Source organism: Streptomyces sp. MH60, from assembly GCF_002939385.1.
Lineage (GTDB): Bacteria > Actinomycetota > Actinomycetes > Streptomycetales > Streptomycetaceae > Streptomyces.
The window spans coordinates 1-56,665 of record NZ_MULI01000042.1 but is presented as its reverse complement, the minus strand read 5'-3'; the positions used below and the strand labels follow the sequence as shown (position 1 = coordinate 56,665).

Sequence of the window (56,665 nt, the reverse complement as noted above, 5' to 3'; positions counted from 1 at the left end):
CGCCGCCCCTCACACGCGACGCTCAGCCCACCTTGCGCCCGCGCATCGGCTCCGTGTCCGCCCCCGCGCCCTGCCGCAGGCCCCGCAGGAACTCCTCCAGCACCTCCGTGGCCGTGCGCGTCGGGCGCCAGCCCAGCTCCACCCGTGCCCGGGTGCAGTCCATGAGCGGCAGCCGCAGCACCGCGTCGAACAGATGCGGCGAGGCGGGCAGCAGCCGCATCCCCCACGCGGCGGCGATCGCCGAGCGGGCCGCGGTGCGCGGCAGCCGGACCGGACGCACCCCGAGCAGCTCGCCCAGCAACTCGGCGTCCACCGGCGGATCGGCCGCGAGGTTGAACGCGCCCCGGGCGTCCTCGGAACGCACCGCCAGCCGGTAGGCGTGGGCGGCGTCGTCCGTGTGCAGGGCCTGCACCCGCAGCCCGGGGACGTCCGGCAGGAACGGGAGCAGCTCCGGACGCGCCGCCGGACCTGGCAGGAACCGGCCGCCGAAGATCCGGCGCTGCTCGCTGGCCGACTCCCGCTTGAAGAGGAAGGCCGGCCGCATCCGCACCACCCGGATCCCGGGGTGGTCGCGTTCGAAGGTGTCCAGGGTCCGTTCCAGGTAGGCCTTCTCCCGGCAGTACGCGGCGTCCGGCCAGCCGTGCGTCGGCCACGACTCGTCCACCGCGTGGTTCTTCGGCCCCGGGGAGTACGCGCCGACCGACGAGGCGTGTACCAGCGCCGGCACCCCGGCCGCGGCCACCGCCTCGAAGGCCCGGATGGAGCCGAGTACGTTCGTGCGCCAGGTCGTCGCCGGGTCGTGCGTCGGCTGGAAGGCCCAGGCCAGGTGGACGACGGCGTCGGCGCCGGCGAAGTGGCCGGCCAGGTCGGTCTGCTCGGAGGCCAGGTCGACCGCCGCCCACTCCGTCTTAGCGGGCGACCAGCCGGGGACCCGCCGGGCCAGTCCCAGCACGGACCCCACCTCCGGATCCTCGGAGAGAAGCCGCACCACGCTGGTGCCCACGTTGCCCGTGGCACCCGTGACCACGATCCTGCTGCCCGTTGCGCTGCTCACCCTGTGCTCCTCTCGGCCGTTCGCCCGTGCGGAGAGCACCGGGTACCCGCCGCCCGGGAAGGGCACGCGCCGACGGGCGGGCATGGAGAAGCCCCGACCGCGACGGGGGAATCACGGCCGGGGCGGCTCGGGGTGGATACGGATGGCGGTCGCCTCTCGGCGAAAGGCTCCACAGGGCTTCAGCCGAACGATCGTCCCTGTGGGCAATAGGTGAGGCCCGGGGACACTGTCCCATCCGTACCCACGGTCTGTTCAACGGCGAACCACCTGCCGGTGTTCCACCGTCTGTCGCGGTTTGGGGTGATGTGCGTCACTGTTCGGCGGGCTCGTGAGGGTTGGGCTTGTGGGGGTGGTCCGGCGCGTGGGGACCGGGCTCGTGGGGACCGGGCTCGTGGGGATCGGGCTCGTGGGGATCGGGCACGATCTCGGCCCACAGGTTCTCCGCCTGCAGCAGCAGGGCGCCGAGCACCGCGGTCCGGGAAGCGCCCTGTCCGGCGTGCTCCCGCAGACGTTCCTGCAGCCGCCGGTGCAGTTCCTCCATCGTCTCCTCGGTCGCCGCCCCCGAATCGGCCCCGTCCCGTTCGCCCACCAGGCAGCCGGCCTCGGCGTGGCAGGCGTCGCCGATCAGCCGCAGCAGGCGCGCGTACAGGTCCAGGTCGGGCCCCTCCGGCGGTACGGGCGTGCGGTGCTCGTCGGCCGCCACGGCCAGGGTCCGGGTCAGCGCGGTGAGGTTCCCGGTGATCCGGCTCCACCGCTGGTCCTCGTCCTCCGGCGGCACGCCCGTGGGCCGGCGGGTCAGCCGGCGCAGCGGGCCCGAGGTCAGGCGCAGGCTCTCCCGGCTCCACGACCGGGCGGAGTACAGCGCGTCCAGGCGCCGCTGCAGCCACGCGGCCTGCCGGGACCAGTCGGCCGCGTTCTGCGCGTCCCACTGGGTCTCGCGCAGGTCGGCGGCGACGGCGTGCAGGAGGTCGCCCGACTCCCGGGCCAGCGCCGCGAGGTTCTCCCGTACGTCCCGCAGGTGGACCGGGGGCAGCACCAGCGCGTTGACCGCCACGCCGATGACCGCCCCGAGCGCCGCCTGACCCACCCGGTGACCGACCGCGGCGGCCGACACCGTGGTGCCGGAGGCCAGGACGAACACCGCCGTGGTGGCCGTGTAGATGCCCTGCGGGCCGAAGCGGGACCAGTTCGCGGCCAGCATCAGCACCGGCAGGGACAGCACCAGCGCCCCCGTGTTGTCCTCCGTGATCGCCTGGGCCCCCGACGCCACCAGCGCGCCGACGCAGATCGCCGCGAACTGCTGTCCGGCCTGCCGCACCGAGCTGTAGACGGTGGCCTGCACGAGGACGAGCGCCACCCAGGGCGCCATCAACGCCATCGGGTCGTCCAGCCACACGCCCGCCACGGCCCAGGCGATCAGCGCCGCGCCCGCGGCCTTCAGCGACTGCACGACCAGGTCGCGTTCCCGTCCCGGCCCCCGCCAGGCGGCCCGGGCGGCCCGTCCGACGGAACACGCCTCCCACCACACCGCGGCCAGGGGCCGCCGACCCCGGAGTGCCTCCCGCAGGGTGTGTGTCACTGCGCTCATGCGGTACCGGGTGCCCGCGTGACCGGCGGACTCGTCTCGACGCGGGGCTTACGGGGCTTACGGGGCATGCGGGGTGCGAGGTGCCTGGGGAGGGTGCGGGGTTCGGTGCGGTGACTCATGCCAGCGGGCTCCCGCCCAGGCGGGCCAGCAGGTCGGCCGGGTCGGCGTAGACCGCCTCCGCGCCCGCCTCCTCCAGGTCGGCGCGGGGCAGACCGCCGCACAGCACGCCCACGCAGCGCACCCCGGCCCGGCTGCCCGCGCGCATGTCCCACACGGTGTCGCCGACGAAGACGGCCCGCTCGGCCGGCACCCCGGCCAGTTCCAGGGCGTGCTCGACCGGCTCCGGCGCCGGTTTCCCCGCGTCCACGTCGTCGGCGCTCGCGGTGGCGGCGATCGCGTCGTCCGCGTCGATCGCCCGCCGCAGCGCGCCCAGCTCCGATCCGCCCGCCGAGGTGGCCAGCACCACCGTCCAGCCGTCGCCGGCCAGCCGGCGCAGCAGTTCCCCGGCGCCCGGCAGCGCCGGCAGCCGGTCGAAGTACTGTCCGTACAGTGCCTTGTGGGCGGCGCTCAGCTCCGCGTCCTGGTCCTTGTCCCGGTCCTCGCCCAGCAGCCGTGCGACGAGGTCGCCGGAGGCGAGGCCCACCGCCCGGTGGACGGCGTGCATCGGCACGTGATGGCCCGCCTGCCGGAACGCCTCCCACCAGGTCGTCACATGCAGGTGATTGGTGTCGACGAGGGTTCCGTCGACGTCGAACACGGCCGCCCGTTCCATGCACTGTCCCTTTCGTGGTCCGCCGGTCCGCGGAGTGCGGACCGGCGGTCGGGTACCACGTCAGCGGCTCGCCACTCCGGACGGTGTACGGCCCTCGCGCGTCCAGGCCAGCAGCTCGTCCAGGGACCAGGTGGTGACCACGCGCTCCGGGGGCACCCCGCACTCCTCGGCCCGGGCGCACCCGTGGATCTGCCAGTCCAGCTGGCCGGGCGCGTGCGCGTCGGTGTCGATGGCGAACAGCACGCCGGCCGCCACCGCCCGGCGCAGCAGCCGCCGCGGCGGGTCGAGCCGCTCGGGACGGCTGTTGATCTCCACGGCCGTGCCGGACTCGGCGCAGGCGGCGAAGACCTCCTCCGCGTCGAACTCCGACTCCGGCCGCCCCCGCCCGGTCAGCAGCCGTCCGGTGCAGTGCCCGAGCACGTCGGCGTGCGGATCGCGGACGGCGGCCACCATCCGGCGGGTCATCGAGCGGGCGTCCATCCGCAGCTTGGAGTGCACGGACACGACCACCACGTCGAGGCGCTCCAGCAGCTCCGGCTCCTGGTCGAGCGAGCCGTCGTCGAGGATGTCGCACTCGATGCCGGTCAGCAGCCGGAACGGGGCCCAGGCCGCGTTCAGCTCCGCCACCACGTCCAACTGCTCGCGCAGCCGTGCGGGGGAGAGGCCACGGGCCACCGTCAGCCGCGGCGAGTGGTCGGTCAGGGCCGCCCACTCGTGCCCGAGCGCCGCCGCGGTGCGGCCCATCTCCTCGATCGGGCTGCCGCCGTCGGACCAGTCCGAGTGCAGATGGCAGTCGCCGCGCAGCTGCTCCCGCAGCCGTTCACCGCCCCGGGCGAGCGGGGTGTCCGCCTCGCCCTCCAGCTTCGCGAGATAGCCGGGCACCTGCCCGTCCAGCGCCTCGCGCGCCACCTGCGCGGTCTTGGGCCCGACCCCCTTGAGCGACTCCAGTGATCCGGCCCGCTCGCGCAGCTCGGCGGCCGACAGCCCACCGAGCACCCCGGCCGCGGTGCGGAAGGCGCGGACACGGTACGTCGGCGCCTGGGCCCGCTCCAGGAGGAACGCGATCCGCTCCAGTGCCTCGACGGGGTCCATCGCCACCTCCTGGTCCGACCTCGACCGGCCCCCACCGGCCTCGGCCGGCATGTCCAGGGTTCCCCAGAGCACCGGGACCCGCACCACGAGGCGGGCGGCCGGGCCCGTGCCCGGCCCCGGGCCCGGTCCTCGCTTCCGAGGGTTGCGGCCTACCCTCTAGGCATGACCGAGATCGACAGCCCGCACATCGGCAGTCCGCGGATCCTCGTGTTCGGGGTGGACCCGGGCCCGCCCCCGTTCCGGATCGTGCAGATCGACGGCCAGGTGGTCGGTGAGGCCAGGGCCGTCACCGACGTACTGGAGGCCGCCGCCGCCTTCGGCATCACCGTCCACGACCTCGACGACCCGGAAGTCGTCCGCTGGGTGGGCGGGGACAAGTTCACCTGGACCACGCACTAGGGCGTGCACCGGGCCGCCCCGCCCGGTGCCTCAGCCGACCGTCCACTTCTGGTTGGCGCCGCCCGTGCAGGTCCAGATCTGCAGCCGGGTGCCGTTGGCCGCGTTGCTGCCGGCGACGTCGAGGCACTTGTCGGCCTGGGGATTGACGATGTCGCGCGCGGCGGTGACGACCCATCGCTGGGCGGCGCTGCCGTTGCAGTCCCACAGCTGGACGACCGTGCCGTCCGCCGTGCCGCCGGCGTTGACGTCCAGGCACTTGCCGAGCGCCCGGACCGTACCGTCGGAGCCCACCGTCCACTGCTGCGCCGCCGTGCCGTTGCAGTCGTAGAGCTGTACGGGCGTGCCGTTGGCGGTGTTCGCCGCCGCGACGTCCACGCACTTGCCGGCCAGGCCCCGGATCGCGCCGCCGGCCGGTGAGTCGCCCGTCGTCACCGAGACGTGGTCGACGACGAGCGTCTGCGGGAAGACCGTGGAGCCGTCCGGGTCGCCGGGCCAGTAGCCGCCGACCGCCAGGTTCAGGATCAGGAAGTACGGCCTGTTGAACACCCACTGCCTCCCGCCCAGGTCGGCCGGGGTGCGCCGCTGGTAGACGTTCCCGTCCACCGACCAGGTGATCGAGTCGGGCGCCCAGTCGACGGCGAAGGTGTGGAAGGCGTCCGCGAAGGCCTGGCCGCCCGGCAGGGTGTAGCCGGCGCCGATGCCGCCCGAGCCGGAGTAGCCGGGGCCGTGGATGGTGCCGTGCACGGTGGAGGGCTCGAAGCCGACGTTCTCCATGACGTCGATCTCGCCGGAGTCCGGCCAGTTCACCGGCGTGCCCAGCATCCAGAACGCGGGCCACATGCCCTGTCCGCGCGGCACCTTCATCCGGGCCTCGACGTGTCCGTACTGCGCGGTGAACCTGCCCGAGGTGTTGAGCCGGGCGGAGGTGTACTGGCAGGTGCCGTACCAGCACTGGTAGTTGGCCGGGTTCTCCTTGCGGGCGGTGATGACCAGGTGGCCCTGGCCGTCCAGGGCCGCGTTCTTGTTGCCGGACGTGTAGTACTGCCGTTCGTGGTTGTTGACGTTGTCGCCGGTCTCGATCTGCCACTTCGAGGAGTCGACGGCCGCACCGGCCGGACCGTCGAAGGTGTCGGAGAAGGCCACGGCGGCGGCCGCGGAGGACGAGGCGTCGGCGGCCCCGGAGGTCCCGGAGGCCCGGGAGGTCACCGGGTCCGCCTGGGCGGGGCCGGTCACGAGGGACGCGGCGAGCCCGGCGGACAGGGCGGCGGCGAGGAGACATCTGCGGAGCAGGCGTGGGCGGGCCACGGCTCTCCCTTCCGTACGGCGCCTTGCGCGAAGGCGCCGACCGAGGTGGGGGGTTGGAGGTGTCGCCTCTTTATTCAAGTAGTGAGATAAGGGCCGGTCAATACCTTGGTACGGACCAGATGGCCCCGTCTCAGGTGCGTCCTCCGCGCGCGTGCACCGTGCGGCTCATCCGCCGGCCGAGAAGCAGGTAACCGATCAGCGCTCCCCCGGTGTTGAGGATGACGTCGTCGACGTCGAAGGCCCGCCCGGTGACCAGGACGCCCTGGGCGGACTCCACCAGCAGCATCACGACGGCCGTCAGCAGCAGCACGCGCAGCACGCCGCGCGTGCGCGGGGCGACGACCGGGACCAGGACGCCGAACGGCACGCCGAGCAGGATGTTCCCGCCGATCTGTTTGACGGCGTCACGCAGGGCGGGCTGGTCCAGATAGGCCCTCAGCGAGCGGCCGGGGTGCAGGTTGGTGTGCGTCAGGGCCTCGGACGCGGGGGAGGGCTGCAGGGTCAGCCGCGCCAGCACCACCGCGAACGCCACCATGAAGACGAACGCGCACGCCGTCGCCAGCAGCCGCAACGGCAGGGCGAGCGTGTGCCGTTCGCGACGGTCGCCCTCCCGCCGATCCGCCGAGGATGCCCGGCAAACCGCGCGTCCCCGTGAGCGACCGGCCGCGCGCGAACGCCCGCGCCCACCCTCGCCCACCCGTGCGGTGCCCGTCCCGGCCCGCCGGCCCAGGCCGGTTTTCCCGCCCCCGGCCGGGGCACTCCGGCCGGGGGCGCCGCCGCGCGCCGCCGTCGGCCGTGCCGCGCGCGGTGCTTGGATGACGGCGAAGCCGGAACAACAGCAACAAGGGCGGCACATAGGGCATCCGGGGCATCACGGGTCCGGGCCGGTCCGTGGAGGTGGCGTGTGAAGAGGCGTAGGACACTCCTCGCCGTGGCCGAGGTGGCCGCCTGGTGGGTCCCGCTCGCCGCGCTCTGGCTGGTTCTCGTCAGCACCGTCGACCCCCTGGAACTGGCGGTGGGCGTGGGCGCCTCGGCCGTGGCGGCCCTCGTCGCCCGGGGCGCGCGGCGGGCGGTGACCGGCCGGTGAACGGCTGGATCCTCGCCGCCGTCGTCGTGCTCGCCGCCGGTGTCGGAGCCACGGTGTGGGGCGTGGTGACCGGTCCGCTGCGCCGTCGGGCCGCCGCCCAGAACCTGTCCACCGCACTGGCCTGCCCCGCCCTCCTGCTGCTCGCCCAGGGCTACGCGCGCCCCGCGTACGTCGACCTCGCGCTGGTGCTCGCGGTCCTCGGTCCGGTGGGCACGCTGGTCTTCGCCCGGCTGCTCGCCGACGAACTGGCCGACGACCCGCCGCAGGCCCGCGGCCCGACCTTCACCGCCGCCGTCCTCGGCGCCGTCGTCGTGGTGGCGGTGAGCGTGGCCACCGGGCCGGGCAGGGCCCTGGTCAAGCTGCTGGTCGTCGGGGCGCTGCTGGTCGGCGGCAACCTGGTGGCCTCGCGGGCGCTCGCGGGCGGGATGCAGGAGGGCCGTCGTGGCTGAGGCCGTGATCGTCGTCGCGCTGCTGCTGGTCGCCGCGTCCGCCACGGCGGCGGTGGCGGTCCGCGACCCGGTGCGCCAGTCCCTGGTCCTGGCCGTCCTCGGCGTCGTCCTCGCCGTGCTGTTCACCGTGCTCCAGGCACCCGACGTCGGCCTGTCGCAGCTGGCGGTGGGCTCCGCCCTGACTCCTCTCCTCCTGCTGCTGACGGTCCGCAAGGTGCGCCGACGGGGGCAGCGCGGACCCAGCGGGCAGCACGGACAGGGCGGTCAGGGTGGGCAGCGCGGACGGGAGGGCGGACCGTGAGCCCGCGCACGCGGCTGTGGCTGGTGGTCACGGGCGGCGCCGGTCTCGCCGCGCTCCTCGTGGCCGCCTGCCTGGACCTGCCCCGCTTCGGCGGTGACCGGCACCCCTACGGCGACCGGGCCGTCGAGGCGTCCCTGAGCCGGCACACCGCCAACACCGTCGCCTCCGTCACCTTCGACCAGCGGGCCTTCGACACGCTCGGCGAGATGAGCATCCTGTTCGCGGCGGTCCTCGGCAGCGTGGTCCTGCTGCGGCAGACCCGCGACGAGCACCGGGCCGTTCCGGAACCCGCCGCCGTCTCCCGGCCCGTGCGCCGCTACGCCCTGCTGGTCCTGCCCGTCGCCCTGCTGACCGGCCTGTACGTCGTCGCGCACGGCCAGGTCAGCCCCGGCGGCGGCTTCCAGGGCGGCGTCGTCGCCGCCACCGCCCTGCACCTGCTGTACCTCGGCGCCGACTACCGCGCCCTGGAACGCGTGCGGCCCATCGCTCCCTACGAGGCGGGCGACGCGCTCGCCGCCTCCGCCTACCTCGTCACCGGCCTCGCCGCCCTGCTCGCGGGCTCCGCGTTCCTCGCCAACACGCTGCTCCCGTACGGCACCTTCAACACGCTCGCCTCCGCCGGCACCGTCCCGCTGCTCAACGCCGCGATCGGCATGGAGGTGGCCTGCGCGGTCGTCGTCCTGCTCGCCGGATTCCTGGACCAGGCCGTGGAGATCGTGGACGAGGGCGAGAGCGGCGAGAGCCACGACGACCCCGACGAGCGCGGGAAGCGAGAGCGCCCATGACCGCCCTGACGCACGTACTGCCCTACCTGGTGGCCGCCTGGGTCTTCCTGGCCGGCTGCTACGGCCTGGCCACCAGCCGCGACCTCGTCCACGCGGTGGGCTGCCTGTCCGTGTGCCAGGCCGCCACCTACGTCCTGCTGCTGGCCGTCGGTTACCGTGACGGCGCCACCGCGCCGGTCTTCTCCGACCTCGCACCCGGCTCCCGGCCGGTGGTGGACCCCGTAGTCCAGGCCCTCGCCCTGACCGACGTCGTCGTCGGCGCCACCGTCACCGCCCTGCTGCTGGCCCTGGTCGTGCAGGTCGCCAAGCGGCACGGCACGGTCGACCCCGACGAACTGAGCGAGCTGCGCGGCTGATGCACCATCTGCTGCCCCTCCTCGTCGCCGTCCCGCTGCTCGGCGCCGCCCTGCTCGCCGCCGGGGGCCGGCTCGTGCCCCGCTTCGTCGCGGAGAGCGTGGCCTGCGCCGTCACGGCCGGCACCGCGGCGCTCGCCGTCCTCCTGCTGACGCACTCCTCCCCGCCGCTGACCGAGTGGGTGGGCGGCTGGGAGCCCGTCGAGGGCCACAGCGTCGGCATCGTGCTGACCGGCGACGGACCCGGGCTCGGCATGGCCGCGCTGGTGTCCGTGCTGACCCTCGCCGCCCTCGCCTACTCCTGGCGCTCCTTCGACGAGCCGCCGCACGGCCACGCCGGGGCGTTCCCGGCGCTCGTCCTGGTCTTCCAGGCCGGCATGTGCGGCTTCGCGATCGCGGGCGACCTGTTCAACGCCTTCGTCTGGTTCGAGCTGATGAGCGTCGTCGCCTACGCCCTGACCGGCCACCGGGTCGAGGAGGCCAGGGCCGTACAGGGCGCGCTGGCCTTCGCCGTCGTCAACTCGCTGGGCGCCTACGCCCTGCTCATGGGCATCGCCCTGCTCTACGCCCGCACCGGCGAACTCGCCCTGACGGAGATCGGCGGCACCCTCGACGCGCAAGGCCCGCCCGACGCGCTGGTGCTGGCCGGCTTCGTCCTCGTCCTGACCGGTCTGCTGGTCAAGGCGGCCGCCGTCCCCTTCCAGTTCTGGCTGCCGGACGCGCACGCGGTCGCCCCCACCCCGGTGTGCATGCTCCTGTCCGGCGTCATGGTCGAGCTGGGCGTCTTCGGCGTCTGGCGCGTCTACGACACCGTCTTCTCCGGTCCCGGTGGACTGCCGGCCGCCGACGCGGAACGGGTGCTGACGGTGCTGGGCGCGCTGACGGCGGCGCTCGGCGCGGTCATGTGCTGGTACCAGCGGCACATCAAACGGCTCCTCGCCTACTCGACGATCGCGCACACCGGTCTGTTCCTGCTCGGCCTCGGCACCCTCACGCCCGAGGGCGACGACGGGGTCGCGCTGTACGTCGTCGGGCACGCCGGGGTGAAGGCCGCGCTGTTCGCCTGCGCGGGCATCCTCCTCGACCGGTACGGCAGCGTCGACGAGCACGTCCTGCACGGCCGGGCCCGCCCGCTGCGCGGCGTCGCCGTGATGGTCGTCCTCGGCGCGCTCGGGCTGGCGGGACTGCCGCCGTTCGGCACGGCGCTCGGCAAGTCCGTCACCGAGGAGGCGGTGGGCGGCCCGTTCACCGTGCTCTACGTCCTGGTGAGCGCCGTCACCGCGGCCGCCGTCCTGCGGGTCGCGGCCCGGGTGTTCCTGGGGCTGGGCCCGACACCCGAGGGCGCCGGCGGCAAGGGCGGCGGCGACGCGTACGAGACGACGGGTTCGGGGGAGGAGCCCGAGACCCGGCAGCGGCTCGGCCGCGTCCCCGACACCATGACGGTGGTCCCCGCGCTGCTGCTCGCCGGGGCCCTCGCCGCCGGTGCGGTCCCCGCCTTCGGCACTGCGGTGGCCCACGCCATGAGCGAGGCCACCTCCGCCGGTCTGGTCCACACCTCCGTGCACTGGACACCCCCGGGCGTCGGCCTGGGGCTCCTGTCGACGGTGCTGGCCGTGGCACTGGCGGCCGTCGCCGTCGTACGACCGGGGCTGCTCGCCGCGCCGGGCCGGGCGCTGCCCCTGCGGCGGCTGCAGTCCGGGCACATCGGCGACTACGTGGCCTGGCTGCTGGTCGGCACCACCGTGCTCGGGGCGCTGGCCCTCCCGGGGATCCTCTCCGGCTGAGCGGAGCGGTGCCCGCGGCGGGATCTCAGGTCCCGTACGTCACCCGCACCTCCTCGAAGCCGAGGGACGTCAGCAGTCCCCGGAGCATGGCGGTGGTGTTGCTCTCGGCCCGCGCCTTCAGCTCGCTGTCCTTCGCCGCGTCGCCGATGTGCCGGGCCGCGAGCTTCTGCACGGCCTGCTCGCCGTTCGGATTGTCCGAGAACAGGTCGCCGAGCCGGTCGAGCAGCCCGCGCTGCTTGGAGACCGCGTAGGAACGGTCGGGGTCGAGCGCCGGCTCGCCCAGCGCCGCGTGCGGCAGCCGCAGCGTGGCCGAGGTCCGCTCGCCGTTGACCGTCACGTCGTCCTCGCCCACCTTGCCGAGGTCGACGAAGGCGTCGACGGTGCCCGCCCCGACGTACAGGGTGCGGGTGCCGCGGACCGCGTCGGGCAGGAACTTGGCGTCCTTCTCCAGGTCCACGACGACCTGGAAGTTGCCCGACGCGGCGTCGTAACGGCTGATGTCCTGGACGGACTTCAGCAGCGCCGGGCCCGAACGGTCCTGGGTCTCGGAGCCGAACAGGTCCTTCAGCCCCGGTACGACGCTCAGGCGCAACCCGGCGAACAGCACGACCAGCACCAGCACCAGCGCGGTCAGCGCCTTGGCCCAGCCGGGCATGCGCCGCGCGGGCCTCTCGACGGGACGCGTGGGCTTCTTGACGGGAGTCGTCATGGCGACGGCCCTCCTTCCTACTCACCCGGATGCCCGCCAACTCCCCTGCCAGGCCCACCGTTTCCGGGCTTCAGCGGACGGTCCTCGGCGGGGCGCGAGGACCACACCGCTTCCCCGCGGGTCAGCCCCGGCAGCCGCAACTCGGCCTCCCGCGTCCGCCGGGCCGGCAGCTCGCCGGTGACGATCCAGGCCGGGTCGCCGCCCGTCGTACCGGTGAAGTCCGCGCCCAGCGAGGCCAGCAGGGCGGTCACGGCGGCCAGCGTGTCCGACGGGACCTCCGCCTCGAAGGCCCGGTACGGCTCGTGGAGCACGGTGCCCGCCCGGGCCAGGGCACGGCGCAGCACGATCGGCGTCAGTCCGCGGAAGTCGGCGGCCGTGCTGAGCGGCGAGCTGAAGCCGGAGCGGATCAGCGTGACCCGGTAGTCGGTGACCGCCGCCCCGGTGAGCCCGGTGAGCAGCGTGGCGTGCACGGTCTCCTCGACGGCCTGGTGGAAGGCGCGGGGCAGCGCGCCGAGTTCCGTCTCGTAGGCGAACTCCCCGCCCGAGCCGCGCGGTCCCGGCTCGACACGCAGCCCGATCGTCGCCCAGTAGCGGGTGTGGTCGAGCCAGGGCATCTCCTCCGCCGCCTCACCGGTACCGGTCGGACGCTCCAGGAACCGGACCCGGCCCGGCGCGAACTCCGCCTCGATGCCGAAGTCCTCGGCCAGCGTCGTCGCGAGCACCTCCATCTGGACCTCGCCGTACAGGAGCAGGGCGGTGGTGCCGGACGCCGCCGGGCGGGCGTGCAGCAGCGGATCCTGGTCGGCCAGCGCCAGCAGGGCGGAGCGCAGCGGCGCCGCCTGCCCCGGGTCCACCGCCCGGACCAGCGTCTGCAGGGTCGGCGGCGCGAACTGCGGTGCGCGGTCGGACAGTTCGCCGAGCCGGTCACCGACGCGCAGGCCGCCGGGGACGGTGAGCGCGGCGATGTTCCCGGCGGTGAGCGTGCTGTCCCCGCCGACCACGTCGAGGCGGGTCACCCGGCCGGAGACCTCGGTGGTCCGCCCGTCGGACTCGCGCCGCAGGAAGGTGAGCCGGCGGCGCGGGCGCACCTCGCCGTCGTACAGCCTGAGGTACGCCGTGCGCTCTCCGGCGGGCCCCGGGCGTACCGCGAAGACCGTGCCGCGCGGTTCCGCGCCGCGGGAGGTGTCGGCCGCGGCGGCCGGGACCAGGCCGACCAGGCCCTCGACCAGTTCCGCGACGCCCTCGCCGCCGAGCGCGGAGCCGTGGTACAGCGGGTGGAACGAGCCGTCGGCGGTACGGGCGGCGAGGGCGGCGGCCAGGTCCCGCGCGGTCGGCTCGGGGCCGTCGACCAGCGCGGCCAGGATGCCGGGATCGACCTCGGCGAGCGCCTGCGCGGTCCGGTCGTCGGGCGGGCGGCGGACGACCCGGGCGCCCGGGGTACCGGCGTCCGTCACCTCGGTCAGCGGCGCCACGTGCGGGGTCAGCAGGCGCCGGACGTCGTCGTGCAGACCGCCGGTGCGCGCTCCGGCCCGGTCGATCTTGTTGACGAACACCAGCGTGGGCAGCCGCAGCCGCCGCAGGGTGCGCATGAGGACGCGGGTGCGCGCCTGTACGCCCTCGACGGCGGACAGCAGCAGCACCGCGCCGTCGAGCACCTCCAGGGCGCGCTCGACCTCCGCGACGAAGTCGGAGTGTCCCGGGGTGTCGATCAGGTTGACCCGGGTGTCACCGACGGTGAAGGCGGCGACGGCGGAGCGGATGGTGATGCCGCGACGGCGCTCGATGCCGCCGTCGTCCGTACGGGTGTCACCGGCGTCGACGCTGCCGAGCCGGTCGATGGCGCCGTGGTCGAACAGGAGCCGTTCGGTGAGGCTGGTCTTACCGGCGTCGACGTGGGCCAGGATGCCGATGTTCAGGGTGCGCATGCGTGAAGGAGTCCTCGGGAACCGTGGGCCGGAAGGGGCGCTGGGGGATTCCGAGGAGTCGGCGCATGCGAGGGATTCCTGACGTGAGGTGGCCTGGGGAGTCGTGGTGACGACGGACGGGGCCATCATGGCCCGGGGCCCCGGGAGCGGCGCAACGGGATTTCCGTAAGCTGGGGATTCCGGCCGGACAGGATCACGCGAGGAGCGGTCCGTGCGAGACATCGCCGTGTTCAGCGGTAGTGCCCACCCCGACCTGGCCGAGGAGGTCTGCGCCCAGCTGGGCGTGCCGCTCAGCCCCACCCGGGTCAGCCGGTTCGCCAACGACTGCCTAGAGGTGCAGCTCATGGCCAACTGCCGGGAGCGGGACGTGTTCCTCGTCCAGCCGCTGGTCAAGCCGGTCCAGGAGCACCTCGTCGAGCTGCTCCTGATGTGCGACGCGGCCCGCGGGGCGTCGGCGGGCCGCATCACCGTGGTCATGCCCCACTATTCCTACGCCCGCTCCGACAAGAAGGACGCCCCGCGCATCTCGCTGGGCGGGCGCCTGGTGGCCGACCTGCTGGTGGCGGCGGGGGCGAGCCGGGGCCTCGCCATGACCCTGCACTCGCCCCAGGTGCACGGCTTCTTCTCGGTCCCGGTCGACCACCTGCACGCGCTGCGGGAGCTGGCCGCGCACTTCCGGCAGTACGACCTCTCCCGGACGACGGTCGTCTCGCCGGACCTGGGCAACGCCAAGGAGGCCGCGGCGTTCGCCCGGATGCTCGGCGCCCAGGTGGCGGCCGGCGCGAAGCAGCGGTACGCGGACGACCGGGTCAGCATCAGCGCGGTGATCGGGGACGTCGCGGGGCGCGACGTCATCGTGCTGGACGACGAGATCGCCAAGGGCAGCACGGTGCTGGAACTGCTCGACCGGCTCCGGGAGTCGGGTCCGCGCACCATCCGCGTCGCCTGTACGCACGGGCTGTTCGCGGCCGGGGCGCTCGGCCGGCTCAGCGAACAGCCGGACGTGCTGGAGATCGTGTGCACCAACACGGTGCCGGTACCGGTGGACGACCACACGGACAAGCTGCGGATCCTGTCCATCGCCCCGGCGCTCGCCGAGGCGGTGCGCCGCATCCACAACGGCGAGTCGGTCAGCGCCCTGTTCGAGGCCCGGCCGGCCGGCTGACGTCGAGGGCCTCGTCGAGGGTCGGCCACGGCGGCAGCAGCCGCGCCAGACCGGTGATCCGCAGCATGCGCAGGGTCAGCGGGTGGGCGCACACCAGGTGCACCTGCCCGCCCCGGTCGAGCACCTGGCTGCGGGCCCGGTACAGCAGCCGCAGCCCGGAGCAGTCGAAGAACTCGATGCCGCCGAGGTCCAGCACGACCCGGGCACCGGAACGCACCGTCTCCCGGTCCAGGTGCGGGGCGATCTCCGCCGCCGAGGCGATGTCGATCTCGCCCCGGAACTCCAGCACCGTGTGCCCCCGGTGGTGGCGCACGCGTAGGTGCGAGGTGGGCGACGCGGATTCCTGCCGCACGTACCTTGCCTCCAGCCTGTCGCGGCCTGTCCGGCCTGCTTCCGGGGGCTCAACTACCCAGTCCGTTCGAAAAGTTACCCCGATCGAGCGAGTTTGAGCATGTTCGATTGACATATGTCATCGAAATCTCACAGGCAGCGCCGACCGCCTGCCGATCAGGAGGGTGGGCGATCAGTCGACCACGAGGACGAGCTTGCCCGTGGTGCGGCCGGTCTCGCCCAGCGCGTGCGCCCGCGCCGCCTCGGCCAGCGGGAACGTCTCGGCGATGGTGGCCCGCAGCTTCCCCGACTCGACCAGAGCGGCGATCTCCTCCATGCCGGCCCGGTCGGCGTCGACCAGCATCCGCACCGCCCGCACGCCCAGCCGGTCGGCCTCCTCGAAGAACTCGTCCGAGCCGACCGGCAGGATCGACACCACGACCCCACCCGGGCGCAGCACGCGCAGGGACCGCAGTGACGTGTCGCCGCCGATCGTGTCCAGGACGACGTCGACGTCCTTCACGGCCTCGGCGAAGTCCGTCTCCCGGTAGTCCACGGTCTCGTCCGCCCCGAGCGAGCGCAGGAACTCGTGCTTGCCCGCGCTGGCGGTGCCGATCACATGGGCACCACGGGCCTTGGCGATCTGCACCGCCACATGGCCCACACCGCCGGCCGCCGCGTGGATCAGCACCCGCTGCTCCGGCTGCACGTCCGCGCGCTCCACCAGGGCCTGCCACGCCGTCAGCGAGACCAGGGGCAGGGCACCCGCCTGGACGTGGTCGATCCCCGACGGCTTGCGGGTGAAGGTGCGCGCGGGGGCGGTGACGTACTCCGCGTGCGAACCGTGGCCGAAGGGGTACGACAGCATGCCGAAGACCTCGTCACCGGGCCGGAAGGCGGCGACTCCGATCCCCACCGACTCCACCACGCCCGACACGTCCCAGCCCAGTACGAAGGGCGGCTCGCCGAGGAAGCCACCGGTCGCCCGGTGCTTCCAGTCGGTCGGGTTCACCCCGGCGGCACGCACCCGTACCAGCACCTCGTTCGGGCGCGGCTCGGGCCGCTCGGGGCGTACCTCCTTCAGGACCTCGGGACCGCCGAGGACGTCCTGGCTGACGGCGCGCATGGTGTTCATCGGGACCTCGCAACTCGGGAAGGGGACGGACGACACGGTCGGCAACCTCCGAAGTGATCGTGCCATTCCCGGAGCCGCCCGGCACTGCGGCGAAGTCCCGCGGGACGGCCGGTGGCCGCCCGCCGACTGATTCGGCCGGGCCGGGATATCCGCAAGGTACAGGGCACGGGGCACGACGCCCCGCGCCCGGAATCCTTCGGAGGAGACATGGCACTGGTCAACGCGGGCGTCGTGGTGCTCGACTGCGCCGAACCCGAGCGGCTCGCCGAGTTCTACAAGGGGCTGCTGGGCGCCGAGGAGAGCGACGTGAGCGCCAACCGCATCGAGATCGAGGGCCCCGGCGGCTTCCGCATGGCCTTCCGGCGGGACGTGAACGCCACCCCGCCGAGCTGGCCGCGCCCGGAGAACTCCCTCCAGGTCCACCTGGACTTCGTGGTGGCGGACCTGGACGAGGCCGAGCGGGCGATCGTGGGGCTGGGCGGGCGCCCGGTGGAGGCGAAGGACCCGGCCGGCCCGCACGAGGAGCGCGGCTTCTCCGACCCGGCCGGGCACTCCTTCACCCTCCGCCTCACCGTCGCGTCGACCGCGCCCAAACAGGGCTGAGGCCTGTCCGGCGGACCGGCCCCGGCCCCGTCCGTGTCAGTCGCGGCCGCCCTTCTCGGCGACCGGCCAGGTGCCGGTCGAGCGCTGGATGGCCTTGGCGCCCGTGCGGTCCACGGCACTGCGCACCGCGGCGAAGATGGCGCCCTGGATCGCCGCGGCCAGCAGGATCTCGCCCCAGCCGCGGTCCGGGTCCAGGGCGTCGGGCGCGTCGTCCTCGTCCCGGATGACCTTCCAGGTCTTCTGGAACGCCATCCCGGCCAGCGTGCCGCCCAGCCAGCCGAGCGCGAACCCGACCGGCTTGTAGGCGAGGGGGAGCTTCTTCTTCTTCGACTTCGCCATGGGAATCTCCTTGTCTGGTGTGCGCTGTCTGGTCGTATGCGTACCGGTGCCGGTCAGGGCCTGCCCCGCACCGGTACCTCCTCGTCGGCCCGGACCGGCCCCGGCGGGGTGCCGTCGCCGAACGGACGTCCGCCCAGCTCCTGGCGGTGGTGGGGGGTGAGCCAGCCGGACAGGTCCGGGCCCAGGGGCACGATGCCGGTCGGGTTGATGCCGGTGTGCACCTGGTAGTAGTGGCGCTTGATGTGGTCGAAGTCGACGGTGTCCCCGAATCCGGGCGTCTGGAAGAGATCGCGGGCGTATCCCCACAGCACCGGATTCTCCGTCAGCTTCCAGCGGTTGCACTTGAAGTGGCCGTGGTAGACGGCGTCGAAGCGGACCAGCGTGGTGAACAGCCGGATGTCCGCCTCCGTGAGGGTGTCACCGACCAGGTAGCGCTGCCGCTCCAGCCGGGGCGTCAACTGCTCCAGGCGCCGGAACACACCCGCGCACGCGGCCTCGTACTCCTCCTGGCCGGTGGCGAAGCCCGCCCGGTACACACCGTTGTTGACGTCCTCGTAGACCCCGGCCATCACCTCGTCGATCTCGTCGCGCAGGGCCTGCGGATACAGGTCGGGCGCACCCGGCCGGTGCAGGGAGGTCCACTCGGTCGCGAGGTCGAGGGTGATCTGCTGGTAGTCGTTGGTGACGAGCGCCCCGCTGGGCACGTCCACGACCGCGGGCACGCTCACCCCGCCCGGATAGCCGGTCTCCCGCCGGTCGTAGGCCTCGCTGAGGTAGCGGATGCCGAGGACCGGGTCGCGGCCGTCCGGGTCCAGCGTGAAGCGCCAGCTGCGGTCGTCCTGGACCGGGTCGGCGACCGCCAGGGACAGGGCGTCCTCCAGACCGAGCAGCCGCCGCGAGACCAGGGCTCGGCTCGCCCACGGACAGGCGCGGCTCACCACGAGCCGGTAGCGGCCGGCCTCCACCGGCCAGCCGTCCCGGCCGTCCGCCGTGATCCGGTCCGCGAAGTGGCTCCTGGACCGTTTGAACGCCTTCTTTCCGTAGCCGCTGTTGCCGGCCGTCCCGTCGTCACCGCTCATGGTCCTGCCCTTCCGTCGTCCGGGTGTCCGTCCCTGTGTAGGCGTTCCCCGTTTTCGCCCGTAGGCACTGGTGGCCACCCGCAAGGCGGGGGTGTGAGCCGGTCCGGCCGGGGCAGTCGGGGCTTCGTGAGTGGGACAGCAGCAGCAGACAAGCCGGGCCGCAAGGCCGACCGCAGGACACGCGTCACCGTGCTCGTGGCCCTGGCGGCCAATCTGGTGATCGCCGTCGCCAAGGCGGTCGGCGGGTTCATCGCGGGTTCGCCCGCCCTGCTGTCGGAGGCGGCACACTCGGTCGCGGACAGCCTGAACGAGATCTTCCTCCTCGCCGCCCTGCGCCGCAGCCGCCGCCCCGCCGACCGCAAGCACCCCTTCGGCTACGGGAAGGAGCGGTTCTTCTGGTCGCTCCTCGCAGCCGTCGGCATCTTCGTCATGGGCGGCTGCTTCTCCTTCTTCCAGGGCGTCGAGGCCCTGCGCACCGGCGCCGCCGAGGAACTCAGCGGCTATGTGGCCGGACTGATCGTGCTCGGTGTCGCCCTGCTCGCGGAGGGCGGCTCCCTGCTGCGGGCCCTGCACCAGGTGCGGGGCCAGGGCGGGCTCGCCGACGGGCTGCGGGACCCGGCGCTGCGCACGGTGGTCGCCGAGGACGGCACCGCGGTGCTGGGCGTCTGCCTCGCCATGACCGGCATGGCGCTGCACATGGTCACCGGGCAGGTGGTGTGGGAGGCCTGCGCCTCGCTCGCCATCGGCGCACTGCTCGTCTACGTGGCCTACCGGCTGGGCCGCGAGGCCCGCGACCAGCTGATCGGCGAGGCCGCGGACCCGGAGGCCAGCGGCCGGATCAGGTCGCTGCTGCGGGCCCAGCCGGAGATCGACAGTGTCGAGGCGCTGTTCACCATGAAGACCGGCCTCGACTCGACCCTGGTGGCGGCCCGCGTCGACCTGGTGCCGGGCCTGGACAGCGAACGGGTGGAGGAGGTCTCCGTGCGCATCAAGAGGTCGATCGCGCGCGCCGTCCCCGAGGCGGGGCAGGTCTTCCTGGACGTCACCGACCGGCTCGCCCGGGAGGCGGCCGAAAGCCCCGCCGCGACGGGGGAACGCGGCGGGGCCTGAACGGCGTATTCCCGGAACCCGCCGGTCCATGCACGCCGATCCGGGAAAGTCCGGCGCGCCGGCTCAGCCCGCGTCGGACGGTTCCAGGACGAAGACGGGGATCTCCCGGTCGGTCTTCTTCTGGTAGTCGGCGTACTGCGGGAACGCCGCGACCGCGCGCTCCCACCACTCGGCCTTCTCCGCGCCGGTGACCTCACGGGCCGTCATGTCCTGCTTCACCGGGCCGTCCTGGAGCTCCACCCGGGGATCGGCGGTCACGTTGAAGTACCAGACCGGGTGCTTGGGAGCCCCGCCGAGGGAGGCGACCGCGGCGTACCGGCCCTCGTGCTCGACGCGCATCAGCGGCGTCTTGCGCAGCTTGCCGCTCCGCGCGCCGCGGGTGGTCAGCACGATCACGGGCAGACCGGTGTCCGCCAGGGTCGTGCCTTCGGTGCCGCCCGAGCTCTCGTACCGCTCGACCTGTTCGCGCACCCACTGCGTCGGGCTGGGTTCGTACTCGCCGTCAAGAGGCATGTGCATCCGTCCGTGTCGTCGTGTCGTCGTGTGGTCAGGCCGGCCGGACCGATGGGCACCCCCGACCGGCGCGTGACCATCCTTACCGCATCCTGCCCCTCGTACCCCATGGTCGCGCGGACAACCGGAGGGGGCGGGTCCGGCCGCCGGCCGCCACCCCCTGCCGCTCGGCCAGTTCTGGGCCGCGGCCGGGACCACCGGTGGTCGCGATCGCGCCACTCGCGGCGCGGACCCGGACCGCGCACCACGACCCCGCCGCCCCCGACCGGTGATCCCCGGCCAGTCCGCTGCCGCCACCGATATGGCCGAACTTGTCGTCGCCTCATAGATGCCCGAGGCATCTAATGAAGATCACGACGCACTCTTCGTCTGCGAGGTCTTCCATGACGGACACCGACACGACGACGGACACCGGCAGCACGACGAACACGACGAACACGCCCCCGACGAAGGACACGGACACCCCGCGGGACACGGGCGCGGCGCACCCCGTCGCCTTCCCGCAGGACCGGACCTGCCCCTACCGGCCGCCCGCCGGCTACGACCCGTTGCGCGCCGCCCGGCCCCTGGCCCGGATCACGCTCTTCGACGGCCGCCCCGCCTGGCTGGTGACCGGGCACACCGCCGCCCGCAGGCTGCTGGCCGACCAACGCCTGTCGACCGACCGCACCCGCGACGGCTTCCCCGCCACCTCGGCACGCCTGGCCGCCGTACGCGGGCGCAGGACCGCACTGCTCGGGGTGGACGATCCCGAACACCGCGCCCAGCGCAAGATGGTGCTCCCGGAGTTCACCCTCAAACGCGCCGCCGCGCTGCGCCCGAGCATCCGGCGGATCGTCGACGAACGGCTGGACGCGATGATCGCGCAGGGCCCGCCCGCCGACCTGGTGACGGCCTTCGCGCTGCCCGTGCCGTCGATGGTGATCTGCGCCCTGCTCGGGGTCCCCTACGCCGACCACGACTTCTTCGAGGAACAGTCCCGCCGGCTGCTGCGCGGCCCCCTGCCCGCCGACACCCAGGACGCCCGCGACCGACTGGAGGCGTACCTGGGGGAGTTGATCGACCGCAAGCGGCAGGCACCCGGCGACGGCCTGCTGGACGACCTGGTCCGGCGACAGTCGGCCGACGGGGCGATCGACCGCGAGCAGCTGATCGCGTTCGCGGTGATCCTGCTGGTCGCCGGCCACGAGACCACCGCCAACATGATCTCGCTGGGTACCTACACCCTCCTGACCCACCCCGGCCGGCTGGCCGAACTGCGCGCGGACCCCGCGCTGCTGCCCGATGCCGTGGAGGAGCTGATGCGCGTCCTGTCGATCGCCGACGGGCTGCTGCGGATGGCCACCGAGGACATCGACGTGGACGGGCAGACCATCCGGGCCGGCGACGGGGTCGTCTTCTCGACCTCCGTCATCAACCGCGACGAGAGCGTCTACCCCGACCCGGACGCCCTTGACTGGCACCGCCCGGCCCGTCACCACGTCGCCTTCGGCTTCGGCATCCATCAGTGCCTCGGCCAGAACCTGGCCCGCGCCGAACTGGAGATCGCCCTGCACACCCTCTTCGAGAGGCTGCCCACACTGCGCCTGGCCGCCCCGGCCGACGAGATCCCCTTCAAACCCGGCGACACGATCCAGGGGATGCTGGAACTCCCCGTGGCCTGGTAGGAGGCTCCGGACATGCGTATCGGCATCGACAAGGACATCTGCATCGGCGCGGGCCAGTGCGCCCTGACCGCCCCCGACGTCTTCACCCAGGACGACGACGGCTACAGCACACTGCGCCCCGGCCGGGAGGACGGCGGCGGCAGCCCGCTGGTACGGGAGGCGGCCCGCGCCTGCCCCGTGGGCGCGATCACCGCCGAGGAGACGGAGGACGCCGGAGCCCTTCCGGACGCCCGCTGACATCCGTGGGCGCGGGGCCCGCACAGTAGGGTTCCGGGGTGAGTGAACAGGCTGGAAGCGGAGGCGACGAGGCCGCGAGGCCCTTCCTCTACGTGGTCGTCTGCGCAGCCGGCGTGGCCGAAGGCGTCGGCGGGCTGATCGACGCGGCGCGGGGGCGCGGCTGGGAGGTCGGGGTCATAGCGACACCGGTCGCCATGGGCGGCTTCTTCGACGCGGCCGACGCCGAGGCGCGCACCGGCCGCCCGGTCCGCTCGGCCTGGCGCACGCCGGGCGATCCGCGGCCCTTCCCGGCACCCGACGCCGTCGTGGTCGCGCCCGCCACCTTCAACACCATCAACAAGTGGGCCGCGGGCCTGGCCGACACCCTCGCCGTGGCGACCCTGTGCGAGGCGTACGGCCTCGGCGTCCCGGTCGCCGTCCTGCCGTGCGTCGCCGACGCGCTGGCCGCCCACCCCGCGTACCGGGAGAGCCTGGCCCGGCTGCGCGGGATGGGCGTGCGTTTCGGCGACCCGTACGCCGGGAACTCCGGCGGCGCCGAGGAGGACGGCGGCCGCCCGGGATTCGGCTGGGAACGAGCCCTGGACCTGCTCGAACGGCGCTGACCCGGCCGGGGTTCGAGCCCGCGCGAGGACGTACGCTCGCCCCGGTACGGATGATCTGCGAAGACAGGAGCAGCAACGATGCAGTACGTGAAGCTCGGTTCGACCGGCCTGGACGTGTCGCGGATCTGCCTGGGCTGCATGACCTACGGCGTTCCCGACCGCGGCGCGCACGAGTGGACGCTCGACGAGGAGGCCTCGCGTCCGCTGATCCGGCAGGCGCTGGAGGCCGGGATCACCTTCTTCGACACGGCCAACGTCTACTCCGACGGCACCAGTGAGGAGATCGTGGGCAGGGCGCTGGCCGACTTCGCCCGCCGGGACGACATCGTGCTCGCGACCAAGGTGAACGGCCGGATGCGCCCCGGGCCGAACGGCGCCGGGCTCTCCCGCAAGGCGATCATGACCGAGATCGACCACAGCCTGCGGCGCCTGGGCACCGACTACGTCGACCTCTACCAGATCCACCGCTTCGACCCGCACACCCCGGTCGAGGAGACGATGGAGGCCCTGCACGACCTGGTGAAGGCGGGCAAGGTCCGCTACCTCGGGGCCAGTTCGATGTACGCCTGGCAGTTCTCCAAGATGCAGTACACCGCCGAGCGGCACGGCTGGACCACGTTCGTGTCCATGCAGAACCACTACAACCTCGTCTACCGCGAGGAGGAGCGCGAGATGCTGCCCCTCTGCGCGGACCAGGGCGTCGGCGTGCTGCCCTGGAGCCCGCTCGCCCGCGGCCGCCTCACCCGCGACTGGGACACCGCCACCGAGCGCAGCGCCACCGACAACTTCGGCAGCACCCTCTACCAGGAGGGCGACCGTGCCGTGGTCGAGGCCGTCACCCGCATCGCCGGTGAGCGCGGTGTCCCGCGCGCCCAGGTCGCCCTGGCGTGGCTGCTGCACCAGGACACGGTGACCGCGCCCATCGTCGGCGCCTCCAGGCCGGGCCACCTCGAGGACGCCGTGGCGGCGGTCGACCTCACGCTGAGCGAGAAGGAGACCGAGGAACTGGAGCGGCCCTACGCGCCGCACCCGATCGCCGGTCACTGACCAGCGGACCATCGCCGGTCACCGATCAGCGGACCGGCGCCCCCGGGGGCCGGTGCCTCAGGGGCCGGTGCCCGCGTCCAGGGCGGTGACGGACACCGACGACTCGTTGCCGCCGACCGGGACCTCGCCGGCCGTCCACTTCACCTTGAGCGGCTCCCGCTCGTCCGGCGGGGTGACGAGCAGCGCCGCCGGGGTGGCCGTGCGGGCGCCGCTGATCTGCGGACTGGAGAAGGACAGTCCGGCCCACGCGCTCTTGCCCGGCGTCAGCGTGACCGTCCCGGGGGAGCCCGGCGCGCGCTCGGGGTCCGGACCCAGCTGCTTGCCCGACGCGTCCACGAAGGCGGCGCCCGGATAGCCGTGCACCGTGCAGGTGCGGTCGGAGGTGTTGGTCAGCACGACGGGGAAGTTGCGCTGACCGGCCCCCGGGTCCACGCGGCCGACGGCGGCCCGCAGCTCCGAGGTGTGGCAGCGGCCGTCGGTGCGGGCCGAGGCGGAGGCCGACCCCGCGGTGTCGGTGGGCGTGGCGCCGACCGCCGGCGCGGTGTCACCGGGTGTCGCAGTGGCGCTGCCCGGGGTCGTACCGGCCGTGCGGGCGGCCTGGCTCGGCTGCGGGGTGCCGCTCGATGTGGCGCTCTCGTTGCCGCAGGCGGTCAACAGACCGAGCAGCGCGACCCCGCTCGCGAGCAGGGCCGTCCGGCGCAGTGGCTGGGGCGTGTTCGCCATCGCTTCTCCACACTCCCGTCGGGCTCCGGCGCACGGTCCCGGCGCGACCGGCGGGCACCGTACGCCCTGTACTGCCGAGTGTCCCGCCGCACGGTCCGGGAAACGAGGGGACGCACTCCGCACCGGGGCGAGGGCTCACTCCTCGTCGTCGAGCAGCGCCAGCTCCGCCCAGATCGTCTTGCCCTCGGCCGTGTGCCGGCTGCCCCAGCGCTGGGTGAGCTGGGCCACCAGGAGCAGACCGCGTCCGCCCTCGTCCCAGGTCCTGGCCCGGCGCAGGTGCGGCGCGGTGTGGCTGGTGTCGGAGACCTCGCAGATCAGGGTGGCCGTGTCGTGGATCAGCCGGAGCCGGATCGGCGGGGAGCCGTACCGGATGGCGTTGGTGACCAGCTCGCTCACGACCAGCTCGGCGGTGAAGGTCGCCTCCAGCAGGTCCCAGTCGGAAAGCTGTTCGAGGACTTGCTTGCGCACCGGGGCGACCAGCGCGGGGTCGGCCGGGATGTCCCAGGTGGCGACCTGTCCGGCGGGCAGCCCCCGGGTCCGGGCCAGCAGCAGGGCCACGTCGTCGGCGGAGCTGCCCGACGGGAGGAGGCGGTGCAGCACCCGGTCGCAGGCGGTGTCCAGGGAGTCGGCGGGGGCGGCCAGTGCCTCGCGCAGCAGCGCCTGGCCGGCGTCGGTGTCCCGGTCCCGGCTCTCGACGAGACCGTCGGTGTACAGCGCCAGCAGGCTGCCCTCGCGCAGCTCCAGCTCGGCCGACTCGAACGGCAGCCCGCCCACGCCCAGCGGTGGCCCGGAGGGCAGTTCGACCTGCTCGGGCGGACCGTCCGGCGGGACCAGGACGGGCGCCGGATGTCCGGCCCGGGCCATGGAGCAGTGCCGGGACACCGGGTCGTACACCACGTACAGACACGTCGCGCCCACTTCGCCCGCCCGGTCGTCGCCGGACTCCTCGGACAGCCGCACCACCAGGTCGTCGAGGTGCGTCAGCAGCTCCTCGGGCGTCAGGTCGATGTCGGCGAGGGTACGCACGGCGGTGCGCAGCCGGCCCATGGTGGCCGAGGCCGGGATGCCGTGGCCGACGACGTCCCCGACGACCATGGCGACCCGCATCCCGGACAGCGGGATGACGTCGAACCAGTCGCCGCCGACGCCCGAGCGGGCCGCCGGAAGGTAGCGGGAGGCCGCCTGCACCGCGGCGGTGGGCGGCAGCCACCGGGGGAGCAGACTGCGCTGAAGGGTCAGCGTGGCCTCGCGTTCGCGCGAGTAGCGGCGGGCGTTGTCGATGCAGACCGCGGCGCGGGCGCTGACCTCCTCGGCCAGCAGCACGTCGTCGTGGGTGAAGGGGTCGGGGCGCCTGAACCGGGTGAAGACCGCGACGCCGAGGGTGGTGCCGCGGGCCTGGAGCGGCACCGACATCGTGGAGTGGATGCCGTACTCCTTCACCCGTCGCAGGCGGACGGGGTCCCACTGGAGCCAGCGTTCGAGGTCGCCGTAGGCCACCGAGGCCACGATCGCCTGTCCCGACAGCAGACACTCGGCCTGGGGCGAGCCGGCCGGATAGACGTCCAGCTGCCCGGTCTCGGCCACCGACTGCGGGCAGTCCGCGGTGACCGACCGGTGCGCCGTGCGGCGCAGGCCGACCGGCGGCTCGACGACGGTGGCGGGCTCACCGCCGTGCTCGCGCGGGTCCAGCAGGTCGACGCTGACGAAGTCGGCGAGCGGGGGGACGCACACGTCCGCCAGCTCCTGAGCCGTACGGGTGACGTCGAGGGTGGTGCCGATGCGCACGCTGGCCTCGTTCACCAGCTGAAGCCGCTCGCGGGCGCGGTGCTGCTCGGTGAAGTCGTGGGCGCTGACACACACGCCGAACACCTGGCCGTCGGCGTCGGTGAGCGGTGCGATACGGGCGTTCCACGCGTGGGCGCGGCTCTCGCCCACGGCCTTGAGGTGGGTCTGCATGTCGTGCCGCCGGCCGGAGGACAGCACGCGCCGCATCTGCCGCTCCAGTTCAGCGTTCTGCGGCCGGTCGCTGAGGTCGGTGGCCCGCAGTCCGCGCACCCGGTCCGGCGGGAGCCCCAGCAACCGCGCCATGGCGTCGTTGACCCCGCGCAGCAGGAGCCGGTCGTCGAAGATCATCATGGCGCAGGGGGACTGGGTGAGGGCCGCTCTGACCAGCGGGTCGTCCTCCGGTTGGGGGCCGGACCGCAGCGGGGTGACGGCGAGCCAGGTGGGCGGGGCGCCGTCCGCCGCGGGTCTGCGGTGCGCGAGCACCCAGACCGACACGGTGTGCCCGTCGCGGTGGCGCAGGGCGAGGGTGCCGCTCCACTGGTCGTCGTCGCGTCCGGGAGGTGTGCCGTCGCGGTCCTCGGCGAGCAGGTCGGCGGCGGGGCGCCCCACGACCTCGGCGGCCGGGTGGCCGAGCAGCAGGCGGGCGCCCTCGTTCCACGCCCGCAAGGTGCCGGAGCCGTCGACGACGGCGCGGGCCGTGGCGGCATCGTCGAACGGGTTGACCGGACTCATCGTCGCCACTCCATTGCGCACACTCACAGTGATCAGCGCGTCACCTTGTTCCCAGCCTAGTGGCTTCGGGCCCGGTGCGGACCCGAACCCACCGGGCGCACCGGGCCCGACCGTCGCGCAGGTCACCGTGGGATCCGCTCCGCGCCGGACAGAAAGTGCTTTCCGTGGCCTTGACGGGCGCGTAGGGCTCGACGTCAGAATCTGTTTGTTCGCGATCACTTGTGAGTACTTCTGAGTTCTCGTGAGCCTCGATGAGTTTTCTGATGAGGGAGATCCGCCATGACGGTCACGCGCAGATCGGTTCTGATCGCCTCCGCCGCCACGCCCGCGGCCGGGATGGCGCTCGCCGCCCCGTCGGCGTGGGCCGCGGACGCGACCGGCGGCGCCGCGGGCCGCAGCACCCTCGCCCTGCGCGACGGCTGGCGCTTCCGGCTGGTCGACCTCGACGGCGCGGCCGAGGACACCACGGACGCCGCCGACCCCGCCCACGACGACTCGGCGTGGCGCGAGGTCGCCGTCCCGCACGACTGGAGCATCGAGCAGACGCCCACCACCGGGCACGGCACCACCAGCGGCACCGGCTTCCTGCCGGGCGGCCTCGGCTGGTACCGCCTCGCCTTCACCCTGCCGCCCGCGCTCGCCGGGAAGCGGATCTCGGTCGAGTTCGACGGCGTCTACATGGACTCCCGCGTCCACTGCAACGGCCGGGAGGTCGGCCACCACCCCTACGGCTACACCGGCTTCGCCCTCGACCTCACCGGCCTGGTGCACACCGACGGCCGCACCGAGAACGTCCTCGCGGTGCAGGTGCGCAACCAACTGCCGAGCAGCCGCTGGTACTCCGGCAGCGGCATCTACCGGGAGGCCCGCCTGGTCGTCACCGAGCCGGTGCACGTACGGCGCTGGGGAACGTACGTCACCACCCCGCGGGTGAGCGAGGACAGTGCCGTCGTCCGGGTGGAGACGTCGGTGGTGAACGCCTCGGGCACCGGGCGCGAGGTCGAGGTCCGGTCGACGGTGAAGGACGCGGACGGCCGCACCGTGGCCCGCACCGCCTCCACGGTCGACGTCGCCGACGCGGCGTCCGAGATCCACGAACTCACCGTCGGGCGCCCGCGGCTCTGGGACTTCGCGGCCCCGCACCGCTACACCCTGCACACCGAACTGCGCGTCGGCGGCCGGACCGTCGACACGTACCGCACCCCGTTCGGCATCCGCACCTTCCACGTCGACCCCGACGACGGCTTCCACCTCAACGGCAGGTACGCCAAGATCAAGGGCGTCGACCTGCACCACGACCTCGGCGCGCTCGGCGCCGCCGTCAGCATCGACGCGATCCGCCGCCAGATGACCCTCATGAAGTCGATGGGCGTCAACGCCTTCCGCACGTCGCACAACCCGCCCTCGCCCGAGATGACCCAGGTCTGCGAGGAGATGGGCATCATCATGCTGGTGGAGGCATTCGACTGCTGGCGCACCGGCAAGAACCGCTACGACTACGGCCGGTTCTTCGACGAGTGGTGCGAGCGGGACGCCACCGAGATGGTGCTCGCGGCCCGCAACTCGCCCGCCGTCGTCATGTGGTCCATCGGCAACGAGGTCCCCGACTCCACCGCCACCGCCGGACTCGCCATGGCCGACCGCATCATCGACGCCATCCGCGCCGCCGACGACACCCGCCCCCTGGTCATCGGCTCCGACAAGTACCGCCGGCTGCCCGCCAAGGGCTCCGCCGCCGACCTGATGCTGGCCAAGCTGGACGGGCTCGGCCTCAACTACAACACCGCCAAGTCGGTGGACGACCTGCACGCGGCCTACCCGCACCTGTTCCTCTTCGAGTCCGAGTCGTCCTCCGAGACCTCCACGCGCGGCACCTACCAGGAGCCCGAGAACCTGAACACCGGCGAGAACCACACCCCCGGCGGGCGGGCCACCTCCTCCTACGACAACAACCTCGCCTCCTGGACGATGAGCGGCGAGTACGGCCACAAGAAGGACCGGGACCGCAAGTGGTTCGCCGGGCAGTTCCTGTGGTCCGGCATCGACTACATCGGGGAGCCCACGCCGTACGACGTCTTCCCGGTGAAGGCGTCCTTCTTCGGCGCGGTCGACACGGCCGGCTTCCCGAAGGACATGTACCACCTGTTCCGCAGCCAGTGGACGGACGAGCCGATGGTCCACCTGCTGCCCACGACGTGGAACCACCGCGAGGGCGACACCGTCGAGGTCTGGGCGTACACCAACGCCGACACCGTCGAGCTGTACCTGAACGGGAAGTCCCTCGGCACCCGCCGCTTCGACCGGAAGAAGACCGTCGACGGCCGGACGTACCTGGAGACCACCGAGGCCACCGGCGACGACAAGACCTTCACCGACGGCCCCTACCCCGGCAGCTACACCAGCCCCAACGGCAGCGCGGGCAAGCTGCACCTGACCTGGCGGGTGCCCTTCGAGGCGGGCGAGCTGAAGGCCGTCGCCCGGCGCGGCGGCAGGACGGTGGCCACCGACGTCCTGCGCACCGCCGGGACGCCGCACGCCCTGCGCCTCACCCCGGACCGCGAGACCGTCGACGCCGACGGCCGTTCCCTGGTGTTCGTGACCGCCGAGGTGGTCGACCGGCAGGGGGTCGTGGTGCCCGGCGCCGAGCACCTGATCTCCTTCGACGTCGCGGGCGGCTCGCTGGCCGGACTCGACAACGGCCGCCAGGAGAGCGCGGAGCGCTACCAGGCGAGCACCCGCACCGCCTTCCACGGCAAGGCGCTGGCGATCGTCCGGTCCGGCACCCGTGCGGGCACGGTACGGGTGACCGCCCGCGCGGACGGGCTGCGCACCGGCACGGCGGCGGTGCACGCCCGGCGGGCCCCGGACCCGGCGGCCACACCGGCCCCGCGGTTCCGCCCCGAGCACCCGGCGCCCGCGGACCACCCGCACGCGGACGCGAGCTACTCCGGACGGCCCGACACCCTGCCCGCCGCCGTGCTCGACGGCGACCCGGCCACCGGCTGGTCCAACGGCTTCCACAAGGCGGCCACCGCCCTGCTCCCCGCCTTCGACGGCGCCCGCGCCGAGGACTGGATCTCGGTCGACCACGGGCGCACACGCAGCTACGACCGGGTCGAGGTCTCCTTCACCGTGGACGACGGGCACAGCCTGCCCGCGGCCGTCGAGGTCGCCGTCTGGGACGGCCGGGCCTGGCGGGCGGCGAAGGAGGTGCGGACCGAGTGGGCCGGCGCCTCCGACGCGCCCACGGTCATCACCTTCCCGCGGCTGCGGGGCTCCCGGGTCCGCCTCACGCTGACCAGCCGTCACCCCGGCGAGGCCCGGGGAGCGATCCGCGTCAGCCGCCTGGAGGCACCCGCCGCCTGAGCCGCCCTGCCACGCTCCGGACGGGAACCGGTCGGAAAACCGGTCCCGTCCGGACCGTTGACGGCATGTCATGTCTGCCACAAGCATGGCCTGCGACCGCATTTGGGAGCGCTCCCATTCTCTGGCGAGCGCCACCTCCCCCGAGGAGCCCGGACGTGAAAAGACGCAGAACCGCGCTCGTCTCCCTGACGGCCCTGCTGGCGGCGGCCGTCACCGCGCTGCCCGCCGCCCCGGCCGGCGCCGAGGAGACCGAGCAGGTCAGGAACGGCACCTTCGCCGACGGCACCGAGTCCTGGTGGACGAGCAGCAACGTCACCGCCGCCGTGACCGACGGCCGGCTGTGCGCCGACGCCCCCGGCGGCACCACCAACCGCTGGGACGCCGCCCTCGGCCAGAACGACGTCACCCTGGTCGCCGGGGAGTCGTACAGGTTCTCCTTCACCGCCACCGGTACGCCCGCCGACCACGTGGTCCGGGCGATCGTCGGCCTGTCGGTGTCCCCGTACGACACCTACTACGAGATCAGCCCGCAGCTGAGCGTCTCGGGCAACACCTACTCGTACACCTTCACCTCGCCCGTCGACACCACTCAGGGACAGGTCGGCTTCCAGCTCGGCGGCACGCCCGACGCCTGGCGGTTCTGCGTGGACGACGTGTCCCTGCTGGGCGGCGTGGCGCCCGAGCCGTACGTGCCGGACACCGGGCCGCGGGTGCGGGTCAACCAGGTCGCCTACCTGCCCTCGGGACCGAAGAACGCCACGCTCGTCACCGACGCCACCACCCGGCTGCCCTGGCAGCTGAAGAGCGACGCCGGGCGGGTCGTCGCCCACGGCTGGAGCACGCCGCGCGGCGTCGACGCCTCCTCCGGGCAGAACGTCCACTCGATCGACTTCGGCCGCTACACCAAGCGCGGCGAGGGCTACACCCTGGTCGCCGACGGCGAGACCAGCCGCCCCTTCGACATCGGCACGGCCGCCTACGAGCGGCTGCGCCTGGACTCCGCGAAGTACTACTACACGCAGCGCAGCGGCACCGCGATCAGCGACGAACTCCGCCCCGGCTACGGACGCCCCGCCGGACACGTGGGCACGGCACCCAACCGGGGCGACACCGAGGTGCCCTGCCAACCCGGCGTGTGCGACTACACCCTGGACGTCTCCGGCGGCTGGTACGACGCCGGCGACCACGGCAAGTACGTCGTCAACGGCGGCATCTCCACCTGGGAGCTGCTCAGCACCTACGAGCGCTCGCTGCACGCCCGCACCGGAGAGCCCGCCAAGCTCGGCGACGGCTCGCTCGACATCCCCGAGAGCGGCAACAAGGTGCCGGACATCCTTGACGAGGCCCGCTGGGAGCTGGAGTTCCTGCTGAAGATGCAGATGCCCCAGGGACAGCCACTGGCCGGGATGGCGCACCACAAGATCCATGACGAGCAGTGGACCGGGCTGCCGCTGCTGCCCAGCGACGACCCGCAGAAGCGCGAGCTGCACCCGCCGACCACCGCGGCGACCCTCAACCTGGCGGCGACGGCCGCCCAGGCCGCCCGCCTGTACCGCCCCTACGACCGGGAGTTCGCCGCGAAGGCGCTCGGCGCCGCCCGTACCGCCTGGGCCGCCGCGCTCGCCCACCCGGACCTGCTCGCCGACGAGAACGACGGCATCGGTGGCGGCGCCTACCCCGACACCAAGGTCGCCGACGACTTCTACTGGGCCGCGGCCGAGCTGTACCTGACGACGGGGGAGCGGGACTTCAAGGAGCACGTGCTGAAGTCCCCGGTGCACACCGCCGACGTCTTCGGGCCGATCAGCTTCGACTGGGCGAGCACCGCCGCCCCCGCCCGCCTCGACCTGGCGACCGTCCCCAGCCGGCTCCCCGGCCGGGACCAGGTCCGCCGCTCCGTGGTCCGCGGCGCCGACGGCTACCTGGCGACGCTGAAGGCGCACCCCTACGGCATGCCCTACGCCCCCGAGGGCAACGTGTACGACTGGGGCTCCAGCCACCAGGTCCTGAACAACGCGGTCGTCCTGGCCACCGCCTACGACATCACCGGCGGCTCCAAGTACCGTGACGGCGCCGTGCAGAGCATGGACTACATCCTCGGCCGCAACGCGCTGAACATGTCGTACGTCACCGGATACGGCGAGGTCAACGCGCACCACCAGCACAGCCGCTGGTACGCCCACCAGCTCGACCCCGCCCTGCCCGCGCCGCCGGACGGCACCCTGTCCGGCGGTCCGAACTCGAGCATCCAGGACCCCTACGCGCAGAGCAAACTCCAGGGCTGCGTCGGCCAGTTCTGCTTCATCGACGACATCCAGTCCTGGTCGACCAACGAGCACACCATCAACTGGAACGCCGCGCTGGCCCGGATGGCCTCCTTCGTGGCGGACCAGGGCTGACCCGACCGGCTGACCCCGCCCCCCGCCGAGGGCCGCACCGCTTCCGTGGAGAAAACGGAAAGCCGGGTGCGGCCCTCTTGGCATGCCGGAGTTTCTGACCTTCTTTCAAAGGCGGCCGATGTTGCCCGGTCGCCTTGTTGACCATGAGTGGTTTGTGCGAGAGTGAAGCACCCGTGCGGGGGGTAAAGGCCGGGTCTCGCACGCGCTTTGACGGGCCGGGTCCGATTTCGCCATGGCGAATTCACGCCTCCCGTGCTCCGCCCAAGAGGTACACACCAATCCGTGGGTCCTTTTCGGCGTTCGGAACTTCTGAGTCACCTGCGCGTGGGAAGGAACATCTCAGTGCCCACCCCCCACCCCCCTCGGCCCGCCTACCCGCCCTCGGGCGGGGACCCCGGGGAGTCCGACGAGTTGCTGGCCGCGCGGCTCCGGGACGGCCCGGAGAGCGAGTCCGCCCGGATCGCCGCGCTGCTGATGGCCCGCCACTGGCAGCCCGCGCACGACTACGCGACCATCTGCCTCGCCACCTCGGCCCAGGTCACCGCCATGGTCACCGCCGCTGCCTGGCACCGGGTGCTGGCCCGGCTCGCCGAGGGCGAACCGGCCACCGCGCTGCGCCCGAGGCTGCTGGTGGCCGTGCGCGACACGGTCCGCCAGTGGTCCGCCGACGACGCGATATCCGGTGCCCTGCCGCAGTTGCTCAAACCCGCCGGCGGACGGGGTATGCGGGCGGCGAAGTCCTTGACCCCGGAAAACCGCACGCTGGCCGCCCGGGCATTCGCCTCTCTTCCCGGACCGGCCCGTTGTTTGCTGTGGCACACGGAGGTCGAAGGCGAGTCCATAAGTGTCCCCGCCGGTCTGCTGGGCATGGACACCGACACCGCGTCGGCCACTCTCGAACAAGCGCGTGAGAAATTCCGCGAGGGTTGTCTGCATGCCCACCGGCAGCTCGCGCCGAGCCAGGACTGCCGCTTCCACAGCCGGCTGCTCGACGTCCCGATTCGCCGGGGCGGCGCCCTGCTGCCGGACGTCCGCAAACATCTCGCCGACTGCCGTCACTGCCGGCACGCCGCCGACCAACTCGGCCATTTCGAGCGCGAGCTGGGCACGCTGATCGCCGAGGCCGTGCTCGGCTGGGGTGCCCGGCGCTATCTCGACTCCCGTCCGGCACGGGCGACGCTGGGCGCGCTGGCCAAGGGCGCCGCCCGGCACCGCGGCGGGCGCCCCGGGCTGCTGGCCCGGATCCCCGTGCCCGTGCGCAGGGTCCCGGGCCGTCCGCGCTCGGGCCGCTCGGTGCTCAGGCAGTTCGGCGCCGCCTCCGCCGGGGTGCTGGCCATCGTGCTCGTGGTGAGCGTGTGGTCGTACGACGGCGGCGGTGCCGATCCGGCCGCCTCCACCAGCGCCGTGGACAAGGACGGCGAGACGTCCGCCACGAGCCGTCCGAAACCGCCCGACGCGGCCGGGATGCCCTCGGCGGCGGACCGCGCCCGGCTGCGCAACGGCGCCGCGAACCTCTGCCTCGACGTCCGGGGCGAGCCGAAGGCCGGGGCGGGTGCCCGGCTGGCGGAGTGCTCCGAGGCGTGGACCCAGCAGTGGACCTACGAGGACGACGGGCTGCTGCGCAGCGTCGCCGATCCGGGACTGTGTCTGGACTCGCGGGCGGACGCCGGCGTCGTCATCCTCGGTACCTGCGCCGACGAGGGCACCGAGCGGGGCGACGACGTGCGCTACGACCTCACCGGTCAGGGCGAGTTGGTGCCGCGCGGACAGAAGCTGCTGGCGCTCGCCACCACCACCGGTGCCCCGGACGCCGACGTCGTCGTCAAGGTGCACGACGGCTCCGAGGCCCAGCGCTGGCGCATCGACCCGGTGCCGACGGCGGAGGGCTCCCTGTCGATCGCCCGCACCGACGCACCGGGCGCGCGGGCCGTGGAACTGCCCGGCGGCTGAGGGGCCCCGCCCCTTCCGGGGGGACGGGGCCGCCGTCCCCTCACTCCGGGCCCTCGACCAGGTCGGCGGGGCCCGGCGTGGCCGGTGAGGCGTGTCCGGACAGGGCCAGGGTGAGGTCCAGTTCGGCGAGCAGACAGCGGATCACGTGCTCCACGCCGGCCTGGCCGTCCAGGCCCAGGCCGTAGACGTAGGGGCGGCCCAGGAGTACCGCACGGGCGCCGAGCGCGAGTGCCTTGAAGACGTCGTCGCCGGTGCGGACGCCGCTGTCGAACAGCACGGTGAGCCGGTCGCCGACCGCCTCCACCACGCGCGGCAGGGCGTCCGCGGCCGCGACGGAACCGGCCACCTGACGGCCGCCGTGGTTGGAGACGACCACGCCGTCCATCCCGGCGTCGGCGGCGAGCCGGGCGTCGTCCGGGTGCAGGACGCCCTTGAGGACGATCGGACCGTCCCAGTTCTCCCGCAGGAACGCCAGGTCCGGCCAGGACTTGGCGGGATCGGAGAACATGCCGACGAAATGCGTCACCGCCGCGTTCGGGTCCTCGTGCACCGGCTTCGCCAGACCGGCCCGGAAGGCCGGGTCCGAGAAGTAGTTGGCGGTGCCCACCCCGTGCAGGAACGGCAGGTACGCCTGGTCGAGGTCGCGCGGGCGCCAGGACAGCAGCGGTGTGTCCAGCGTGACGAACAGCGCCGTGTACCCGGCCGCCCCGGCGCGCTGCAGGAAGCTGCGCGCCACCTCGCGGTCCTTGGGCCAGTACAGCTGGAACCAGCGCTCGGCGTCGCCCATCGCCTCGGCGACCTGCTCCATGGGCGTGCTGGAGGCGGAGGAGAGGATGTACGGCACGCCCTGGGCGGCGGCGGCCCGGGCCGCGGCGGGCTCCGCGTCCGGATGCATGATCGACAGGACGCCGACCGGCGCGAGCGCCAGCGGTGCGGGCAGGTCCCGGCCCAGCACCTCGACGCGCAGGTCGCGTTCGTGCACGTCGCGCAGCATGCGCGGGACGATCCGGCGCCGGGCCAGCGCCGCCCGGTTGGCGCGGGCGGTGCTGCCGTCGCCTGCGCTGCCCGCGACGTACCCGAAGGGACCGGGGCCCAGGCGCCGCTCGGTCAGCTCCTCCAGCCGGGTCAGATCGGTGGGCAGCCGGGGCACGGTGCCCGTCATGCCGTTCAGGTAGATCTCGTACTGGAAGTCCGCCCAGTGCTTCGGCATCCCACGTCCGCCTCTCGTCGTCGAGCTCGCGCTGCCGGCACCATACCCGCGGGTATGCCGGGGGTGGCCGTCAGGGTCGACGGGCCTGTTTCAGGGGTGTTTCAGGCCTATCGGCGAAGGTGTGGATCACGCCATCCGGCCAGTTCCGGTCTCAACATTCGATCAAGAAACGCCCAGTTGCGGACTTGGAACGTTCAAATTCCGTGACTTCACGCCACTGATTCAATACGCAAGGTTACCGAAACCCATGGGGTCGAGATGAGTTTCGGCGCCGGACTCGGCAGACTCGCGCTCGCCGTTCCGGCACCGACCGAGCCGGGCCGGCACCACCCTCGAAAACGAGCGGAAGGATGCACACAATGCGGAACACCGCGCGCTGGGCAGCGACTCTGGGCCTGACGGCCACCGCCGTCTGCGGGCCCCTCGCCGGGGCCTCTCTCGCCTCCCCGGCCACCGCCCCCGCGTCGCTCTACGCCCCCTCGGCCCTGGTGCTGACCATGGGGCACGGAGAGAGCGCTGCCACCGCCGCACCCCTGCGGGCGGTCACCCTGACCTGCGCCCCGACGGCCTCCGGCACCCACCCCGCGGCCGACGCCGCCTGCGCCGAACTGCGCGCCGCGCACGGCGACCCGGGCGCCCTGGCCGCCGAGGACACGGTGATGTGCACCCGGGAGTACGCCCCCGTGGTCGTCACCGTCGACGGGGTCTGGCAGGGCCGGCGCCTCTCCTACGAACGCACCTTCGCCAACGAGTGCGTGAAGAACGCGGGCAGCGCGAGCGTCTTCACGTTCTGAGGGACCGGGACCGCCGGGAACGTGCGGCGTGACCGGCGGCTCGCCACTGGGGAGTGCGAGCCGCCGCCGTACGGAGCCCGCGGGCCCGCACCGGGGGCGGCGGACGGAGTGGGGCCGTCCGCCGCCCTCCCGGACCCGGGACCGACTACCGGGAGCCGGGGATCAGTCCTTCGCGGCCGGCCCGTCACCGGACCCGGACGAGCGGGCGCGGTGGCTGGTGTCGCACCACGGATAGCGCCGACTGCGCCGGCACGTGCACAGCGCCACCCGGAAGCGGTCGGAGGACACCGTCGTCCCGTCCTCCAGCTCCACCTCCACCGGCCCCTCCACCAGCAGCGGCCCGCGGCGCTGGACCTTGATCCGGCGCGGGGCGTCCGGCGGGCGCGGGGCGTCAGACGGGGAGTTCGGCACGGACGACCACCAGCTCCTCCTCGTAGTCGGCCAGGGACAGCAGTCCGCGCTGCCGCAGCCAGCGCTCCCGGCCGCGCAGCACGGGACCGAACGCGATCCGCCGCCGCCGGACCACCGCGGCCTTCAGGCCCGCCTCGCGCAGCAGCGCCTCGGTCCTCGCGGGGTCGCTGAGCGCCGACTGCACGAGCAGCAGCACACCGCCCGGGCGCAGCAGCCGGGGCACCTGGAGGCAGATCCGGTCCAGGACCATGCGACCGTCGTGCCCCGCGTCCCAGGCCCGCGCGGCACCACGCGGCCGGCGGCCGGAGGCGGGCGCCGGCACATACGGCGGATTGGCCAGCACCAGATCGAAGGTCTCACCGCGTACGGGCGTGAAGAGGTTGCCGTGCCGGACGCGGACCGGCAGCCCGGCCCGGGCCGCGTTGAGCCGCGCGGCGCACACCGCGCGCCACGACACGTCCACCGCGGTCACCCGGCCGCCCCGCCGTGCCGCCGCCAGGGCCAGGGCGCCCGAGCCGGTTCCCACGTCGAGCACGGCCGCGCCCGGCGGGAGCGACTCGTCCGACAGCGCCCCGGCCAGCAGGGCGGTGTCCTCCTGAGGGGCGTAGACGCCCGGTAGCACCATGAAATTCACGGATCCCACGTACCCCGGTCGTCACGGAATATGAGAAATTTCCCCGTGGACACGGCGACCGGCGGGCAGCGGCGTACGCAGGGAGGACCGTCCCGCACGCCAGTCGGCGAGCAGCCGGTCGCCCAGGCGCTCTTCGAGGTAGCCGGTGGCGTCGATGCCGAACACGACGTCCGCCGCGAGCCGCGGCTCCTGCTCCAGCAGGCCGTCGATCACCTCGTGCCGCACGATCTGCTCGTGCACCGCGTCGGCCTCGACGTGCTCGTCGTAGAAGTACTCGGCGGCCGGACCCGCACCGGTGCGGCGCATCGCCTCGGCGAGCCGCCGGGAACCGGGCGACGAGGTGATCTCCACCGCCGCGAAGTGCCCCACCAGCGCGCCGCGCAGCGACCGGTGCAGGCCGAACAGGGACATCATGTTCACCGTGGCCAGGCACTCGGCCGAGGCCGCGTCGAGATGGGCCCCGTACGTCGTGTCCAGGTCCAGATCCGTCATCAGGTCGGCGAACAGGCGGGCGTGCACCCGGTCGGCGCGGCCGCCGCCGTACTCGTCGAACTCCACCGCCGCCATCGCCGCCTTCGCCCGGCCCCACAGCCGCGGCAGCACCCAGGCGTGCGGATCGGCCTCCTTCAGGTGGTACAGCGAGCGCTGGGCCGCGTACTCACGCAGCTGCCACAACTCGCCCTCGTCCCGCAGGAAGTGGCTGACCCCCTCGCCGTGAACGGGCTCGACGAGCAGCGCCCCGACCGCGTCCGCGACGCTGTCGTGGACCGGGGTGTCGGCCCTGAGGGCGGACAGGAAGCGCCGCTCCAGCCCGGCCCGCACGCCCAGCAGGGCGGGGTCCCACTCCAGGTCGGGGCGGACCCCGGCGAAGCCCCGGTAGTGCAGCTCGTAGCACTGGTACAGGGCGAGCTGGAGGTCGTCGCCGTACACGGGCGCGGCGGCGACGGCCTCGGGGGAGGGCAGTGGGCCCGTACCGAGCAGATGTGCGCCGACGGCCTCGGAGACCGGTCCCCGGGCCGTCGGCAGCTGTGGTCCTTCGCGGTCGTACTCCATGCGCGGCGAGTACCCGGACAGCGCCCCGGCACCCCCGGCCGCCCCGGAGCGTTACGTCACTCGCCCTCGACGTCCTTCTGGGCACCGGTGTTCGGCGACGTGGCGTCCCCCGCCTCGCCCCGGTGCCCGCCCTCGCCGGACTCCGCGTCGCGGGGCCTGGCCTCCTCGATCTCGCGCAGCACCTCCTCGATGGCGGTCTCGGGCTGCTTGTGGTCGTGCTCGCCGTCCTGGGACACGATGTGCTCCTTCTCGCTTCTCGTCGTACGGCTCTTGCCTCGGTCGTTCAGTTGGACGTGGACGCCAGGCGCAGGGGCACCGGCGCCGGGGGAGCGGCCTCCTCGCTGCGGCGGACGACCTCGGCCCACCAGGACGGGCCGTCCTCGATGTGGCGCAGCAGGACGCCCTCCCGGATCGCCCAGGGGCAGAGCGTCACCGACTCGAGGCCGATCAGCTTCATCGCGGTGTGCCCCACCATGGCTCCGGCCAGGCTCTGGGCCGCGCGCGGTGCCGAGATGCCCGGCAGCCGGGCCCGCTCGGCGGCGGACAGGGCGGCCAGCCGGCCCACCGCGTCCCCCAGGTCCGAGCAGCGCATCCGCCGCTCCATGAAGGGCCCGTGCCGGCCCGGCGGGGCCCCGCACAGCCGCCCGAGCTGCTGGAAGGTCCGCGAGGTGGCCACGGCGGTCCGCGGCCCCTCCCAGCGGATCCGCGCGGCGACGTCCCGCAGCTGGTGGCGGACCCCCCGGCGCAACGCCTTGACCTGGTCCCGCGACGCCGGGTCCTGGCCGCCCGCCAGGAACTCGTGGGTGAGCCGGGCCGCGCCCAGCGGCAGCGAGGCCACGAAGCCGGGCAGCCGGCCACGCCCGAACGCGACCTCCAGCGAACCGCCGCCGATGTCCAGCAGGGCCAGCGGCCCGACCCGCCAGCCCATCCAGCGCCGGGCCCCGAGGAAGGTCAGCTCCGCCTCCACCTCGCCCGGCAGGGTGCACAGCGGCACGCCGGTGCGGGCGTGCACGGTGCGCAGCACCTCACACCGGTTCGGCGCGGCGCGCACCACGGCGGTCGCGAAGGCCAGCGGTCCCGCCGCGCCCCAGCGGTCCGCGGTCCTGCCGGCGTCCGCGACCGCCTCGACGAGCCGCTCCACGGCCTCCTCCGGGACCGGGCCGCCCGGCCTGACCTGCTCCGACAGCCGCAGCCGCCACTTCGCGGTGTGCACCGGCAGCGGGACGCCGCCCTCGGCGTCCGCCACCATGAGCCGGACCGTGTTCGACCCCACATCCACCACGCTGATCCGCATGAGGGCAACAGGTACCCATCTGAGCGCCGATCAGGCCAGTTGTCGCCGCACCAGCTCGTGCAGCCGGCCGCCGGTGTCCGCCAGCAACTGGGCGGGTGGGCCCTGCTGGGCGACCCTGCCGTCCTCCATCACGATCACGCGGTCGGCGTCCAGCACCGTGGACAGGCGGTGCGCGATCACGATCCGGGTGGCGTTGAGCGCCTTGGTGGACTCGATCACCGTGCGCTGCGTCTCGTTGTCCAGGGCGCTGGTGGCCTCGTCGAAGAAGAGGATGCGCGGCCGGCGGATCAGCGCCTGAGCGATCATCAGCCGCTGCCGCTGGCCCCCGGAGACCGCGCCGCTGCCCGACACGATGGTGTGCAGACCCATCGGCATCCGCCGGATGTCCTCCGCCAGCCCCGCCATCTCGGCCGCCGCCATCGCCTCCTCGGGCGTGTACGGCTCGGTGCCGCAGATGACGTCCAGGATCGAGCCGGTGAACGGCTGCGCGTGCTGGAGCACCACCCCGCACTGCCTGCGCACCGCCGACTGGTCCAGCGCGGCCAGGTCCTGGCCGTCGTACAGGACGCTGCCCGACAGTGGCCGGTCGAAGCCGATCAGCAGCCTCAGCAGCGTCGACTTGCCGCAGCCGCTGGGGCCGACGACCGCCACGAACTCGCCGGGACGCACCTCGAAGGACACGTCGTCCAGGACCAGCGGCCCGTCGTCGGTGTACCGGAAGGACAGCCGGCGCGCCTCGATCGCCCCCGACAGCGGCCCCGGCCGGGTGCTCGCCGTCCGCACCTCGGGCGTCGCGTCCAGCACCGGCCGGATCTCCTCGAACAGCGGCAGCGCCGCCACCCCCGACACGAACGCGCCGGTCAGCTGGGTGACCGAGGTCAGCAGCATCGTCACCGAGGCGTTGAAGGTGAGGAACTCGGCCGCCGACATCGAACCCCGCGCCGGACCGGCGAGCAGCATGAACATCAGCAGCGTGCACAGCGGCAGGTACACCGCGCCCAGCACCGCGTTCAGGTTCTTGATCCGCCCCGCCCGCTGCTGCAGCTCCCGGCTGTGGGCGAACCGCTCCGCCCACGCCGCGTAGGCGTAGTTCTCGGCCGCCGCCACCCGCAGCTTGGGCAGCCCGCGCAGCGTCTGGAACGCCTGGTTGTTCAGCTTGTTGGTCAGCTTGACCAGCCGGCGCTGCCAGCGCACCTGCCACAGTCCCAGGCCCAGGAAGACCCCGCCGACGACCACCAGCATGCCGATCGCGGCCAGGGCCATCGGCACGCTGAACCAGAGCAGCAGGCCGAGGTTCACCGCCCCGACGGTCACCGACTGGGCCACCGTCGGACCGACCCCCGCCAGCAGCCGGCGGATCGCGCTGATGCCCATGGCCGCGCTCGCCAGCTCGCCGGTGGAACGCTCGGTGAAGAACTTCGTCGGCAGCCGCAGCAGCCGGTCCCACACGGCGGGCTGGAGCGTCGCCTCGATCCGGCCCTCCAGCCGCAGGATGGTCAAGTTCTGCAACAGCATGAAGGCCGCCGCGACGACACTGCTCAGCATCACCGCGAGACACACCTGCACGATCAGCCCGGTCTGCGCCTTCGGCACGAACTCGCCGAGCACCCGGCCCGTCGCGATCGGCACCAGCGCGCCGAGCGCCACCGTCACCAGACCGGCGAGCAGCAGACCGGTCAGATCCCCGCGGGTGCCCCCCAGACAGAACCGCAGCAGCCGCAGCGGACTCGGCCGCCGCTCGGGCAGCGGCCGGTAGAACATCACCGCGCGCGGCTCGAACTCCCCGGCGTTCGCCTTCTCCACCGGCGTCTCACGACCGGTCGCCGGATGCACGGCCACATAGCCACCGCGCCGCCACAGCAGCGCCACCGGCGCCCCCGACAGGGTGCGGTGCCCGACCAGCGGGCCCACGTCGTCCCGCCACCAGCGGTCCTCCAGCCGCACCGACCTGGTCCGCACCCGCGAGGCGAGCGCGATGCGCTCCACCGGGTCGAGCCGGTCGCTCTCGGCGCCGCCCAGGACCGGTTCGGCGAGCGGGATCCCGGCGGCGCGGGCGACCAGTTCGCAGGCCGCGTACGTGGCGTCGGCGTCGGCGGCCGTGCCGCGCTGCGCCCGGCGCTTGCCGATGGAGGCCAGCAGCGTCCGGTCGGCCTGCTCGCGCACCGCCTCACCGGCCTTGATACCGGCCGCGGTACGCGTCTCGTGGGTGCGCTCCAGCTGCTCGATCCAGCGGTCCAGGGTGGTCAGCAGCCGGTACTGCTGGTCGACCATGCTCTGCCACAGCGCCGGGTCCATCAGCAGGTCGGCGGCCGCCTCCTCGCCGTACACCGCCCCGTACTGCACGCTGCCCGGCGGCACCTGCATCCAGAACACGTCGTCGTCGGCGGGCGCGCCGGCCCGCTCGGCGGCCATCGGTGCCTGGAAGAGGACGGTCAGACCGCGGCCCACGCCGAGGGCGAGGCCGTACTCCAGCGGGCTCGTCGTCGGCGGCACGTACTGGGGGTTGCCGTACGCGTCGTACGACCATGTCTGGGTGCTCGCCGGCTGGTACAGCTCGCGCAGTGCGATGCGGTGCACCACGCAGTCCCGCAGCGGACGCGCCACCAGGGTGTGCTGCGGTCCGGCGACCGGTCCGAGCAGCACCGAGCCCGTCTCCAGGCGCCCCAGATGGTGCCAGTGGCCCTGTTCCCCGGCGTCCACCGCGAACAGGTCCACCGCGCCGGACACGACCAGCCACAGCACCTGCGGCCCCCCCAGGTCGAGCCGGTTGAACCCGGCGCAGTCGACCCGCGTGCCCAGCGAGCCGAGCGCCCCCAGGACCAGGTCGCCCTGTCCCTCGTGCACGGTCGTCATCTCATCGCTCCCTGACCAGGGCCGCGTACGCGCCACCGCGCGCCACCAGCTCCTCGTGCCGCCCGCGCTCCACCACCGCGCCGTGCTCCAGGACGACGATCTCGTCGCTGTCCCGCACGGTGCTGAGCCGGTGCGCGATCACCACGCAGGCGCAGCCGCGCCGGCGCAGGTTGTCCATGACCACCAGCTCGGTCTCCGCGTCCAGCGCGCTGGTCACCTCGTCCAGGACGAGGATGCTGGGGCGGCGCACCAGGGCCCGCGCGATCTCCAGGCGCTGGCGCTGCCCGCCGGAGAAGTTGCGGCCGTCCTGCTCGACCGGGCTGTGGACGCCGCCGGGCCTGCGCATCACCACGTCGTACAGCGCGGCGTCCTTCAGCGCGTCCACCACGGCGTCGTCGGGGATCGACGGGTCCCACAGCGCCACGTTGTCGCGCACCGAGCCCTCGAACAGGAACACGTCCTGGTCGACGAAGGAGACGGAGGACGCCAGCGCCCCGCGCGGGATGTCGTCGAGCCGCTGCCCGTCGACGCGGATCACGCCGTCCCAGGGCGCGTACAGGCCCGAGATCAGCCGCGACACCGTCGACTTGCCGCTGCCCGACCCGCCGACCAGGGCCACCTGCTGTCCGGGACCGACGGTCAGGTCGAAGCCGGAGAGCAGCGGCTTGTCGAGCGGGTTGTAGCCGAAGGAGATGTTCTGCAGCTCGACGTGGCCGTGCAGCCGACGGGTGGAGTCGCCGCCGCCGGGGCGGTCGTAGAGCGGGTCCGCCCGGAAGTTCTCCACGTCCTTCAGCCGGGCCACGTCGGCCGCGAAGTCCTGGATACGGCCCGCGACGCCGTTCAGCCGGGTCAGCGGGGCCGTGAAGCGGACCACCAGCGCCTGGAAAGCGACCAGCAGACCGACCGAGATGTGGCCCTCCACCGCCCGCATGCCGCCGATCCACAGGATCAGGGCGCTGTTGAGCGTCGCCAGCGTCGGCGCGACCACGCCCAGCCAGGCACTCGGCACCCCGAGCCGCTGCTGCTCCTCCAGCGTGGTGGCGTGCTGGCCGGCCCACTTGCGGAAGTAGCCGTCCTCGCCGCCGGTCGCCTTCATCGTCTCGATCAGCTGGAGACCGGTGTACGCGGTGTTGGTCAGCCGCGCCGTGTCCGCCCGCAGCTTGGCCGTACGGGTCGCGCGCAGCCGGATGACGACCCGCATCGCGAGGATGTTGAGCAGCGCCACGCCGATGCCGACGAAGGTGAGCTGCGGGTCGTACGTGTACAGCAGCACGGCGTACAGGACGACCACGATCGCGTCCACGCCCGCCGCGGCGAGGTCGCGGGCCAGCGTCTCGGCGACGGCGTCGTTGGACTGCAGGCGCTGCACCAGGTCGGCGGGGCTGCGCTGGGAGAAGAAGGTGACCGGCAGCCGCAGCAGGTGCCGCAGGAAGCGGGCACTGGAGAGGGTGGAGGAGATGATGCGGCCGTGCAGCAGGTTGGCCTGCTGGAGCCAGGTCAGCACCACCGTGAGCAGCACACAGGCCCCCATCGACGCGAACAGCACGCCGAGCAGCGAGGTCTGCCCCCCGATCAGGAACATGTCGATGTAGGTGCGGCTGAGCGCGGGCACCGCCGCGCCGACCGCCACCAGGAGCAGGCTCGCCAGCACGGCGGCGGGCAGGGTCCCGGCGGTGCCCCGCAGCCGGGCCGGCATCGCGCCGAGCACACCGGGCTTGCGGCCGCCCCGGGTGAAGTCCTCGCCGGGCTCCATGGTCAGCACGACCCCGGTGAAGCTGCCGTCGAAGTCCTCCAGGGACACGAAACGGCGGCCCTTGCCCGGGTCGTTGATGAACACCCCGCGCCGCCCGAACCGGCGGCCCATGCCGTCGTAGACGACGTAGTGGTTGAACTCCCAGAAGAGGATGGCCGGTGCCGTCACCTCGGCGAGGGCGGCCAGGTCCATCTGCATGCCCTTGGCGGTGAACCCGTAACTGCGCGCCGCCTTCAGCAGATTGCTCGCGCGGGACCCGTCGCGGGAGACGCCGCAGGCGATCCGCAGCTCCTCCAGCGGGACATGGCGGCCGTAGTGCCCCAGCACCATCGCGAGGGAGGCCGCGCCGCACTCCACGGCCTCCATCTGGAGCACGGTGGGCGTGCGGACGGTCTTCGCGCGGCTCTTCGGCACGCTGCGCCTCGGCGGGGCGGCGCGGCGTCTGCCCCGGGTCTCCTGTGCGGTGCTCACGGCAGCAGCCAATCGACGGGACGCTGGTCGGCCAGCCGGATCGAGCCCGAGGCCAGGGTCATGGAGGTCAGCTCGAACGGCGGCCCGTCCGCCGAGGACCACTCGTAGCCGCTCTTCGTGGACTTCGAGGGCGCCAGCCGCACCGTCACGGCCACCGGCCTGCCGTCCTCGGTGAACTGCTCGCCGAGCTGGCTGTCCCCGAGGAACGAGGTGATCGTCTGCGCCGACTGGGCCGAGCGGTCGACGGCCTTCACCTCGCCGTGCAGGACGCCGAACTGCTGCGTCGGCACCGACTGGACGGTCAGGTCGACGGAGGCGTGCGCGGGGATGGCGGCGGCCTTCTCGGCGGGGACGTAGACGGTGGCGTAGAGGGGGTCGTCGGCGTGGGCGACCTTCTCGACCGAGGCGACGTTCGCGCCGGTACTGATGATCTGCCCGACGGTGGCCGCGAGCGCGCTGACCCGGCCGGCGTCGACCGAGCGGACCACCGTCTCCCCCTTGGCGGTGCGGACCTTCAGCACCGGGGCGTCGGCGGCCAGCCGCTGCCCCGGGCGCGCCAGGACCGCGGTGACCTGCCCCGAGACGGGACTTTGCAGCAGGTAACTGCCCTGTCCGTGGGTGAGGATGGCGGGGGCGGCGACCGTGGAGGTCACCGAGCCGCCCACCGCCCAGACGGACGCGGCGGCCATCGCGACCACGGTCACGGACAGCACCAGCCAGCCCTGGGGACGGGCGAAACGCACCGGGAGATCGAGCTCCTCCGGTGACTGGAGTTTGGTGAGGGCCTGTTGGCGGAACTGCACGGCTGACGTATCCCGGGCTTGATGAGAACGGCCGAAGTAGGGGAACGGCCGAAAAGTCCCGGAGCCTGGGTGGCTCCGGGACTCAGCGACACAAGGGTGCGATCAGAGACCGGCGACCAGGCCCGTGACCGGGGCCGTGTTCAGGCCGGTGACACCCTCGACCGTGCCGACGGCCGTGTTGAGCAGGCCGGAGACCGGGGCGATGCCGTCCACCAGGCCGGTGACGGTGCCGACGGCGTTCACGTTCAGGCCGCCGGAGACGTTGTCGAGGTCGGCGTCGGAGATCTCGACGGTCTCAACCTGGGGGGTGGAGTTCATGATGGAACTTCCCTTCGTATAGCTATTTCACAAGGGGGGAGCGGCCCCCTCTGGGGACAGATGACGGCCGCGACCGCGGGCGCCGGGCGCCCGTTTCCCGAGCCCTCCGCGGCCCCCGCGGTGCGATGGATCAAAGCACGCGGCCGGTCCGGGCTTCCAATCAATCACCGCTCTCACCAGCGCACTTGCGACGCCCGGGCACCCAAGCGTGCAGGAGCGCGCACGCCTTCGCGGCGACTTCTTCACACGGTGCGCGACATCGGCTCGTGCGATCCCTTGCCCCCGGGGAGGAGATTGGGGCACTCCGGGCCCTAAGGCGTACGGGCCGCCGCCGGCTTGTGCAGATGCGCCAACGAGAGTGACCGGGTTGGGCATTCGATGTGCAGATTCGCTGAAGCAGTCATTCCGCTCCGTGATCGGAACAGCGCGTCGCCGGGTGGATGCGGAGGGTGTCGATCCGGGGGATGAGGGGGCCCGGCTGAACGCCCCGGTCGGCCCTTGCGTACCAACAGCCGTCCAGGCGCCCCCAACAGCTGCCCTGACCGGCGGGCACAGGCCCCGGTCACAGGAGGTCGAGTAGGTTGAGTCACAAGCGAATCCCGAAGCGCAAGGCCGCGATGGCGGCGGGCGGTGTGGTGGCGCTCGGCGCGGCCGCGATCCTGCTGCCGAACGCCAACGCCTCGCAGGACGGCGGCTCCTCGGACGGCGCCGCGGCCGCGCCCAGGACGCTCAAGGCGGCGGACGCGTCGGATCTCGCCGCGCGGCTCGCCGGGCTGCTCGGCGACACCTTCGCGGGCTCCTACTACGACTCCGGCGCGCGGCAGCTCGTCGTCAACGTCGTCCCCGGCGACAACGACCAGGTCGTCGTGCAGGCCGAGAAGGCGGGCGCGGAGGTCCGCGAGGTCGACAACACCATGGGCGAGCTGCGGAGCGGCGCGCGGACCCTGAAGTCCGAGGCGAGCATCCCGGGCACCTCGTGGGCGATCGACCCGCGCACCAACAAGATCCTGGTGACCGCCGACAGCACGGTCACCGGCGACCGGTGGGACCGGCTGGAGTCCACCGTCGAGGGCCTCGGCTCCGGCATGGCGACGGTCAGGAAGTCCGCCGGCACCTTCAAGACCTTCGCCTCGGGCGGCGACGCCATCTTCGGCGGCGGCGCGCGCTGCTCACTGGGCTTCAACGTCACCGCGGGCGACGGCTCGCCCGCCTTCCTGACGGCCGGTCACTGCGGGGTGGCGGCCGACCAGTGGTCCGACGCCCAGGACGCCGCGCCGGTGGCCACCGTCGACCAGGCGGTCTTCCCCGGCGAGGGCGACTTCGCGCTCGTCACGTACGACGACCCGGCGACCGAGGCGCCGAGCGAGGTCGACCTCGGCGACCAGACCCTGCCGATCAGCGGGGCCGCCGAGGCGACGGTCGGCCAGGAGGTCCTGCGCATGGGCAGCACGACCGGACTGGCCGACGGCCAGGTCCTCGGCCTGGACGCCACCGTCAACTACCCGGAGGGCACCGTCACGGGCCTCATACAGACCGACGTCTGCGCCGAGCCGGGCGACAGCGGCGGCTCCCTGTTCACCCGGGACGGCCTCGCGATCGGCCTGACCTCCGGGGGCAGCGGTGACTGCACGGTCGGCGGCGAGACCTTCTTCCAGCCGGTCACCACGGCCCTGGAGGCGGTCGGCGCCACCCTCGGGGACGCCGGTGCCGGTGCCGGAGGCGCGGGCGACGACGGTGACGCGAGCGGTGCGGGTGCGGGCGACGCGGCCGACGGCGGTGCGGGTGCCGGAGACGCCGACGGCGGTGCGGGTGACGCGGGTGACGGTGCGGCCGTCGGCGGCGGGGACGCCTCGGGGCTGACGGGTTGATGGGCTGATGGGCTGACGGGCTGACGCCCTGTTCTCCCGCCGCGCCGGACCGCCGCCCGACCTCCGACGGGGCCGGGCGGCGGTCCCGTTGTCCGGTGGGCGCGCCGCCCGAGGCAGCCGGTCATGTCCCTCGCGCGGTGACGCGTGTCCGCCGCGCCCCCCCTGCCCACCGCCGGGTCTCCCTCCGCACCCGCCCGGAGGCGCGAAGCCTCTGTCCGCGAGCCCCCGATGTGCGCCTGATCGCCGGTACCCGATCCGTAGGGGCTGCGCAGATGTCCCACAAGCGCTGTAATGGCGACGTGGTCAGAGAGGGCGCACCGGAACGCGGACCGAGGACGCTGCGTGCCGAGGGCGCCCTGAAGGCGATCGCGGCCGGTCCGCAGCCGGAGCAGCGGCTGCGCGGCGTCCTCGAACAGGCGCTGGTCTTCGCGGGCGCCTCCCTCGCCGCGCTCTACACGCCAGGCGACGACCGCGAGCTGCTCTGCCTGGTCGAGTCGGCCGGAGCGCCGCGCACCCTGTACGGCGTACGCGACAGCTATCCCGCGGCGGGCGGCTCTCCGGTCGCCGACGCCCACCGCGCCGGCGAGGCGGTGTGGATCGGGCCGGAGGAGTTCGCCGGATCGGCGGAGTCGCGGCACGTGCCGTCGAGCGGCTTCTCGCTGGCCGTCCTGCCTGTGCGCGGGGACGGCGGCGGCTGCCTCCTCGCCCTGACCGAGCACCCGGACGGGTTCGACGCCGACGGCCGTGCCTGCCTGGAGACGATCGCCGAGGCGATCACCTGCCCCGTCCCGCCCGGGCCCGCCGAGACCGCCGAGGCCGGTGAGCTCCGGCCGAACGCCTTCACCCTGGCCATGGACACCGGCCGGGCGGAGGTCGGTGACGACATCCTGCGCCTGTTCGGCCTCGCCCCCGAGGAGTTCGACGGCAAGGTCGAGACGCTGCTCGGCCTCACTGTGCCGGAGGACCTGCCGTCGCTGATGTCGGTGACCGAGTCCGACCACATGACCATCGGCGAGCGCGAGCTGGAGTTCCGGGTGTTGCAGCCCACCGGCCCGCCGAAGTGGCTGCGGCTCAGCGGGCGCCTGCTGCCCGGCGGCGACGGCAGGCCGACCCTCCTGGTCGGCACCGTCGCCGACGCCTCCACGCTGCGCCCGGACGTGACCGACGTCGCCCGCGTCCAGCGGCTCGCCGCCGCGCTCGCCACCGCCGGGACCGTCCGCGACGTCAGCCAGGCCGTCGTCGCCGCCCTGCGCAGACCGCTCAGGGCCGACCGCATCGCGCTGGCCGAGCTGGAGAACGACCGGCTCGTCGTCACCGTCCTCGACCCGCCCGACCCCGAGTCCTGGCCCGAGCTGTGGCGCCTGGAGTGGCGCACCGAGTGGCCGGACGCCCCGGTACGGGCCATGCCCACCCTCGCCGCCGCGCTGCGTGAGGGACGCGCCCGGATCTGGCCCGCCGGCACCGGCGACCTGGAGCCCGCCCTCGCCGACGTCGGTCCCGGCGGCCTGGCCGTGCTGCCGCTGCCCGCGGGCGGCCGGATGGCCGGCGCCTGCCTGATCGGCTGGGACACCCCGCACGACTTCGGCCCCGACGAGCGCGCCCTGCTCACCGCCTCCGCGGGCCTCGCCGGGCAGGCGCTGATGCGCGCCCACGCCTTCGACGCCGAACACGAACTGGTCGGCATGCTCCAGCGCCAGCTGCTGCCGCGCCGGCTGCCGAAGCTGCCCGGCGCGGTCGCCGTCGCCCGCTACCTGCCCAGCACGGCGGGCCTGGAGCTGGGCGGCGACTGGTACGACGTGATCCCGCTGCCCGACCACCACGTGGCCCTCGTCATCGGCGACGTCCAGGGCCACAGCGCGGGCGCGGCCACCCTCATGGGCCAGATGCGCACCGCGCTGCGCGCCTACGCCGTCGAGGGCCACCCGCCGGACGTGGTGGTCTCCCACGCCAACCGGCTGCTGACCGGCATGGAGACCGACCTCTTCGCCACCTGCGTCTACGTCGACCTGGACATGGAGGAGGGCTCCGCCTGGTGCGTGCGGGCCGGGCACCTGCCGCCGGTGCTGCGCCATCCCGACGGCTCCACGGAGATCGCGGAGGTGGAGGGCGGTCCGCCGCTCGGCGTGGTGACGCAGGCCGACTTCCCGATGAGCCCGTTGCGGCTGCGGCCCGGCACGCTGATCGCCCTCACCACGGACGGCCTCGTGGAGACGCCGGAGTCCGACATCGACGAGGGCATGGACCGGTTCGCACACGCCCTGGCCGTCTCCGCCCCCGCCCACCTGGGACTCGTCGCCGACGCCCTGCTCGGCAACGCCCGCCGCAACGACGACGTCGCCCTGCTGCTGGTGCGCTACGACGGCATGGCCCTGCGCCCGCTGCGGGAGAGCTGGTCGGTGTGGCGGCTGCCCGAGGCCGTGCGGCACGCCCGCCGCTTCGCCCGGCGCACCCTGCGCTCCTGGGAGGTACCGGACGGCGACATCGACGGCGTCCTGCTGATCGTCTCCGAGCTGGTCACCAACGCGCTGGTGCACACCGACGGCCAGGTGCGGCTCGACCTCACCCTGATCGGCGGCCGGCTGCGCGTCGCGGTCGCCGACGCCTCGCCGCGCACACCCGTCAAGCCGACCAGCATCGGCTGGGAGGCCACGGGCGGCCGCGGCATCCTCCTCGTCGAGGCGATGTCGGCGTCCTGGGGGACGCTGCCGGTCAGCGGGGGCAAGCAGGTGTGGAGCGAGGTCCCGGTGGACGTCGGCTGAGCGTCCCCGGCCGGTTCGGCCGCCGCACCGCCGGGTACCCGCCCGGCCGCGTGACGAGCGAGCGAAGAAGCCGGACAGAGGGAGGCCCACCCCATGACCCAGTACGTCCGCGACGTCATGACCGGCGATCCGGTGACCGTCGAGCCGCTGACCTCCGTCGCGGCCGTGGCCCGCATCATGCGCGACCGGGACCTCGGCGCCGTCCTGGTCACGGAGGGCGACCGGCTGCGCGGCCTGGTCACCGACCGCGACCTGGTGGTCCGGTCGATCGCCGAGGGCGGCGACCCGGAGCAGACCACCGTGGCCGGCGCGTGCAGCGACGACATGGTCACCGTACGGCTCGACGACGAGCTGGACCACGCCGTCCGGCTGATGCGCGAGCACGCCGTACGCCGTGTCCCGGTCGTCGACGACGGCCGTCCGGTCGGCATCGTCTCCCTGGGCGACCTGGCCATGGAGCGCGATCCGGAGTCGGCACTGGGCGACATCAGTGTGGCCCGGCCCAACCCCTAGGCGCCGCGCGAGACATGTGCCCCGTGTTTTGCGGCGTCCCGCGCGGGGACCCGGAGGGGCGAGCGCACCAGACGCGGAACCAGAAGGAAGATGATGCCCCGTGATGACGGAGACCGGCGGCAAGACCTCCGCCCGTCGGCTGGAGACAGGCTGGTCGAAGGCCCGCCGCCTGCGGAGCAGGGGCGGGATGCGCACCTGGGTGCCGGCCGTCGAGGACGGCCGCGCCACCCGCGCACCGCAACCGGGCCAGGAGTCGAACATCGTCCGGGGCGAGGACTGAACGCGCCCCGAGGGTGGTGACCCCGCCCAGCGCGCCGGCCTCCGGGCCGGCGCGGTGCGCGTTCCGGGCCGGCCGCGGACCACGGCGGGCACGCCGGTAGCGTCACCGACGCCCCGCACCGCCCGCCCCGACCCCAGCAAGGCACGGAACCGCTCATGCACATCCTGGTCACCGGCGCCGCCGGATTCATCGGCTCCCGGTACGTCCGGTCGCTCCTCGCCTCCGACGAGCCGGGGGCACCCCGGATCACCGTCCTGGACGCCCTCACCTACGCCGGAACCACCGCCAACCTCGAACTCGGCCACCCCCGGCTGGAGTTCGTGCACGGCGACATCCGGGACGCGCCGCTGGTGGACAAGCTGACGGCCGAGGCGGACCAGGTGGTGCACTTCGCCGCCGAGTCGCACGTGGACCGCTCGATCCACGCCGCGTCCGACTTCGTCCTCACCAACGTCGTCGGCACCCAGACCCTGCTGGACGCCGCCCTGCGTCACGGCGTGGCGCCCTTCGTGCACGTCTCCACCGACGAGGTCTACGGCTCCGTCGACTCCGGCTCGGCCACCGAGGAGCACCCCCTGCGGCCGAGTTCCCCGTACTCCGCCTCGAAGGCGTCCGGCGACCTGCTGGCCCTCTCGTACCACCGCACCCACGGCCTCGACGTACGGGTGACGCGGTGCTCCAACAACTACGGCCCGCACCAGTTCCCCGAGAAGCTCGTGCCGCTGTTCGTCACCCACCTCCTGGACGGCCGCCGGGTCCCGCTCTACGGCGACGGACGCAACGTCCGCGACTGGCTGCACGTCGACGACCACTGCCGGGGCGTCGACCTGGTGCGCACCGGGGGCCGGGCCGGCGAGGTCTACAACCTCGGCGGCGGCACCGAGTTGACCAATCGCGACCTCACCGGTCTGCTCCTGGACGCCTGCGGCGCGGGAGCGGACCGGGTCGTGCGGGTCGAGGACCGCAAGGGCCACGACCTGCGCTACTCGCTCGACTGGAGCAAGGCCCGCGAGGAGCTGGGCTACCGGCCCCGCCGCGACTTCGCGTCCGGGCTGGCCGAGACCGTCGCCTGGTACCGGGACAACCGGGCCTGGTGGGAGCCGCTCAAGCGGCGCACCGACGCGGGGTGAGCGACGCGGGGTGAGCGACGCGGGCCCGTCAGCCGTGCGTCTTGGCCAGCAGTTCCAGGATCTCCCGCGTCGTGCCCGTCTCGCCCAGGCGCGGGAAGATCCGCTCGACGCTGCCCCGGTGCGCCTCGGCGCTCATGTCGCTCATCGCGTCGGTGGCGAGCGTGACGTGGTAGCCGTGTTCGTGGGCGGCGCGGGCGGTGGACTCCACACCGATGCTGGTGGCGATGCCGCAGAGCACGATCTGGGTGACGCCGCGGCGGCGCAGCTGGACGTCGAGGCCGGTGCCGTGGAAGGCGCCCCAGTTGCGCTTGGTGACGGTGATGTCGCCGGGGTGCCCGGCCAGCTCGTCGACGACGACGTCCCAGCCCTCGGGCCGCGGGCCCGCCGCACCGCCGGCCTCCGTACGGCCCGGAACGGCGTCCGCCCCGTCGGCGGCGAAGGAGACCCGGACCAGCACCACGGGCAGGTCGCGGGCGCGGAAGGCCTCGGCCAGTTCGACGCTCCGGGCAACGACCTCGGCGCCGGTGTACGGCTCGGTGGGCGCGGCGACGATGCCGGCCTGGAGGTCGATCACCACGAGCGCGGTGCGGGGGTCGAGGGCGGTGACGGTCATGGGGTGGTGCCTTTCGGATGGTTCTGTGGCGGTGCGGAGACCGCCGCTGCCCGGCCCGGCCCGACCGGCGCCTGGCACCACCGTAAATTCGACAGGTAAGACTGTCCAGCTGAGACTGCACAGTTTTACCTGTCGATTAAGCTGGAGGACGTGCGTTTGCTGATCACGTCCGACACCCACCTGCCCAGGCGCGCCAAGGAGCTGCCGGCGCCGCTGCTGGCGCAGCTCCCGCGCGCGGACGTCGTCCTGCACGCGGGGGACTGGGTCGACACGGCCACCCTCGATCTGCTGGAGAGCCGCAGCCGCCGACTCGTCGGCGTCCACGGCAACAACGACGGACCCGAGCTGCGCGCCCGGCTGCCCGAGGTGGCGTACGCCGACCTCGGCGGCCTGCGCTTCGGCGTCGTCCACGAGACGGGGGCGGCGCAGGGGCGGGAGGCCCGCTGCACCGCCCGCTTCCCCGACCTCGACGTCCTCGTCTTCGGGCACAGCCACATCCCCTGGGACACCACCGCGGCCACCGGTCTGCGACTGCTCAACCCGGGATCACCGACGGACCGGCGCCGTCAGCCGTATTGCACCTACATGACCGCCACGGTCGCCGACGGCCGCCTGGAGGAGGTCGAGCTGCACCGGCTGCCGCCACGGTGAGCAGGGGCCGGCAGCGAGACGGGCGGCACCCGTGGGGGTGCCGCCCGGTGCGGACCGGGCCGCTCCGTGTCGCGGGAAGCGGCCCGGGCGCTTCTTCTGGAGTGCGCTGTCACGGACCTCCTTCCGGGGCTGTGGTGTCGAGGACATGCATGCCTCATCCGTTGCCGGGCGACTACCCACGACGGGCGGGCTCACACATGCGTGCGAGGGTGTTCCGCCGGCCCGGACCGCGTGGTGCCTCAGCCGGCCGACGGCCCCGTCCAGTCCGCCGCCACATGGCCGATCCGGACCCGCTGCGGGTGGTCGCCGACGGGGACGGAGACCGATTTCCCGCCGGTGGCGAAGTCGATCGCCGTGACCTGGTCGGCGCCGCTCTCGGAGACCACGCAGTACCGGCCGTCGCCGCTGACCGTGGCCCAGTACGGCTTGGCGGCGGGCACCAGCGGGCCCTCCCGCAGCGTGTCGCGGTCGACGACCGTCGCGTAGTCGTCCATCGTGCCCGCGACGCAGATCTTGGCGCCGTCCGGACTCATCGAGAGGCCGTGGTGGCGCGAGTCGTTGACCCAGGTGGTGCGGTCCTCGCTCGTGGCCGGGTTCTTCGGCAGGGTCTTCGTCCGGGTGATCCGGTCGGTGGCGACGTCGTACTCGAAGAAGCCGTTGAAGAACGAGACCTGGAAGTACAGCTTGGACTCGTCGGGCGAGAAGACGGCGGGCCGCACCGCGTCCGAGTAGTCGCCGAGGCCGATGGCGTCGAGCCGCTCGCGCATGTCGATGACCTTGACCTGCTTGTACGTCTTCGCGTCCACGACCGTGATGCGCCGGTCGCCCTTCGTCCAGTCGAGCCAGGGGGCGTCGAGCGCGGTGTTCACCTCGCCGATGGACATGTTCCAGATGTACCTGCCGTCGCGGCTGAAGATGTTCTCGTGGGGCTTGTCGCCCGTGCCGAACGAGCCGACCTGCTCGCCCGTCTCGATGTCCAGGACGTGCACGGTGTTGGAGGTCGACGCCGAGACGGCGACCCGGGTGCCGTCGGGGGAGACCGCCATGTGGTCGGAGCGGTAACCCGAGACGGGGAAGCGCCAGTTGATGTCGCCGGTGGCGAGGTCGACGGAGACCACGTCGGCGAAGCTCGGCCGGGAGACGACCACCGAGGTGCCGTCCGGCGTCGAGTACATGTCGTCGACGAGCTGGTCGTGTCCCTCGCCGACGCCGTTGCGGATGGCCTGGAAGTAGATCCACTTGATCGGGTCGGCGTTGATCTCCGCCATCCGCTCCGCCCTGTCCGGGACGACGTTGATACGGCCGATCCCGGCGAAGTCGCCGGTGGACCGGATGACGTCCGCGGTGCCGTCCCAGTTGTTCCCGACGAACATCACCTCGCGCAGGCCGGCGCGGGCGTCCGGGGCGGCCGAGGCCGTGGCGGCGGGGGCGGCGACGGTCAGGGCGAGTGCGGCGGCGACGGCGCCGAGGTGCCTGGTCGTGAAGGCGGGCATGGTGCTCTCCTCCGGAAGGGGGGCGTGGTGTGGGGGCGATGGAGCGCTGGAGCGATGGAGCGCGCAATCTGAACACAGCCGCTTTCAGAGTGAACTTACTGCAAAGTAAGGAATGGGTGCCCTTCTCCACAAGGCCGCGGACACGACAAACTCAGCCGTACGGCCGGGAGTCGACACGAGGGGGGCAGCGGGTGGCGGGCAGGCTCAGGGCGCCGACGGGCCGCTACGGCGGCAAGTCGGCCGCGCAGCGCCAGGCCGAGCGCCGCCGGCGCTTCCTCGACGCCGCCCTCCAGCTGTTCGGCGACACCCCCGGTTACCGGGCCACGACCGTCGCGGCCCTCAGCGACGCCGCCGGCCTGTCCACCCGCCAGTTCTACGAGGAGTTCCGCACCCTGGAGGACGTGCTCGCCGCACTCCACCTCCAGGTCAACGCCTGGGCCGAGGACGCCGTCCGCACCGCGGCCGAGGCCACCCGCGACCTGCCGCTCCCCGAGCGCGCCGCCGCGATCTTCCGCGCCTACGCCGCCGACGTCACCGCCGATCCGCGCCGCGTCCGCATCACCTTCGTGGAGATCATCGGCGTCAGCCCGCGCCTGGAGGAGCAACGGCTGGCCCGCCGCGCCCGCTGGGTCGACCTCATCTGCGCCGAGGCCCGGTCGGCCGCCCGGCGCGGGGAGGCGGCGCCCCGCGACTACCGGCTCGCCGCCACCGCGTTCATCGGTGGCGTCAACGGCCTGCTGCACGACTACAGCGCCGGCTGGGTGGACGCCACCCTCGACGAAGTCGTCGACGAACTGGTCCGCCAGCTCCTGTCCCTGCTGCGCCCACCCGGCTGGAGCCCGACGGCGCGCTGACTACCCCTGCCCCAGGAGGAGGACGAGGGCACCCGCGCACCCGAGCACCGCGCCCGCCCCCAGCAGGAATCCGGCCAGCAGCCGGCGCCGCAGCGCGCGGTACCGCTCCTCGTACTCCCCGCGCAGCCGCCCCGCACGCTCGGCCGTGCGCTGCCAGGAACTCCGGGCGAGCGCGAGGTACTCGGCCTCGAATCGTTCCTCCACCTCGCGGCGCCGGTCGTCGCCCAGCCACTCGAAGGGCGCCGTGAAGCGTGCGGCGGCCGTGCGCCCCTCGGCACGGGTGGCGGCGACGAGCAGATGGCCCTCGATCTCGCTGATGAGCACCCGGGCGGCCGGGGGACGGCCCTCCCCACCGGTCACCGGAGGGTCAGCTCCCGCTCGTCGCCTGCCGCGGGGGAGTGGTGCAGGTCGAAGGCCGGAGACTCGCTGCGGATGCGCGGCAGCGTGCGGAAGTTGTGCCGCGGCGGCGGGCAGGAGGTCGCCCACTCCAGCGAACGGCCGTAGCCCCACGGGTCGTCCACCTCG

General features: G+C 73.5%; 53 protein-coding genes and 1 pseudogene. 25 read left to right on the top strand and 29 right to left on the bottom strand.

All coding sequences use genetic code 11. The features are described from left to right. Positions 1–22: 22 nt before the first annotated feature. The 4 genes from BZZ08_RS23905 to BZZ08_RS23890 form a co-directional block, all read right to left on the bottom strand. Positions 23–1,054 carry an SDR family oxidoreductase gene (locus tag BZZ08_RS23905; protein WP_104634309.1) on the bottom strand — a complete coding sequence of 344 codons (1,032 nt, stop codon included), beginning with the start codon at positions 1,052–1,054 and terminating at the stop codon, positions 23–25. A 310-nt stretch (positions 1,055–1,364) separates the two neighbouring features. Beyond that, positions 1,365–2,642, bottom strand: coding sequence for an FUSC family protein (locus BZZ08_RS23900; RefSeq protein WP_198601660.1), 1,278 nt, complete (start codon positions 2,640–2,642; stop codon positions 1,365–1,367). 115 nt (positions 2,643–2,757) lie between these two features. Further along, positions 2,758–3,414, bottom strand: a complete 657-nt coding sequence (locus BZZ08_RS23895) for an HAD family hydrolase (protein WP_104634308.1) — start codon at positions 3,412–3,414, stop codon at positions 2,758–2,760. Positions 3,415–3,474: 60 nt separating this feature from the next. Continuing rightward, complete coding sequence (locus BZZ08_RS23890; protein WP_198601659.1) at positions 3,475–4,506, bottom strand: PHP domain-containing protein; 1,032 nt, start codon at positions 4,504–4,506, stop codon at positions 3,475–3,477. A 162-nt stretch (positions 4,507–4,668) separates the two neighbouring features. Here BZZ08_RS23890 and BZZ08_RS23885 point away from each other — a divergent pair, with 162 nt between their 5' ends. Further along, a complete protein-coding gene (locus tag BZZ08_RS23885) occupies positions 4,669–4,905 on the top strand; it encodes a hypothetical protein (protein WP_104634306.1) in 237 nt (78 codons plus the stop codon). A gap of 30 nt (positions 4,906–4,935) precedes the next feature. On the opposite strand, the gene BZZ08_RS23880 is transcribed toward BZZ08_RS23885, so the two are convergent. Next, positions 4,936–6,210 (bottom strand): glycoside hydrolase family 16 protein, encoded by a 1,275-nt coding sequence (locus BZZ08_RS23880; protein WP_104634305.1) that lies wholly within the window; start codon positions 6,208–6,210, stop codon positions 4,936–4,938. Positions 6,211–6,340: 130 nt separating this feature from the next. Next, positions 6,341–6,907, bottom strand: a complete 567-nt coding sequence (locus tag BZZ08_RS23875) for a VanZ family protein (protein ID WP_446750271.1) — start codon at positions 6,905–6,907, stop codon at positions 6,341–6,343. A 207-nt stretch (positions 6,908–7,114) separates the two neighbouring features. On the opposite strand from BZZ08_RS23875, the gene BZZ08_RS23870 reads away from it, so the two are divergent. Genes BZZ08_RS23870 through BZZ08_RS23845 form a run of 6 tightly spaced genes read left to right on the top strand, consistent with a single transcriptional unit; the run spans position 7,115 to position 10,969 of the window. After that, positions 7,115–7,297 carry a hypothetical protein gene (locus tag BZZ08_RS23870; RefSeq protein ID WP_104634304.1) on the top strand — a complete coding sequence of 61 codons (183 nt, stop codon included), beginning with the start codon at positions 7,115–7,117 and terminating at the stop codon, positions 7,295–7,297. After that, positions 7,294–7,746, top strand: coding sequence for an MrpF/PhaF family protein (locus BZZ08_RS23865; RefSeq protein ID WP_104634303.1), 453 nt, complete (start codon positions 7,294–7,296; stop codon positions 7,744–7,746). Before BZZ08_RS23870 ends, BZZ08_RS23865 begins: the two co-directional genes overlap by 4 nt. Further along, positions 7,739–8,047 carry a hydrogenase subunit MbhD domain-containing protein gene (locus tag BZZ08_RS23860; RefSeq protein WP_104634302.1) on the top strand — a complete coding sequence of 103 codons (309 nt, stop codon included), beginning with the start codon at positions 7,739–7,741 and terminating at the stop codon, positions 8,045–8,047. Before BZZ08_RS23865 ends, BZZ08_RS23860 begins: the two co-directional genes overlap by 8 nt. Further along, a complete protein-coding gene (locus BZZ08_RS23855; RefSeq protein WP_104634301.1) occupies positions 8,044–8,832 on the top strand; it encodes an MnhB domain-containing protein in 789 nt (262 codons plus the stop codon). Before BZZ08_RS23860 ends, BZZ08_RS23855 begins: the two co-directional genes overlap by 4 nt. Continuing rightward, positions 8,829–9,188 carry a sodium:proton antiporter gene (locus BZZ08_RS23850; protein ID WP_104634300.1) on the top strand — a complete coding sequence of 120 codons (360 nt, stop codon included), beginning with the start codon at positions 8,829–8,831 and terminating at the stop codon, positions 9,186–9,188. Before BZZ08_RS23855 ends, BZZ08_RS23850 begins: the two co-directional genes overlap by 4 nt. Beyond that, on the top strand, positions 9,188–10,969 hold the full coding sequence (locus tag BZZ08_RS23845) for a complex I subunit 5 family protein (RefSeq protein ID WP_104634299.1): 1,782 nt from the start codon (positions 9,188–9,190) through the stop codon (positions 10,967–10,969). Before BZZ08_RS23850 ends, BZZ08_RS23845 begins: the two co-directional genes overlap by 1 nt. A 25-nt stretch (positions 10,970–10,994) precedes the next feature. Here BZZ08_RS23845 and BZZ08_RS23840 read toward each other — a convergent pair whose 3' ends face one another. Next, positions 10,995–11,678 (bottom strand): DUF4230 domain-containing protein, encoded by a 684-nt coding sequence (locus BZZ08_RS23840; RefSeq protein ID WP_104634298.1) that lies wholly within the window; start codon positions 11,676–11,678, stop codon positions 10,995–10,997. A 17-nt stretch (positions 11,679–11,695) separates the two neighbouring features. Next, positions 11,696–13,603: a tetracycline resistance ribosomal protection protein Otr(A) gene (gene otr(A), locus BZZ08_RS23835; protein WP_104634297.1), complete on the bottom strand. Its 1,908-nt coding sequence runs from the start codon at positions 13,601–13,603 to the stop codon at positions 11,696–11,698. Between the two features lie 211 nt (positions 13,604–13,814). On the opposite strand from otr(A), the gene BZZ08_RS23830 reads away from it, so the two are divergent. Further along, positions 13,815–14,768, top strand: a complete 954-nt coding sequence (locus BZZ08_RS23830) for a ribose-phosphate diphosphokinase (RefSeq protein WP_104634296.1) — start codon at positions 13,815–13,817, stop codon at positions 14,766–14,768. Here BZZ08_RS23830 and BZZ08_RS23825 read toward each other — a convergent pair. Together BZZ08_RS23825 and BZZ08_RS23820 are read right to left on the bottom strand one after the other, a co-directional pair. Continuing rightward, entirely contained in the window at positions 14,734–15,120 is a 387-nt protein-coding gene (locus BZZ08_RS23825) for an anti-sigma factor antagonist (protein WP_198601658.1), read from the bottom strand. The genes BZZ08_RS23830 and BZZ08_RS23825 overlap by 35 nt on opposite strands. 171 nt (positions 15,121–15,291) lie before the next feature. Continuing rightward, complete coding sequence (locus BZZ08_RS23820) at positions 15,292–16,233, bottom strand: NADP-dependent oxidoreductase (RefSeq protein WP_104634294.1); 942 nt, start codon at positions 16,231–16,233, stop codon at positions 15,292–15,294. A gap of 207 nt (positions 16,234–16,440) precedes the next feature. Here BZZ08_RS23820 and BZZ08_RS23815 point away from each other — a divergent pair, with 207 nt between their 5' ends. Further along, positions 16,441–16,836, top strand: coding sequence for a VOC family protein (locus tag BZZ08_RS23815; protein ID WP_104634293.1), 396 nt, complete (start codon positions 16,441–16,443; stop codon positions 16,834–16,836). Between the two features lie 36 nt (positions 16,837–16,872). Here the strand turns inward: BZZ08_RS23815 and BZZ08_RS23810 are convergent, their stop codons facing one another. Both BZZ08_RS23810 and BZZ08_RS23805 read right to left on the bottom strand, forming a co-directional pair. Further along, complete coding sequence (locus BZZ08_RS23810) at positions 16,873–17,175, bottom strand: DUF4235 domain-containing protein (RefSeq protein ID WP_104634292.1); 303 nt, start codon at positions 17,173–17,175, stop codon at positions 16,873–16,875. Positions 17,176–17,228: 53 nt separating this feature from the next. Beyond that, positions 17,229–18,254, bottom strand: a complete 1,026-nt coding sequence (locus BZZ08_RS23805) for a glutathione S-transferase family protein (RefSeq protein WP_104634291.1) — start codon at positions 18,252–18,254, stop codon at positions 17,229–17,231. 126 nt (positions 18,255–18,380) lie between these two features. Here BZZ08_RS23805 and BZZ08_RS23800 point away from each other — a divergent pair, with 126 nt between their 5' ends. Then, on the top strand, positions 18,381–19,364 hold the full coding sequence (locus BZZ08_RS23800; protein WP_241965551.1) for a cation diffusion facilitator family transporter: 984 nt from the start codon (positions 18,381–18,383) through the stop codon (positions 19,362–19,364). 63 nt (positions 19,365–19,427) lie between these two features. Here BZZ08_RS23800 and BZZ08_RS23795 read toward each other — a convergent pair whose 3' ends face one another. Then, positions 19,428–19,877 carry a nitroreductase family deazaflavin-dependent oxidoreductase gene (locus BZZ08_RS23795; protein ID WP_104634289.1) on the bottom strand — a complete coding sequence of 150 codons (450 nt, stop codon included), beginning with the start codon at positions 19,875–19,877 and terminating at the stop codon, positions 19,428–19,430. A gap of 383 nt (positions 19,878–20,260) precedes the next feature. Between BZZ08_RS23795 and BZZ08_RS23790 the strand changes: the two genes are divergently transcribed. The 4 genes from BZZ08_RS23790 to BZZ08_RS23775 all read left to right on the top strand — a co-directional run bounded on the left by BZZ08_RS23790 (position 20,261) and on the right by BZZ08_RS23775 (position 23,430). Continuing rightward, positions 20,261–21,544: a cytochrome P450 gene (locus tag BZZ08_RS23790; protein WP_104634288.1), complete on the top strand. Its 1,284-nt coding sequence runs from the start codon at positions 20,261–20,263 to the stop codon at positions 21,542–21,544. Positions 21,545–21,556: 12 nt separating this feature from the next. After that, on the top strand, positions 21,557–21,781 hold the full coding sequence (locus BZZ08_RS23785) for a ferredoxin (RefSeq protein ID WP_104634287.1): 225 nt from the start codon (positions 21,557–21,559) through the stop codon (positions 21,779–21,781). A 38-nt stretch (positions 21,782–21,819) separates the two neighbouring features. After that, the gene (locus BZZ08_RS23780; protein WP_104634286.1) at positions 21,820–22,383 is read left to right on the top strand and encodes a flavoprotein; all 564 of its coding nucleotides are present in this window, start codon (positions 21,820–21,822) and stop codon (positions 22,381–22,383) included. A 78-nt stretch (positions 22,384–22,461) separates the two neighbouring features. Continuing rightward, a complete protein-coding gene (locus tag BZZ08_RS23775) occupies positions 22,462–23,430 on the top strand; it encodes an aldo/keto reductase (protein ID WP_104634285.1) in 969 nt (322 codons plus the stop codon). A 57-nt stretch (positions 23,431–23,487) separates the two neighbouring features. Here BZZ08_RS23775 and BZZ08_RS23770 read toward each other — a convergent pair whose 3' ends face one another. Together BZZ08_RS23770 and BZZ08_RS23765 are read right to left on the bottom strand one after the other, a co-directional pair. Beyond that, positions 23,488–24,153, bottom strand: a complete 666-nt coding sequence (locus BZZ08_RS23770) for a DUF4232 domain-containing protein (protein ID WP_104634284.1) — start codon at positions 24,151–24,153, stop codon at positions 23,488–23,490. Positions 24,154–24,288: 135 nt separating this feature from the next. Beyond that, entirely contained in the window at positions 24,289–26,670 is a 2,382-nt protein-coding gene (locus tag BZZ08_RS23765; RefSeq protein ID WP_198601657.1) for a SpoIIE family protein phosphatase, read from the bottom strand. A 279-nt stretch (positions 26,671–26,949) separates the two neighbouring features. Between BZZ08_RS23765 and BZZ08_RS23760 the strand changes: the two genes are divergently transcribed. From BZZ08_RS23760 to BZZ08_RS23750, 3 genes are all read left to right on the top strand, one after another. Then, entirely contained in the window at positions 26,950–30,036 is a 3,087-nt protein-coding gene (locus tag BZZ08_RS23760; RefSeq protein WP_104634282.1) for a glycoside hydrolase family 2 TIM barrel-domain containing protein, read from the top strand. A gap of 155 nt (positions 30,037–30,191) precedes the next feature. Then, complete coding sequence (locus tag BZZ08_RS23755) at positions 30,192–32,435, top strand: cellulase (RefSeq protein ID WP_104634281.1); 2,244 nt, start codon at positions 30,192–30,194, stop codon at positions 32,433–32,435. Positions 32,436–32,777: 342 nt separating this feature from the next. Further along, positions 32,778–34,385, top strand: a complete 1,608-nt coding sequence (locus BZZ08_RS23750; protein WP_104634280.1) for an RICIN domain-containing protein — start codon at positions 32,778–32,780, stop codon at positions 34,383–34,385. Between the two features lie 40 nt (positions 34,386–34,425). Here the strand turns inward: BZZ08_RS23750 and BZZ08_RS23745 are convergent, their stop codons facing one another. Continuing rightward, entirely contained in the window at positions 34,426–35,595 is a 1,170-nt protein-coding gene (locus BZZ08_RS23745; RefSeq protein ID WP_104634279.1) for a lactate 2-monooxygenase, read from the bottom strand. Positions 35,596–35,954: 359 nt separating this feature from the next. On the opposite strand from BZZ08_RS23745, the gene BZZ08_RS23740 reads away from it, so the two are divergent. Then, complete coding sequence (locus BZZ08_RS23740) at positions 35,955–36,389, top strand: protease inhibitor (RefSeq protein WP_104634278.1); 435 nt, start codon at positions 35,955–35,957, stop codon at positions 36,387–36,389. Between the two features lie 162 nt (positions 36,390–36,551). Here BZZ08_RS23740 and BZZ08_RS23735 read toward each other — a convergent pair whose 3' ends face one another. From BZZ08_RS23735 to BZZ08_RS23695, 9 genes are all read right to left on the bottom strand, one after another. Next, positions 36,552–36,800: a CDGSH iron-sulfur domain-containing protein gene (locus BZZ08_RS23735; RefSeq protein ID WP_198601656.1), complete on the bottom strand. Its 249-nt coding sequence runs from the start codon at positions 36,798–36,800 to the stop codon at positions 36,552–36,554. Next, positions 36,781–37,425, bottom strand: a complete 645-nt coding sequence (locus BZZ08_RS23730; protein ID WP_198601655.1) for a HemK2/MTQ2 family protein methyltransferase — start codon at positions 37,423–37,425, stop codon at positions 36,781–36,783. The genes BZZ08_RS23735 and BZZ08_RS23730 overlap by 20 nt, the downstream gene beginning before the upstream one ends. A 30-nt stretch (positions 37,426–37,455) precedes the next feature. Continuing rightward, positions 37,456–38,487, bottom strand: coding sequence for an iron-containing redox enzyme family protein (locus BZZ08_RS23725; protein WP_104634276.1), 1,032 nt, complete (start codon positions 38,485–38,487; stop codon positions 37,456–37,458). Between the two features lie 56 nt (positions 38,488–38,543). Then, positions 38,544–38,723 (bottom strand): hypothetical protein, encoded by a 180-nt coding sequence (locus BZZ08_RS23720; protein ID WP_104634275.1) that lies wholly within the window; start codon positions 38,721–38,723, stop codon positions 38,544–38,546. 47 nt (positions 38,724–38,770) lie between these two features. Beyond that, positions 38,771–39,781 (bottom strand): Ppx/GppA phosphatase family protein, encoded by a 1,011-nt coding sequence (locus BZZ08_RS23715; RefSeq protein ID WP_104634274.1) that lies wholly within the window; start codon positions 39,779–39,781, stop codon positions 38,771–38,773. 30 nt (positions 39,782–39,811) lie between these two features. Beyond that, positions 39,812–42,634: an NHLP bacteriocin export ABC transporter permease/ATPase subunit gene (locus BZZ08_RS23710; protein ID WP_104634273.1), complete on the bottom strand. Its 2,823-nt coding sequence runs from the start codon at positions 42,632–42,634 to the stop codon at positions 39,812–39,814. 1 nt (position 42,635) lies between these two features. Next, complete coding sequence (locus tag BZZ08_RS23705; protein WP_104634272.1) at positions 42,636–44,858, bottom strand: NHLP family bacteriocin export ABC transporter peptidase/permease/ATPase subunit; 2,223 nt, start codon at positions 44,856–44,858, stop codon at positions 42,636–42,638. After that, entirely contained in the window at positions 44,855–45,661 is an 807-nt protein-coding gene (locus BZZ08_RS23700; protein ID WP_198601654.1) for an HlyD family efflux transporter periplasmic adaptor subunit, read from the bottom strand. The genes BZZ08_RS23705 and BZZ08_RS23700 overlap by 4 nt, the downstream gene beginning before the upstream one ends. Before the next feature lie 102 nt (positions 45,662–45,763). Then, positions 45,764–45,979 (bottom strand): hypothetical protein, encoded by a 216-nt coding sequence (locus tag BZZ08_RS23695; protein WP_003978108.1) that lies wholly within the window; start codon positions 45,977–45,979, stop codon positions 45,764–45,766. A 581-nt stretch (positions 45,980–46,560) separates the two neighbouring features. On the opposite strand from BZZ08_RS23695, the gene BZZ08_RS23690 reads away from it, so the two are divergent. From BZZ08_RS23690 to rfbB, 5 genes are all read left to right on the top strand, one after another. Then, a complete protein-coding gene (locus BZZ08_RS23690) occupies positions 46,561–47,847 on the top strand; it encodes a S1 family peptidase (protein ID WP_104634271.1) in 1,287 nt (428 codons plus the stop codon). A gap of 272 nt (positions 47,848–48,119) precedes the next feature. Further along, on the top strand, positions 48,120–50,606 hold the full coding sequence (locus BZZ08_RS23685; RefSeq protein ID WP_104634270.1) for a SpoIIE family protein phosphatase: 2,487 nt from the start codon (positions 48,120–48,122) through the stop codon (positions 50,604–50,606). Between the two features lie 93 nt (positions 50,607–50,699). Continuing rightward, positions 50,700–51,119, top strand: coding sequence for a CBS domain-containing protein (locus tag BZZ08_RS23680; RefSeq protein WP_104634269.1), 420 nt, complete (start codon positions 50,700–50,702; stop codon positions 51,117–51,119). Between the two features lie 100 nt (positions 51,120–51,219). Beyond that, a complete protein-coding gene (locus BZZ08_RS23675) occupies positions 51,220–51,399 on the top strand; it encodes a hypothetical protein (protein ID WP_104634268.1) in 180 nt (59 codons plus the stop codon). Between the two features lie 155 nt (positions 51,400–51,554). Next, positions 51,555–52,529: a dTDP-glucose 4,6-dehydratase gene (gene rfbB / locus BZZ08_RS23670; protein ID WP_104634267.1), complete on the top strand. Its 975-nt coding sequence runs from the start codon at positions 51,555–51,557 to the stop codon at positions 52,527–52,529. 28 nt (positions 52,530–52,557) lie between these two features. Here the strand turns inward: rfbB and BZZ08_RS23665 are convergent, their stop codons facing one another. Then, a complete protein-coding gene (locus BZZ08_RS23665; protein ID WP_104634266.1) occupies positions 52,558–53,142 on the bottom strand; it encodes a hydrolase in 585 nt (194 codons plus the stop codon). A 150-nt stretch (positions 53,143–53,292) separates the two neighbouring features. On the opposite strand from BZZ08_RS23665, the gene BZZ08_RS23660 reads away from it, so the two are divergent. Further along, positions 53,293–53,793: a metallophosphoesterase family protein gene (locus BZZ08_RS23660; RefSeq protein ID WP_104634265.1), complete on the top strand. Its 501-nt coding sequence runs from the start codon at positions 53,293–53,295 to the stop codon at positions 53,791–53,793. A gap of 239 nt (positions 53,794–54,032) precedes the next feature. Here BZZ08_RS23660 and BZZ08_RS23655 read toward each other — a convergent pair whose 3' ends face one another. Further along, the gene (locus BZZ08_RS23655; protein ID WP_104634264.1) at positions 54,033–55,286 is read right to left on the bottom strand and encodes a YncE family protein; all 1,254 of its coding nucleotides are present in this window, start codon (positions 55,284–55,286) and stop codon (positions 54,033–54,035) included. A gap of 191 nt (positions 55,287–55,477) precedes the next feature. On the opposite strand from BZZ08_RS23655, the gene BZZ08_RS23650 reads away from it, so the two are divergent. Next, positions 55,478–56,140, top strand: coding sequence for a TetR/AcrR family transcriptional regulator (locus tag BZZ08_RS23650; RefSeq protein WP_104634263.1), 663 nt, complete (start codon positions 55,478–55,480; stop codon positions 56,138–56,140). On the opposite strand, the gene BZZ08_RS23645 is transcribed toward BZZ08_RS23650, so the two are convergent. Further along, positions 56,141–56,500 (bottom strand): hypothetical protein, encoded by a 360-nt coding sequence (locus BZZ08_RS23645; RefSeq protein ID WP_198601653.1) that lies wholly within the window; start codon positions 56,498–56,500, stop codon positions 56,141–56,143. Further along, positions 56,497–56,665 (bottom strand): annotated as a pseudogene (locus BZZ08_RS39625) (cytochrome ubiquinol oxidase subunit I); the annotation flags it as partial. The pseudogene BZZ08_RS39625 and the gene BZZ08_RS23645, both read right to left, overlap by 4 nt.

Excerpts from the sequence above, each read along its gene's own strand:
- BZZ08_RS23895 (WP_104634308.1), bottom strand. The coding sequence starts at position 3,414 with ATGGAACGGGCGGCCGTGTTCGACGTCGACGGAACCCTCGTCGACACC.
- BZZ08_RS23730 (WP_198601655.1), bottom strand. The coding sequence starts at position 37,425 with ATGGTGCTACCGGGCGTCTACGCCCCTCAGGAGGACACCGCCCTGCTG.
- BZZ08_RS23665 (WP_104634266.1), bottom strand. The coding sequence starts at position 53,142 with ATGACCGTCACCGCCCTCGACCCCCGCACCGCGCTCGTGGTGATCGAC.
- BZZ08_RS23695 (WP_003978108.1), bottom strand. The coding sequence starts at position 45,979 with ATGAACTCCACCCCCCAGGTTGAGACCGTCGAGATCTCCGACGCCGAC.
- BZZ08_RS23770 (WP_104634284.1), bottom strand. The coding sequence starts at position 24,153 with ATGGCGAACACGCCCCAGCCACTGCGCCGGACGGCCCTGCTCGCGAGC.
- BZZ08_RS23710 (WP_104634273.1), bottom strand. The coding sequence starts at position 42,634 with ATGACGACCGTGCACGAGGGACAGGGCGACCTGGTCCTGGGGGCGCTC.
- BZZ08_RS23740 (WP_104634278.1), top strand. The coding sequence starts at position 35,955 with ATGCGGAACACCGCGCGCTGGGCAGCGACTCTGGGCCTGACGGCCACC.
- BZZ08_RS23900 (WP_198601660.1), bottom strand. The coding sequence starts at position 2,642 with ATGAGCGCAGTGACACACACCCTGCGGGAGGCACTCCGGGGTCGGCGG.
- BZZ08_RS23820 (WP_104634294.1), bottom strand. The coding sequence starts at position 16,233 with ATGAACACCATGCGCGCCGTCAGCCAGGACGTCCTCGGCGGTCCCGAG.
- BZZ08_RS23790 (WP_104634288.1), top strand. The coding sequence starts at position 20,261 with ATGACGGACACCGACACGACGACGGACACCGGCAGCACGACGAACACG.
- BZZ08_RS23805 (WP_104634291.1), bottom strand. The coding sequence starts at position 18,254 with ATGAGCGGTGACGACGGGACGGCCGGCAACAGCGGCTACGGAAAGAAG.
- BZZ08_RS23725 (WP_104634276.1), bottom strand. The coding sequence starts at position 38,487 with ATGGAGTACGACCGCGAAGGACCACAGCTGCCGACGGCCCGGGGACCG.
- BZZ08_RS23840 (WP_104634298.1), bottom strand. The coding sequence starts at position 11,678 with ATGACGACTCCCGTCAAGAAGCCCACGCGTCCCGTCGAGAGGCCCGCG.
- BZZ08_RS23890 (WP_198601659.1), bottom strand. The coding sequence starts at position 4,506 with ATGGACCCCGTCGAGGCACTGGAGCGGATCGCGTTCCTCCTGGAGCGG.
- BZZ08_RS23795 (WP_104634289.1), bottom strand. The coding sequence starts at position 19,877 with ATGCCTCTTGACGGCGAGTACGAACCCAGCCCGACGCAGTGGGTGCGC.
- BZZ08_RS23685 (WP_104634270.1), top strand. The coding sequence starts at position 48,120 with ATGTCCCACAAGCGCTGTAATGGCGACGTGGTCAGAGAGGGCGCACCG.
- BZZ08_RS23885 (WP_104634306.1), top strand. The coding sequence starts at position 4,669 with ATGACCGAGATCGACAGCCCGCACATCGGCAGTCCGCGGATCCTCGTG.
- BZZ08_RS23765 (WP_198601657.1), bottom strand. The coding sequence starts at position 26,670 with ATGAGTCCGGTCAACCCGTTCGACGATGCCGCCACGGCCCGCGCCGTC.
- BZZ08_RS23760 (WP_104634282.1), top strand. The coding sequence starts at position 26,950 with ATGACGGTCACGCGCAGATCGGTTCTGATCGCCTCCGCCGCCACGCCC.
- BZZ08_RS23745 (WP_104634279.1), bottom strand. The coding sequence starts at position 35,595 with ATGCCGAAGCACTGGGCGGACTTCCAGTACGAGATCTACCTGAACGGC.
- BZZ08_RS23775 (WP_104634285.1), top strand. The coding sequence starts at position 22,462 with ATGCAGTACGTGAAGCTCGGTTCGACCGGCCTGGACGTGTCGCGGATC.
- BZZ08_RS23810 (WP_104634292.1), bottom strand. The coding sequence starts at position 17,175 with ATGGCGAAGTCGAAGAAGAAGAAGCTCCCCCTCGCCTACAAGCCGGTC.
- BZZ08_RS23655 (WP_104634264.1), bottom strand. The coding sequence starts at position 55,286 with ATGCCCGCCTTCACGACCAGGCACCTCGGCGCCGTCGCCGCCGCACTC.
- BZZ08_RS23715 (WP_104634274.1), bottom strand. The coding sequence starts at position 39,781 with ATGCGGATCAGCGTGGTGGATGTGGGGTCGAACACGGTCCGGCTCATG.
- rfbB (WP_104634267.1), top strand. The coding sequence starts at position 51,555 with ATGCACATCCTGGTCACCGGCGCCGCCGGATTCATCGGCTCCCGGTAC.
- BZZ08_RS23785 (WP_104634287.1), top strand. The coding sequence starts at position 21,557 with ATGCGTATCGGCATCGACAAGGACATCTGCATCGGCGCGGGCCAGTGC.
- BZZ08_RS23850 (WP_104634300.1), top strand. The coding sequence starts at position 8,829 with ATGACCGCCCTGACGCACGTACTGCCCTACCTGGTGGCCGCCTGGGTC.
- BZZ08_RS23845 (WP_104634299.1), top strand. The coding sequence starts at position 9,188 with ATGCACCATCTGCTGCCCCTCCTCGTCGCCGTCCCGCTGCTCGGCGCC.
- BZZ08_RS23815 (WP_104634293.1), top strand. The coding sequence starts at position 16,441 with ATGGCACTGGTCAACGCGGGCGTCGTGGTGCTCGACTGCGCCGAACCC.
- BZZ08_RS23680 (WP_104634269.1), top strand. The coding sequence starts at position 50,700 with ATGACCCAGTACGTCCGCGACGTCATGACCGGCGATCCGGTGACCGTC.